The sequence below is a fragment of the Streptomyces sp. NPDC050315 genome, from assembly GCF_040655775.1.
Lineage (GTDB): Bacteria > Actinomycetota > Actinomycetes > Streptomycetales > Streptomycetaceae > Streptomyces.
The window spans coordinates 511079-567971 of the sequence record NZ_JBFAKN010000006.1; the positions used below are offsets into that span (position 1 = coordinate 511079).

At 71.3% G+C, this 56893-nt stretch carries 48 protein-coding genes (2 of these 48 cut by a window edge); 21 read left to right on the forward strand and 27 right to left on the reverse strand.

Annotated elements, in window-relative coordinates:
• Nucleotides 1–946, forward strand: partial view of an NAD(P)H-quinone oxidoreductase gene (locus AB0I82_RS24615; RefSeq protein ID WP_363259503.1) — the 3' portion only. The gene continues 35 nt to the left of window position 1, outside the view; 946 of the gene's 981 nt are visible here — the last part of the coding sequence; its start codon lies beyond the left edge, outside the window; it ends in the stop codon at nucleotides 944–946.
• Nucleotides 947–1014: 68 nt separating this feature from the next.
• Here the strand turns inward: AB0I82_RS24615 and AB0I82_RS24620 are convergent, their stop codons facing one another.
• On the reverse strand, nucleotides 1015–1875 hold the full coding sequence (locus AB0I82_RS24620; RefSeq protein ID WP_363259504.1) for a hypothetical protein: 861 nt from the start codon (nucleotides 1873–1875) through the stop codon (nucleotides 1015–1017).
• Between the two features lie 201 nt (nucleotides 1876–2076).
• Between AB0I82_RS24620 and AB0I82_RS24625 the strand changes: the two genes are divergently transcribed.
• Nucleotides 2077–2640: a bacterial proteasome activator family protein gene (locus tag AB0I82_RS24625; RefSeq protein ID WP_363259505.1), complete on the forward strand. Its 564-nt coding sequence runs from the start codon at nucleotides 2077–2079 to the stop codon at nucleotides 2638–2640.
• Between the two features lie 129 nt (nucleotides 2641–2769).
• Here the strand turns inward: AB0I82_RS24625 and AB0I82_RS24630 are convergent, their stop codons facing one another.
• On the reverse strand, nucleotides 2770–4413 hold the full coding sequence (locus tag AB0I82_RS24630; RefSeq protein ID WP_363259506.1) for a protein kinase: 1644 nt from the start codon (nucleotides 4411–4413) through the stop codon (nucleotides 2770–2772).
• A gap of 453 nt (nucleotides 4414–4866) precedes the next feature.
• On the opposite strand from AB0I82_RS24630, the gene AB0I82_RS24635 reads away from it, so the two are divergent.
• On the forward strand, nucleotides 4867–6417 hold the full coding sequence (locus AB0I82_RS24635; protein ID WP_363259507.1) for a protein kinase: 1551 nt from the start codon (nucleotides 4867–4869) through the stop codon (nucleotides 6415–6417).
• 63 nt (nucleotides 6418–6480) lie between these two features.
• Here AB0I82_RS24635 and AB0I82_RS24640 read toward each other — a convergent pair whose 3' ends face one another.
• From AB0I82_RS24640 to AB0I82_RS24650, 3 genes are all read right to left on the reverse strand, one after another.
• Nucleotides 6481–7506, reverse strand: a complete 1026-nt coding sequence (locus AB0I82_RS24640; RefSeq protein WP_363259508.1) for a phosphotransferase — start codon at nucleotides 7504–7506, stop codon at nucleotides 6481–6483.
• Between the two features lie 57 nt (nucleotides 7507–7563).
• Entirely contained in the window at nucleotides 7564–7977 is a 414-nt protein-coding gene (locus AB0I82_RS24645; RefSeq protein ID WP_363259509.1) for a pyridoxamine 5'-phosphate oxidase family protein, read from the reverse strand.
• Nucleotides 7978–8104: 127 nt separating this feature from the next.
• Nucleotides 8105–8764, reverse strand: coding sequence for a response regulator transcription factor (locus AB0I82_RS24650; RefSeq protein WP_363259510.1), 660 nt, complete (start codon nucleotides 8762–8764; stop codon nucleotides 8105–8107).
• A gap of 327 nt (nucleotides 8765–9091) precedes the next feature.
• On the opposite strand from AB0I82_RS24650, the gene pdhA reads away from it, so the two are divergent.
• The 4 genes from pdhA to AB0I82_RS24670 all read left to right on the forward strand — a co-directional run bounded on the left by pdhA (nucleotide 9092) and on the right by AB0I82_RS24670 (nucleotide 13236).
• Nucleotides 9092–10267: a pyruvate dehydrogenase (acetyl-transferring) E1 component subunit alpha gene (gene pdhA / locus AB0I82_RS24655; protein ID WP_363259511.1), complete on the forward strand. Its 1176-nt coding sequence runs from the start codon at nucleotides 9092–9094 to the stop codon at nucleotides 10265–10267.
• Nucleotide 10268: 1 nt separating this feature from the next.
• Nucleotides 10269–11252, forward strand: coding sequence for an alpha-ketoacid dehydrogenase subunit beta (locus AB0I82_RS24660; protein WP_363259512.1), 984 nt, complete (start codon nucleotides 10269–10271; stop codon nucleotides 11250–11252).
• A gap of 23 nt (nucleotides 11253–11275) precedes the next feature.
• On the forward strand, nucleotides 11276–12715 hold the full coding sequence (locus tag AB0I82_RS24665) for a dihydrolipoamide acetyltransferase family protein (RefSeq protein ID WP_363259513.1): 1440 nt from the start codon (nucleotides 11276–11278) through the stop codon (nucleotides 12713–12715).
• 80 nt (nucleotides 12716–12795) lie between these two features.
• On the forward strand, nucleotides 12796–13236 hold the full coding sequence (locus tag AB0I82_RS24670) for an NUDIX domain-containing protein (protein ID WP_363259514.1): 441 nt from the start codon (nucleotides 12796–12798) through the stop codon (nucleotides 13234–13236).
• Between the two features lie 4 nt (nucleotides 13237–13240).
• Here AB0I82_RS24670 and AB0I82_RS24675 read toward each other — a convergent pair whose 3' ends face one another.
• Nucleotides 13241–14017 carry a class I SAM-dependent methyltransferase gene (locus tag AB0I82_RS24675; RefSeq protein WP_363259515.1) on the reverse strand — a complete coding sequence of 259 codons (777 nt, stop codon included), beginning with the start codon at nucleotides 14015–14017 and terminating at the stop codon, nucleotides 13241–13243.
• A gap of 201 nt (nucleotides 14018–14218) precedes the next feature.
• Between AB0I82_RS24675 and AB0I82_RS24680 the strand changes: the two genes are divergently transcribed.
• Both AB0I82_RS24680 and AB0I82_RS24685 read left to right on the forward strand, forming a co-directional pair.
• Nucleotides 14219–14887, forward strand: coding sequence for a GntR family transcriptional regulator (locus tag AB0I82_RS24680; RefSeq protein WP_363259516.1), 669 nt, complete (start codon nucleotides 14219–14221; stop codon nucleotides 14885–14887).
• A complete protein-coding gene (locus tag AB0I82_RS24685) occupies nucleotides 14884–16197 on the forward strand; it encodes an MFS transporter (protein ID WP_363259517.1) in 1314 nt (437 codons plus the stop codon). The genes AB0I82_RS24680 and AB0I82_RS24685 overlap by 4 nt, the downstream gene beginning before the upstream one ends.
• Before the next feature lie 52 nt (nucleotides 16198–16249).
• On the opposite strand, the gene AB0I82_RS24690 is transcribed toward AB0I82_RS24685, so the two are convergent.
• Nucleotides 16250–17074 carry a maleylpyruvate isomerase family mycothiol-dependent enzyme gene (locus AB0I82_RS24690; protein ID WP_363259518.1) on the reverse strand — a complete coding sequence of 275 codons (825 nt, stop codon included), beginning with the start codon at nucleotides 17072–17074 and terminating at the stop codon, nucleotides 16250–16252.
• 144 nt (nucleotides 17075–17218) lie between these two features.
• Between AB0I82_RS24690 and AB0I82_RS24695 the strand changes: the two genes are divergently transcribed.
• Nucleotides 17219–18007: a carbon-nitrogen family hydrolase gene (locus AB0I82_RS24695; RefSeq protein WP_363259519.1), complete on the forward strand. Its 789-nt coding sequence runs from the start codon at nucleotides 17219–17221 to the stop codon at nucleotides 18005–18007.
• 60 nt (nucleotides 18008–18067) lie between these two features.
• Here AB0I82_RS24695 and AB0I82_RS24700 read toward each other — a convergent pair whose 3' ends face one another.
• Nucleotides 18068–18559, reverse strand: coding sequence for an LURP-one-related family protein (locus tag AB0I82_RS24700; protein WP_363259520.1), 492 nt, complete (start codon nucleotides 18557–18559; stop codon nucleotides 18068–18070).
• A gap of 65 nt (nucleotides 18560–18624) precedes the next feature.
• Between AB0I82_RS24700 and AB0I82_RS24705 the strand changes: the two genes are divergently transcribed.
• A complete protein-coding gene (locus tag AB0I82_RS24705) occupies nucleotides 18625–20436 on the forward strand; it encodes an NHL domain-containing thioredoxin family protein (protein ID WP_363259521.1) in 1812 nt (603 codons plus the stop codon).
• A gap of 22 nt (nucleotides 20437–20458) precedes the next feature.
• On the opposite strand, the gene AB0I82_RS24710 is transcribed toward AB0I82_RS24705, so the two are convergent.
• The 6 genes from AB0I82_RS24710 to AB0I82_RS24735 form a co-directional block, all read right to left on the reverse strand.
• Complete coding sequence (locus AB0I82_RS24710; RefSeq protein WP_363259522.1) at nucleotides 20459–21289, reverse strand: XRE family transcriptional regulator; 831 nt, start codon at nucleotides 21287–21289, stop codon at nucleotides 20459–20461.
• 100 nt (nucleotides 21290–21389) lie between these two features.
• On the reverse strand, nucleotides 21390–22334 hold the full coding sequence (locus tag AB0I82_RS24715) for a hypothetical protein (RefSeq protein ID WP_363259523.1): 945 nt from the start codon (nucleotides 22332–22334) through the stop codon (nucleotides 21390–21392).
• 332 nt (nucleotides 22335–22666) lie between these two features.
• The gene (locus AB0I82_RS24720; protein ID WP_030259226.1) at nucleotides 22667–22894 is read right to left on the reverse strand and encodes a DUF6458 family protein; all 228 of its coding nucleotides are present in this window, start codon (nucleotides 22892–22894) and stop codon (nucleotides 22667–22669) included.
• A gap of 103 nt (nucleotides 22895–22997) precedes the next feature.
• Nucleotides 22998–24917 carry a BTAD domain-containing putative transcriptional regulator gene (locus AB0I82_RS24725; RefSeq protein ID WP_363259524.1) on the reverse strand — a complete coding sequence of 640 codons (1920 nt, stop codon included), beginning with the start codon at nucleotides 24915–24917 and terminating at the stop codon, nucleotides 22998–23000.
• Between the two features lies 1 nt (nucleotide 24918).
• Complete coding sequence (locus AB0I82_RS24730) at nucleotides 24919–26211, reverse strand: M18 family aminopeptidase (RefSeq protein ID WP_363259525.1); 1293 nt, start codon at nucleotides 26209–26211, stop codon at nucleotides 24919–24921.
• Nucleotides 26212–26427: 216 nt separating this feature from the next.
• Nucleotides 26428–28254: an acyl-CoA dehydrogenase gene (locus tag AB0I82_RS24735; RefSeq protein ID WP_363259526.1), complete on the reverse strand. Its 1827-nt coding sequence runs from the start codon at nucleotides 28252–28254 to the stop codon at nucleotides 26428–26430.
• A 131-nt stretch (nucleotides 28255–28385) separates the two neighbouring features.
• Between AB0I82_RS24735 and AB0I82_RS24740 the strand changes: the two genes are divergently transcribed.
• The 3 genes from AB0I82_RS24740 to AB0I82_RS24750 all read left to right on the forward strand — a co-directional run bounded on the left by AB0I82_RS24740 (nucleotide 28386) and on the right by AB0I82_RS24750 (nucleotide 31264).
• Nucleotides 28386–28859: an SseB family protein gene (locus tag AB0I82_RS24740; protein ID WP_031050204.1), complete on the forward strand. Its 474-nt coding sequence runs from the start codon at nucleotides 28386–28388 to the stop codon at nucleotides 28857–28859.
• Between the two features lie 166 nt (nucleotides 28860–29025).
• On the forward strand, nucleotides 29026–29979 hold the full coding sequence (locus AB0I82_RS24745) for a pirin family protein (RefSeq protein WP_363259527.1): 954 nt from the start codon (nucleotides 29026–29028) through the stop codon (nucleotides 29977–29979).
• 145 nt (nucleotides 29980–30124) lie between these two features.
• Nucleotides 30125–31264 (forward strand): AI-2E family transporter, encoded by a 1140-nt coding sequence (locus AB0I82_RS24750; protein ID WP_363259528.1) that lies wholly within the window; start codon nucleotides 30125–30127, stop codon nucleotides 31262–31264.
• Here the strand turns inward: AB0I82_RS24750 and AB0I82_RS24755 are convergent.
• On the reverse strand, nucleotides 31171–33396 hold the full coding sequence (locus AB0I82_RS24755; protein WP_363259529.1) for a SpoIIE family protein phosphatase: 2226 nt from the start codon (nucleotides 33394–33396) through the stop codon (nucleotides 31171–31173). The genes AB0I82_RS24750 and AB0I82_RS24755 overlap by 94 nt on opposite strands.
• A 246-nt stretch (nucleotides 33397–33642) precedes the next feature.
• On the opposite strand from AB0I82_RS24755, the gene aspS reads away from it, so the two are divergent.
• The gene (gene aspS / locus AB0I82_RS24760) at nucleotides 33643–35406 is read left to right on the forward strand and encodes an aspartate--tRNA ligase (protein WP_363259530.1); all 1764 of its coding nucleotides are present in this window, start codon (nucleotides 33643–33645) and stop codon (nucleotides 35404–35406) included.
• 67 nt (nucleotides 35407–35473) lie between these two features.
• Here aspS and AB0I82_RS24765 read toward each other — a convergent pair whose 3' ends face one another.
• Complete coding sequence (locus AB0I82_RS24765; RefSeq protein WP_363259531.1) at nucleotides 35474–35737, reverse strand: hypothetical protein; 264 nt, start codon at nucleotides 35735–35737, stop codon at nucleotides 35474–35476.
• Between the two features lie 307 nt (nucleotides 35738–36044).
• Nucleotides 36045–37754: a methionine--tRNA ligase gene (gene metG, locus AB0I82_RS24770; RefSeq protein ID WP_363259532.1), complete on the reverse strand. Its 1710-nt coding sequence runs from the start codon at nucleotides 37752–37754 to the stop codon at nucleotides 36045–36047.
• 170 nt (nucleotides 37755–37924) lie between these two features.
• Between metG and AB0I82_RS24775 the strand changes: the two genes are divergently transcribed.
• Nucleotides 37925–38116 (forward strand): DUF397 domain-containing protein, encoded by a 192-nt coding sequence (locus tag AB0I82_RS24775; RefSeq protein WP_363259533.1) that lies wholly within the window; start codon nucleotides 37925–37927, stop codon nucleotides 38114–38116.
• A 70-nt stretch (nucleotides 38117–38186) separates the two neighbouring features.
• On the opposite strand, the gene AB0I82_RS24780 is transcribed toward AB0I82_RS24775, so the two are convergent.
• Nucleotides 38187–39884 carry a VWA domain-containing protein gene (locus AB0I82_RS24780; protein ID WP_363259534.1) on the reverse strand — a complete coding sequence of 566 codons (1698 nt, stop codon included), beginning with the start codon at nucleotides 39882–39884 and terminating at the stop codon, nucleotides 38187–38189.
• Nucleotides 39885–40165: 281 nt separating this feature from the next.
• Here AB0I82_RS24780 and AB0I82_RS24785 point away from each other — a divergent pair, with 281 nt between their 5' ends.
• Complete coding sequence (locus tag AB0I82_RS24785) at nucleotides 40166–42250, forward strand: PhoX family phosphatase (RefSeq protein ID WP_363259535.1); 2085 nt, start codon at nucleotides 40166–40168, stop codon at nucleotides 42248–42250.
• Between the two features lie 79 nt (nucleotides 42251–42329).
• Here AB0I82_RS24785 and ligD read toward each other — a convergent pair whose 3' ends face one another.
• Complete coding sequence (gene ligD / locus AB0I82_RS24790) at nucleotides 42330–43295, reverse strand: non-homologous end-joining DNA ligase (RefSeq protein ID WP_363259536.1); 966 nt, start codon at nucleotides 43293–43295, stop codon at nucleotides 42330–42332.
• 197 nt (nucleotides 43296–43492) lie between these two features.
• On the opposite strand from ligD, the gene AB0I82_RS24795 reads away from it, so the two are divergent.
• Nucleotides 43493–44434 (forward strand): NADP-dependent oxidoreductase, encoded by a 942-nt coding sequence (locus tag AB0I82_RS24795; RefSeq protein ID WP_363259537.1) that lies wholly within the window; start codon nucleotides 43493–43495, stop codon nucleotides 44432–44434.
• Here the strand turns inward: AB0I82_RS24795 and AB0I82_RS24800 are convergent.
• Together AB0I82_RS24800 and AB0I82_RS24805 are read right to left on the reverse strand one after the other, a co-directional pair.
• Entirely contained in the window at nucleotides 44421–45398 is a 978-nt protein-coding gene (locus AB0I82_RS24800) for a hypothetical protein (protein ID WP_363259538.1), read from the reverse strand. The genes AB0I82_RS24795 and AB0I82_RS24800 overlap by 14 nt on opposite strands.
• A gap of 156 nt (nucleotides 45399–45554) precedes the next feature.
• Nucleotides 45555–46580 carry a cation diffusion facilitator family transporter gene (locus tag AB0I82_RS24805; RefSeq protein WP_363259539.1) on the reverse strand — a complete coding sequence of 342 codons (1026 nt, stop codon included), beginning with the start codon at nucleotides 46578–46580 and terminating at the stop codon, nucleotides 45555–45557.
• A gap of 350 nt (nucleotides 46581–46930) precedes the next feature.
• Here AB0I82_RS24805 and AB0I82_RS24810 point away from each other — a divergent pair, with 350 nt between their 5' ends.
• Entirely contained in the window at nucleotides 46931–48073 is a 1143-nt protein-coding gene (locus AB0I82_RS24810) for a cytochrome P450 (protein ID WP_363259659.1), read from the forward strand.
• Nucleotides 48074–48150: 77 nt separating this feature from the next.
• Here the strand turns inward: AB0I82_RS24810 and AB0I82_RS24815 are convergent, their stop codons facing one another.
• The 5 genes from AB0I82_RS24815 to AB0I82_RS24835 are packed head-to-tail and all read right to left on the reverse strand — an operon-like array spanning nucleotide 48151 to nucleotide 52486.
• Nucleotides 48151–49371, reverse strand: a complete 1221-nt coding sequence (locus tag AB0I82_RS24815) for a cytochrome P450 (protein WP_363259660.1) — start codon at nucleotides 49369–49371, stop codon at nucleotides 48151–48153.
• A gap of 29 nt (nucleotides 49372–49400) precedes the next feature.
• Nucleotides 49401–50030 carry an ATP/GTP-binding protein gene (locus tag AB0I82_RS24820; RefSeq protein ID WP_363259540.1) on the reverse strand — a complete coding sequence of 210 codons (630 nt, stop codon included), beginning with the start codon at nucleotides 50028–50030 and terminating at the stop codon, nucleotides 49401–49403.
• Complete coding sequence (locus AB0I82_RS24825; protein ID WP_363259541.1) at nucleotides 50011–50364, reverse strand: DUF742 domain-containing protein; 354 nt, start codon at nucleotides 50362–50364, stop codon at nucleotides 50011–50013. The genes AB0I82_RS24820 and AB0I82_RS24825 overlap by 20 nt, the downstream gene beginning before the upstream one ends.
• On the reverse strand, nucleotides 50361–50789 hold the full coding sequence (locus AB0I82_RS24830) for a roadblock/LC7 domain-containing protein (protein WP_030260539.1): 429 nt from the start codon (nucleotides 50787–50789) through the stop codon (nucleotides 50361–50363). The genes AB0I82_RS24825 and AB0I82_RS24830 overlap by 4 nt, the downstream gene beginning before the upstream one ends.
• Nucleotides 50786–52486, reverse strand: a complete 1701-nt coding sequence (locus AB0I82_RS24835) for an ATP-binding protein (protein WP_363259542.1) — start codon at nucleotides 52484–52486, stop codon at nucleotides 50786–50788. The genes AB0I82_RS24830 and AB0I82_RS24835 overlap by 4 nt, the downstream gene beginning before the upstream one ends.
• Nucleotides 52487–52725: 239 nt before the next feature.
• Between AB0I82_RS24835 and AB0I82_RS24840 the strand changes: the two genes are divergently transcribed.
• The gene (locus AB0I82_RS24840; protein ID WP_363259543.1) at nucleotides 52726–53937 is read left to right on the forward strand and encodes a GTP-binding protein; all 1212 of its coding nucleotides are present in this window, start codon (nucleotides 52726–52728) and stop codon (nucleotides 53935–53937) included.
• Nucleotides 53938–54189: 252 nt separating this feature from the next.
• On the opposite strand, the gene AB0I82_RS24845 is transcribed toward AB0I82_RS24840, so the two are convergent.
• Complete coding sequence (locus tag AB0I82_RS24845) at nucleotides 54190–56643, reverse strand: phosphoketolase family protein (RefSeq protein WP_363259544.1); 2454 nt, start codon at nucleotides 56641–56643, stop codon at nucleotides 54190–54192.
• A 101-nt stretch (nucleotides 56644–56744) separates the two neighbouring features.
• On the opposite strand from AB0I82_RS24845, the gene AB0I82_RS24850 reads away from it, so the two are divergent.
• Nucleotides 56745–56893, forward strand: partial view of a hypothetical protein gene (locus AB0I82_RS24850; RefSeq protein WP_363259545.1) — the 5' portion only. The gene runs 376 nt beyond the window's last position; the window shows 149 of its 525 coding nt (coding positions 1–149); its start codon is at nucleotides 56745–56747; the stop codon falls past the right edge of the window.

The window sequence follows — 56893 nt, forward strand, 5'->3', positions numbered from 1 at the left end:
CGAGGCCCTGGTGTGGGCCGAGGTGCCCGCGCCGCAACTGTCCGAAGGCGAGGTGCTGGTGCGGGTCGCGGCCAGCGCCGCCAACCGCGCCGATGTGATGCAGCGCCAGGGCTTCTACGACCCGCCGCCCGGTGCCTCCCCCTATCCCGGCCTGGAGTGCGCGGGCACGATCACCGAGGTCGGCCCGGGCGTCAGCGGCTGGGCGGTCGGCGATGAGGTCTGCGCGCTGCTGGCGGGTGGCGGTTACGCCGAGCAGGTGGCCGTGCCGGCCGGTCAGCTGCTGCCGCTGCCGAAGGGCCTCGACGTCACGCAGGCCGCCGCGCTGCCCGAGGTGACCTGCACCGTCTGGTCGAACGTCTTCATGGTGGCGCACCTGCGGCCCGGCGAGACCCTGCTGATCCACGGCGGGTCCAGCGGCATCGGCACCATGGCGATCCAGCTGGCCAAGGCCGTCGGCGCGAAGGTGGCCGTGACCGCGGGCAGCGCCGAGAAGCTGGAGAGCTGCCGCGAACTGGGCGCCGACGTGCTCATCAACTACCGCGAGCAGGACTTCGTCGAGGAGATCCGCAAGGCCACCGACGGCCGGGGCGCGGACGTGATCCTCGACATCATCGGCGCGAAGTACCTGGACGCCAACGTCAAGGCGCTGGCCACCAACGGGCGGCTGGCGATCATCGGCCTGCAGGGCGGCCGGAAGGGCGAGCTGAATCTGGGTGCGCTGCTGGCCAAGCGGGGCGCGGTCACCGCGACGTCGCTGCGCGGCCGGCCGCTCGAGGAGAAGGCCGCGATCGTCGCCGCCGTACGGGAGCATGTCTGGCCGCTGGTCGAGAACGGCCAGGTGCGGCCGATCGTGGACCGCACGCTGCCGATGGCGGACGCCGCCGAGGCGCACCGCGTCCTGGAGGAGAGCAGCCACATCGGCAAGGTCGTCCTGACGGTCGACTGAGCCGAAAGCCGACAGCCGGGCCCCCCGCAAGGCCGTACGCCGGTCCCCGCAAGGCCGTACGCCGCCCCTCACCGCCTCCGCAGTCGCAGCCCGATGAACGCCAGCCCCAGCCCCGTGAGCGCCAGCCCGGCGCCGAAGGGGAGGACGCGGGCGACCCGGGCGGCGTGTTCGGTGGGGGCGTAGGGCGGCCGGACGGCGCCGGCGGTCTCGCGGCTCGTCGAGGAGGGCCCGGCGGCCGCCGGCTGGTGCGGCGGCCGCAGCGTCTGCCAGGCGTGTGTCCCCCGGCTGTGCGGCGAGAGGGGCGCGTACGGGCGGTCCGAGCCGGTGGCCGGCCGGTCGGTCGCGCCGGGGTCCTTCGGCGACGTACCGGCACTGCCGGAGGTACGGGAGGTGTGCGGCGCACTCGGTCCGCTCGTCCCGTCGTCGGTACGGGGCGGGATGCCGGCGCCGGTCCGGGACGGTGTCGCCGGCCGGCCGGCCGACGGCCTGCCGGAGCCCGTGCCCGAGCCGGCGGCCGAGTCGCTGGGGGTGGGCCGTCCGGGTGAGGCCGTGGCGGAGTCGCTCGGGCCGGCGGACGGGCTCGGTCCGGAGGCGGTCGAGGACGGCGCGGGGCTGTCGTCCGGTTCCGCCGGGGCCTCGGAGGTACCGGCGGACGCCGAGGTACGGGGATGCTGCGGGCGGTGGCCGGTGCCGCCGGTACCCGTCTGGTCCTCCAGGGACGGCTGCGGCCGGCCGGTCGCGCGCTCGGGGAGCCGGGCGTCGGCGGGCAGCCCGTCGGTGGACTGCGGCTGCGGTGGATCCGCCGCCCGGAGATGCCCCCGTACGGGCGGATGCGTGGTGGCGGCGGCCGCGGGTACGGCGGTGGTGGGGAGCAGCGTGGCGGTCGTCAGCAGGCCGGCGACGATGAGTGAGCGGAGTCCTGGAACCACGCCGTGTCCTCCCGTGCCGAGCCGTCGAGTGACGTAATCAGGGTCACATGAGCCCACAATCGCGGCATCTCGGAAAAGTCCCGTATGTACCGCTAAAAGCCATGAACTGTGGCGAAGTACTGTGACGGACGCATCGCGAGGGTGGATCACTAGTTCCTCGGGGCACAACTGTTCCTACTGCATGTACGAGAGAATGGCGGCATGGATATGCCGATGAACGAACGGTCGCAGGAGAGCCCGCACGTCCTGGTTGTCGGCCCGGACGGCATGGCTCTCGGCAGCGCAGGCTCCGGTGGTGGAGGCGGCGACGATGAGCCACGCGAGGTTCCGGTGACGGAGATGGTCGAACAGCCCGCGAAGGTCATGCGGATCGGCAGCATGATCAAGCAGCTGCTGGAAGAGGTGAAGGCCGCCCCGCTGGACGAGGCGAGCCGGGTCCGCCTGAAGGAGATCCACGCCGGCTCCGTCAAGGAGTTGGAGGACGGGCTGGCCCCCGAGCTGGTGGAGGAGCTGGAGCGGCTGTCCCTGCCGTTCACCGAGGACTCCGTGCCCACCGAAGCCGAACTGCGCATTGCGCAGGCGCAGTTGGTCGGCTGGCTGGAGGGCCTGTTCCACGGCATCCAGACCGCCCTGTTCGCCCAGCAGATGGCCGCGCGCGCCCAGTTGGAGCAGATGCGCCGCGCCCTCCCGCCCGGCGCGGCTCCGTCCGATGACGACGACGAACACCCCGGCCGCGGCGGCGCCCGCTCCGGCCCGTACCTCTGACGCCCGACGCCGCCGGACGGGACGCCGGACGGCGGACGGGACGCCGGAAACCTGCACCGAGGGGCCCTGCGCGCACATCGCGCGAAGGGCCCCTCGGTGCAGGTGTGTCCAGGTGTTGTCGGGGCCGCCTCAGCCCGACTTGCCCGTCGAGACGACCAGTTCGATCTCGTCGTCGCCCTTGGGGTCGTAGTTCTCGTTCTCGGCCGGGGTCTGGCGGATGACCGCGTTCTTGCCCCACATGGGTTCGCTGTTCTCGTAGGAGATGTCCCACTGCCAGCCGGCTTCGCGCATGCACGCCTTCACCGAGCGGAGGTTCTTGCTGTAGAAGTTCGGCATCATGACCTTCGACTTGTCGTCGAAGCTCTTGACGGCCTCCGTGCATTCCTTGGGGTCGATCGTCCGGTCCGTCTGCTCCGGCTGGACCTTGTCGTCGGCGTCCTCGGTGGCCGAGGCGGAGGGCTGCGCGGTGCCGTTGGCCTGCGGGCCCGGCTGCTCCGGGTCGCCGCCGCTGAGGGCGATGACCAGGACCACCGCGACGACGGCGATCAGCGCGACCACGGCGGAGCCGATGATCACCGGCTTGTTGCCCTTGTTGCCGGCGCGGCTCTGCATCGAGGCGGTGTACGGCGACGGCGTGGGCGGCGGGGTCCGCATGCCGCCGTTGTACGGACCGGGCGCCGGGGTCTGGTAACCGTGGCTGGGCGGCGGTGGGGTGGCCGTGCCGTAGCCGCTGTACTGGCCGTTGTTGACCGGCGGCGGCGTGTACGGGTTCTGCACGTTCGGCGCGCCCATGCCCAGGCTGCCGGTCGCCGACGGGAAGACCGCGGAGGCCACCGAAGCGCCGCTGCTGCGCGGGCCCTGGCCGCCGATGATCACCGGCGAGGAGCCGGACTGCCCGGACTGGGCGATGCGCAGGCACTCGTCCTGCATCGCCTCAGCGGTGGGGAAGCGTTCGTTGGGGTTCTTCTTCAGCGCGCGGGCCACCAGGGCGTCCACCGCCGGCGGCACCGAGCGGTTGATGCTGGAGGGCAGCGGCGGCTCCTCCTGTACGTGCGCGTACGCGATGGCCAGCGGCGAGTCCGCGTCGAAGGGCAGCTGCCCGGTCAGCAGCTCGAAGAGCATGATGCCGACGGAGTACAGGTCGGAACGGGCGTCGACGCTGCGGCCCAGCGCCTGCTCGGGGGAGAGGTACTGCGGGGTGCCGACGACCATGCCGGTCTGGGTCATGGAGGTGACGCCGGACTGCATGGCGCGCGCGATGCCGAAGTCCATGACCTTCACGACGCCGCGCTTGGTCACCATGACGTTGCCGGGCTTGATGTCCCGGTGGACCAGGCCCATCTCGTGGCTGGTCTCCAGGGCCGCCAGCACATCGGCGGTGATCTTCAGCGCCTTCTCGGTCGGCATGGCGCCGTACTGCGCGATATCGGCGTCCAGGGCATCGCGCAGCGGCTGCCCGGAGACGTACTCCATGACGATGTACGGCGTCGTGCCGCCGTCGAGCTCGTCCTCGCCGGAGTCGTACACCGAGACGATGTTGGTGTGCGAGAGCTTCGCGACGGCCTGTGCCTCGCGGCGGAAGCGCTCGCGGAACGCCTGCTCACGGCCGAGCTCGGTGTGCAGCGTCTTGATCGCGACCTCGCGGTCCAGCACGCTGTCGTACGCGAGATGGACGGCGGCCATGCCGCCGGTGCCGAGAAGATCGCGGAGCTGGTAGCGTCCCCGTCCCACCGAACGGCCCGCGCCGTGGGCCTGTACGCCGTCCTGGCTCATGTTTTCCGTTTCCCCCTCGGCGCACTGCCCGTTATCCCGTACGCGGCACTGTCCGGGCTGTTCTGTTGCTGGCCCTGCCCGGTATGCGACCGGTCGGCCAGGTTCTGGAATTCCGCAGCCAAGTGTGCCTCAGGGCGCAGGCCAGTCAAGCTGCGTGCCCGTTCCGTGACCAGATGGGCAGCATCCCTGCACCGCCGCGTCACCTGACGGGAGCCTGTCAGGACCGCCGCGGCGGGTTGTCGCGAGCGTGTCAGGAATCTGTCACGACTCTGTCAGCGGCTGCCGGGCAAAACGGTCACTCGTAGTGAACTTGCGACATGTGACCGGTGAACGGTTTGATGGCCGGTCCCCTTAGGAAACCGGTGCGCGCCGCGGAGCCTGTAGCGTGCTCTTGCGAAGACCGAGACGTAATACCGCGTTGTACTACGCGGATCGATTCGACGGCGAGGACCGATGGCACAGACGCAGAGCCCCCAGGGCCCGTCCGATCCTGAAGCCACCGGCTCCAATATCCCCGACGCACCGGAGATGTGGGGCAACGGTGGTCTGGTCGGTGACGGGCGCTACCGCCTGACGAGCCGTCTGGGCCGGGGCGGCATGGCGGAGGTGTTCGCCGCCGAGGACGTACGGCTGGGCCGTACGGTCGCGGTGAAGCTGCTGCGTTCCGACCTCGCCGAGGACCCGGTGTCCAAGGCCCGCTTCACCCGCGAGGCGCAGTCGGTCGCCGGGCTGAACCACCACGCCGTCGTCGCCGTCTACGACTCCGGCGAGGACGTGGTCGGCGGCAACACCATCCCGTACATCGTGATGGAGCTGGTCGAGGGTCACACCATCCGTGACCTGCTGCTCAACGCCGACGCGCCGCCGCCGGACCAGGCGCTGATCATCGTCTCCGGGGTGCTGGAGGCGCTGGCGTACAGCCACCAGCACGGCATCGTGCACCGCGACATCAAGCCCGCGAACGTGATCATCACGAACAGCGGCGCGGTCAAGGTCATGGACTTCGGCATCGCGCGTGCCCTGCACGGCGCGTCGAACACGATGACCCAGACCGGCATGGTCATGGGCACGCCGCAGTACCTCTCGCCCGAGCAGGCGCTCGGCAAGACCGTCGACACCCGCTCCGACCTGTACGCGACGGGCTGTCTGCTGTACGAACTGCTCGCGCTGCGCCCGCCGTTCGTCGGCGAGACCCCGCTGTCGGTGGTGTACCAGCACGTGCAGGACATGCCGGTGCCCCCGTCCGAGGTGCTGGAGGCGGTGCCGCCGGAGCTGGACGGGCTGGTCATGCGCTCGCTCGCGAAGGACCCGGACGACCGGTTCCAGAGCGCGGAGGAGATGCGCGGCCTGGTCCAGTACGCGCTGCAGATGCTGCACGAGCAGGGCGGCCACACCGGTACGTGGAGCACCGGGCCGGTCGCCGTGCCCGAGGGCGGCGGCTCGACGCCCGCGAGGGGCGTCGCGGCCACGACGGCGATGGCGCACCCGGGGCAGGGTTCGACGACCGCGCAGCCGATCCTGCCGACCGGGCGGGACGACGACGGCGGGTACGAGGGCGGTCCGCGCGGCTCCAAGGGCGGCAACGGCAAGATCTGGCTGATCGCGGCGCTCGCGCTGATCGCCATCGTGGCCGGCGTCGCCATCGCCCTGCAGAACACCGGTGGCGACGAGCAGCCGAAGAAGCCGAAGCCCACGCCGACGGCGACGAAGAGCAAGGACAAGGAGACCACCGAGCCGCCGACGGAGGAGCCGACGACGGAGGCGACGCTGCCCGCCGGGACGGGCGGCAACACCGGTGACTACACGCAGCAGCCGACGGAGACCGGGGAGCCGACGCCGACGGACACCCAGACGGCGACGGAAGAGCCGACCGGCGAGCCGACGGAGCCCACCGGGGAGCCGACCGGCGAGCCGACGGGGGCGACGACGGCGCCCACCGATGCGCCGACGGACGAGCAGTCCCCGATCATCCCGCCGGCGGACGGTGACAGCGGCGAGCAGTGAGCCGAGGGCCGCGCACGGCCACTGAGCGCCTGAGGGCCGTCAGGGACACCGTCCCGGCGGCCCTCAGCCCGTGAAGGCCCCGCGTACCGCCGCGTATTCGTCCGTCCACCACACCGCGAGCGCGGCCGAGGCGGGGAAGAGGCTGTCGGCGCGTCGGTCGCCCAGCCGGTACCGCCAGTCCAGCATCCAGAAGTCGTTCAGGCGTTCCCACCAGACGCGGTGCACGGCGGCCGCCAGCTCCTCCGGGCCGACGCCCGAGGCGCCCCGGTAGGCGCGCGCGTACGCCGCCACCTTCGCCAGGTCCAGGCTGCCGGACGGCCGTACGAAGAAGATTGCGGCGGCCCGTACGGCCTCCTCGGCGCGCGGCTTGACCGCCAGCCGGTCCCAGTCGACGATCGCGGCCGGCTCGGCGCCCCGGTAGAGCAGGTTCAGCGGGTGGAAGTCGCCGTGCACCCAGCCCGCCGGCGCCGCGCGGGGCGGCCGGTGGTGGGCGTGCGCGGCCAGCAGCGCGCGCCGCTCCAGGAGCCGGTGCTCGGCCAGCGCGTCGAAGCTGTCGTGCGGGCGGGCGTCCCGCGCCAGCGCCAGCAGCTCGTCGATGCCCACGAAGGTCGCGGCGGGGTCGGCGCTCTCCTGGCCGGGCTGCGGCGGCTCGTCGGGCATCACCTGGGCGAGGGACACGTGGACGCGGCCCAGCAGCGCGCCGAGGCGGTGGCACTGGGCGGGGGTGAGGGCCGCGCCGTCCAGGTGGCGGCCCTCGATCCAGGGGTGCAGCGCGTAGCAGCGGCCGTCGATGACGGCGACGGTGCGGCCGTCGGCGGCGCGTACGGGGGGCGCGACAGGGAGGCCCATGGCGCCCAGCAGGCGGGTGGCGCGGTGCTGCCGTACCAGGGCGCCGCGGTCGGCGTCGAGGTGGTGCTTGAGGAAGAAGCGGCCGCGCGTGGTGGTCAGCCGGTAGCCGTGGTTGAGCAGGCCCTCGGCGACCGGCTCGCACGTCAGCGGCTCCCCGGCGCCTTCGTAGCGGCGCAGCAGGGAGCCGAGGGTGTGTCCGTCGGGCGCCGTTGCCGTCCGGACCGCAGATGAGCGCAGCACCCGTCAGATGTTAGATCACCTGGCCCGGGCCACTCCGCCGCACGGGTCGGCTATCGGTCAGCCTGAATGGGCGTACCGGAACACCGGTACATCGGTCAGCGTGTGGACCTTGGCGAAGACCGGCTCGATGTGCAGGAACACCGGGTCGAAGGGCTCGCCGTCGGCCAGGGCCGGGGTGCGCCCGAAGGCGTCGTGGTCGGCCGGCTCCGGGTGGGCGACGCGGGCCGTGCCGGTGAACTGGACGGTCCAGGTCTCGGGCTCGCCGCCGGCGAGGTTGTCCGCCTGGTACGAGACCACGCTGCCGTCCATGGCGCGGTGGTAGCCGTAGCCACGGTGCAGGCGCAGCAGGAGCCGGCCCCCGGCAACGACGTGCCGGGCGATCGTGGTGAAGGGCAGCGCCCGCTGGCTGGCCGAGACCCGTCCGTAGGGCGTACGGCTGAGCAGTTCCAGTGCGCGGAATTCATCGGGCATGGGAACCAGCCTGCCCGGCGGCGCGGGCGCGGCTGTAGGGGCGGCAGCCCCTGGTTCACCGGGGACGTTGGTCCCAAAATTCGTTACGCCGCAGGTCAGGACCCTATTCAGGCCCCTATAAACGCGGTCAGCGGCCTTCCGCCTGCATTCTGGCGACGTATGCGGCGGCCTGGGAACGACGTTCCATGCCGAGTTTGGACAGCAGGCTGGAGACGTAATTCTTGATGGTTTTCTCGGCCAGATGCAGCCGGTCGCCGATGGCGCGGTTGGTCAGTCCCTCGCCGATCAGATCGAGGATGCGTCGTTCCTGTTCGGTGAGGTTCGCCAGCTTGTCGTCGCCTTTGGCGCCGCTGCCGTCGCGCAGCCGTTCCAGGACCCGCGCGGTGGCCACGGGGTCCAGCAGGGACTTGCCGGCCGCGACGTCCCGGACGGCCGAGAGCAGTTCGTTCCCGCGGATGGCCTTGAGTACGTAACCGGACGCACCGGCCATGATCGCGTCAAAAAGCGCCTCGTCATCGGCGAAAGACGTGAGCATCAGGCACTTGATGTCCTCGTTCTGCGAGCGGATCTCGCGGCAGACCTCGACGCCGCTGCCGTCCGGCAGCCGGACGTCGAGCACGGCCACGTCGGGGTGCGTCGCCGGGATCCTGACCAGGGCATCCGCGGCGGTACCGGCCTCGCCGACCACCTCGATGTCGCTCTCGACCGTCAGCATGTCGTGGACGCCGCGCCGCACGACCTCGTGGTCGTCGAGCAGGAATACCGTGATTTTTCCGTCTTCGCGCACGGTTTCAGTCTCACACACCGACCCTTCCCGTGCTCCGGCCCGCCGATATAACGTGCCGTTGTCCCGGCGGCCTGCAACGCTGTGACCAGGAGTTGTTCCCACCCTTCGCGATTTACTTGGAAATCCAAGCAAAATCGCAGGTCAGGGCCGTTTTCGCTTAGGCTCGGGAAATGGGTAACGTGCATGCGCAGGCCACGTCCGGGGCAGTTTTGTTCCACCCGGGCCTGACCGCGTTCGCACACACCCCGTGCGCCGTATCGGATACCGGGTGAGCCGCAATACGGCCACCGGCGGACCCCGGGGGCCGGACAGACGGAGGAGCAGCACGTGACCGTGGACAGCAGTGCCGCACGAAAAGCCACACGCGGAAGCGGCAAGCGCACGACCGCGAAGAAAGCCCCGGCCAAGCCGCGGGCGAAGGCTTCAGCGGAGCAGGACCCGGACCAGTTCGTCCAGCTGCTCACCCCGGAGGGGGAGCGGGTCGAGCACCCGGAGTACGCGATCGACCTGTCCGCCGACGAGCTGCGCGGCCTGTACCGCGACATGGTGCTCACGCGGAAGTTCGACGCCGAGGCGACCACCCTCCAGCGCCAGGGCGAGCTGGGCCTGTGGCCCTCGCTGCTGGGCCAGGAGGCCGCGCAGATCGGTTCCGGGCGCGCGCTGCGCGACGACGACTACGTCTTCCCCACCTACCGCGAGCACGGCGTCGCCTGGTGCCGCGGGGTGGACCCGACGAACCTGCTGGGCATGTTCCGCGGCGTGAACCACGGCGGCTGGGACCCCAACAGCAACAACTTCCACCTGTACACGATCGTGATCGGCTCGCAGACGCTGCACGCGACGGGCTACGCGATGGGCGTGCAGAAGGACGGCGCCGACTCCGCCGTCATCGCCTATTTCGGTGATGGTGCGTCCAGCCAGGGTGACGTCGCCGAGTCCTTCACCTTCGCCGCCGTCTACAACGCCCCCGTGGTGTTCTTCTGCCAGAACAACCAGTGGGCGATCTCCGAGCCGACCGAGAAGCAGACCCGGGTGCCGCTCTTCCAGCGCGCCCGCGGCTACGGCTTCCCCGGCGTACGGGTCGACGGCAACGACGTGCTCGCCGTCCTCGCCGTCACGAAGGCGGCCCTGGACCGTGCCCGCACCGGCCAGGGGCCGATGCTCGTCGAGGCGTACACCTACCGCATGGGTGCCCACACCACCTCCGACGACCCGACGCGCTACCGCGGCAACGACGAGCTGGTGGCCTGGGAGGCCAAGGACCCGATCCTGCGGCTGCGCCGGTACCTGGAGGCCGAGGGGATGGCCGACGAGGCGTTCTTCGCGTCCGTCGAGAAGGAGGACGAGGCGCTCGGCAAGCGGGTCCGTGACGCGGTCCGGACCATGCCTAACCCCGACGACATGGCGATGTTCGAGCACGTCTACGCCGACGGGCACGCGCTCGTCGACGAGGAGCGCGCCCAGTTCGCCGCGTACCAGGCCGCGTTCGCGGAGGAGAACTGACATGGCCGTCTTCGAGAAGATCACCATCGCCAAGGCGATCAACGAATCGCTGCGTACGGCCATGGAGGCCGACCCCAAGGTCCTCGTCATGGGCGAGGACGTGGGCAAGCTCGGCGGCGTCTTCCGCGTCACCGACGGCCTGCAGAAGGACTTCGGCGAGGGCCGGGTGATCGACACCCCGCTCGCCGAGTCCGGCATCGTCGGCACCGCGATCGGCATGGCCCTGCGCGGCTACCGCCCGGTCGTGGAGATCCAGTTCGACGGCTTCGTCTTCCCCGCGTACGACCAGATCGTCACCCAGCTCGCCAAGATGCACGCCCGCGCGCTCGGCAAGATCAAGCTGCCGGTCGTCATCCGCATCCCCTACGGCGGCGCGATCGGCGCGGTCGAGCATCACTCCGAGTCGCCCGAGGTGCTCTTCGCGCACGTCGCCGGCCTGAAGGTGATCACCCCGTCGAACTCCTCGGACGCCTACTGGATGCTCCAGCAGGCCATCGCCGGCGACGACCCGGTCATCTACTTCGAGCCCAAGCGCCGCTACCACGACAAGTCCGCGCTGGACACCGAGGCCATCCCGCATCCGCTGCACAAGGCCCGGGTCGCCCGCGAGGGCAGCGACCTGACGCTCGCCGCGTACGGCCCGATGGTCAAGGTCTGCCAGGACGTCGCCCAGGTCGCCGCCGAGGAGGGCAAGTCGGTCGAGGTCGTCGACCTGCGGTCCCTCTCCCCGATCGACTTCGACACGCTCCAGTCCTCGGTCGAGAAGACCCGCCGCCTGGTCGTCGTGCACGAGGCGCCGGTCTTCCTCGGCTCCGGCGCGGAGATCGCCGCGCGGATCACCGAGCGGTGCTTCTACCACCTGGAGGCACCCGTGCTGCGGGTGGGCGGTTACCACGCCCCCTACCCGCCGTCCCGGCTGGAGGACGAGTACCTTCCGAACCTGGACCGGGTGCTCGACGCGGTCGACCGGTCGCTGGCGTACTGAGGGGCTTGAGGAGAGTCGTGACCATGACTGCAACCGATCAGCGCTTCCGCGAGTTCAAGATGCCCGACGTGGGCGAGGGACTGACCGAGGCGGAGATCCTCAAGTGGTACGTCGCCGAGGGCGACACCGTCGCCGACGGCCAGGTCGTCTGTGAGGTCGAGACCGCCAAGGCGGCCGTCGAACTCCCCATCCCGTACGACGGGGTGGTGCACCAGCTGCGCTTCGGCGAGGGCACCACGGTCGACGTCGGCACGGTCATCATCACCGTGGACACCGACCCGGGCGCCGGTCCCGCCGAGGCCCCGGCCGCTCCGGAAGCCGCCGAGCCGGCGGCCGAGGGCAGCGGGGGCGGCGAGGAGGGCCGCAAGGCCGTACTCGTCGGCTACGGCGCCGCGCCGTCCTCGACGAAGCGGCGTGCGCGCAAGGCGCAGCCCGGCACAGCGAACGTTGTACAGGGGGCCGTCCAGGCGGAGTTGAACGGGTACGCGGCGCCTGAGCCGGCGCCGGTTTCACGTGAAACACCGGCAGCCGCGCCTGCCGCTCCGGCCAACGCCGAGCGTCCGCTGGCCAAGCCGCCGGTCCGCAAGCTCGCCAAGGACCTCGGCATCGACCTGGCCACGGTCGTGCCCAGCGGCCCCGACGGGATCATCACCCGCGAGGACGTGCACGCGGCGGCCGCGCCCGCACCCGCGGCGGCACCGGAGTACGACGTGGAGCCGGCCCCGCACGAGCCCGCGCCGGCCCCCGAGGCCGTCGCCGCCGCACGGGAGACCCGTATCCCGGTCAAGGGCGTGCGCAAGGCCACCGCCCAGGCGATGGTGAACTCCGCGTTCACCGCGCCGCACGTCACGGAGTTCATCACCGTCGACGTGACCCGCACGATGCGGCTCGTACAGGAGCTGAAGCAGGACCCCGACATGGCGGGCGTCCGCGTCAACCCGCTCCTCCTCGTCGCCAAGGCGTTCCTGGTCGCCATCAAGCGCCACCCGGAGATCAACGCCTCCTGGGACGAGGAGAACCAGGAGATCGTCCGCAAGGACTATGTGAACCTGGGCATCGCGGCGGCGACCCCCCGGGGCCTGATCGTCCCCAACATCAAGGACGCCGGCGCCCAGACCCTGCCCCAGCTCGCCGCCTCCCTCGGCGAACTGGTCGCCACGGCCCGCGAGGGCAAGACCTCCCCGGCGGACATGGCGGGCGGCACGGTCACCATCACCAACGTCGGCGTCTTCGGCGTCGACACCGGTACACCCATCCTGAACCCCGGTGAGTCCGCGATCCTCGCCTTCGGCGCGGTCAAGGAGCAGCCCTGGGTCCACAAGGGCAAGGTCAAGCCGCGCCAGGTGACGACCCTGGCACTCTCCTTCGACCACCGTCTGGTCGACGGCGAGCTGGGCTCCAAGGTTCTCGCGGACACCGCCGCGATCCTGGAGCGCCCGAAGCGCCTGATCACCTGGTCGTAATGCGCGGTTGAGCGGCCCGGCAGGGCGGCGCGGCGAAAAGGAATTAGTGTCGCCGCGCCGCCCTGCTTACCGTCACCGTCATGACCGACGCACAGATCACTGCTGACACCGCCGCCCCGGACGCGCTCCCGCCCCTGCGGTCCGTCGCCTGGCTGCACATCAGGGACGGCCGCCTGCTGAGCGTCCGCACCCGCGGCAACGACACGTTCTACCTGCCCGGCGGCAAGTACGAGCCCGGTGAGACGGCCGCGGAGGCGCTCTCCCGCGAGCTGGCCGAGGAGATCGGCGTACAGGTCCCGGCGGGCGAGCTGACCGAGGCGTTCACCGTCCACGACGTGGCGCACGGCCGCGCCGGCCGGCGCCTGCACATGACCTGCTTCACGGGCGGCCCGGCCACCGTCGACCCGGTCCCGGCCCGGGAGATCGCCGAGGTCGCCTGGCACAACGCCGAGGACTTCGCCGTCTGCGCGCCTGCTTTCCGCCAGGTCGTCGCCCGGCTCACGGAGGCGGGCCGCCTCTAAGGCGTCAGCCTGCGGTGACGCGGAGCTTGGACTGGCCGTGCCCGCGCGACTCCCAGTCGTCCATGAAGTGGGCCTGCAGTCCGTGCCGCGCGGCCAGGTCGACGAGGGTCTCGGTCCGGTAGTAGAAGTCCTCGCGCAGTACCTGGTGCTCGGCGCCGGTGGTCCGGTCGAAGGTGAAGTCGAAGAAGCCGCCCGGGGCCAGCACCCGCCCCACATGGGCCAGGCATTCGTCGATGATCTCCAGCGGCGAGTGCGAGAAGACGCTGTGCGCGTGCACGACGTCGAAGTGGGCGTCGGGCAGGAAGTCCAGCGTGAGGTTCTTCGTGAGGGTCAGGTACGGGAGTCTGTCCTGGAGCCCCCGGTCGGCCAGCGTCTGCTTCGCGGCGATCAGGATGTCGGGCGAGATGTCGATGCCGTAGTAGTGGCCCGGTTCGAGGTACTCGATGAAGCGCCACCCGGCGCGCAGGTTGCCGCAGCCGATGTCGAGCATCCGGGACTCCCGGGTGAGGCCGTGCTCCCGCAGGTAGTCGAATTGCATCCGGCCGAGCGCGAGCCAGCGGTCGTGCGTCTGGCTGCCGACCGCCGCCTCGGGGTTGCGCCGGGTGTCGGACGCCATGACCGCGCGGTAGTAGCTCACATGGTCGGGGTGGTGGAGGGCCAGCCAGCGGTCCCTGGCGGCCCGCCGGACGTACGGCGGTATGCGTCCGGGGTGGCCGAGGGCGTAGCGGATCTTGTGGGCGAGTGCCGTCCGGTCGACGGCGAGGTTCTTCTTGACGGACATGCGGACGCACCCCATCTCGATCACTGGGCGTCACGGGAAGGACACAACCGCGTGGCGCACTGCTCATGGAGCGTAGGCAGGGTGCGGATAGATGGCGTAGGCAGTCTCCTCGCCCGGGCCTCGGACCTCGGGCGTTGCGCCTCGGGTCCGGATGATGGACGGCATCTGCAGACGCATACCTGTTGTATCTATCATGTGCGCATGCCATCAGCCTCAGCCTCTCCCGCCCCCGTGAAGCAGCCGCCGGCTGCCGAGCGGGTGTACGCGCACATCAAGCAGGCCGTCCTCGAACGCCGCTACGAGGGCGGCATGCTGCTCACCGAAGGCGAGCTCGCCGAGGCCGTGGGTGTGTCGCGGACGCCCGTACGCGAGGCGCTGCTGCGGCTGGAGGTCGAGGGGCTGATCAAGCTCTATCCGAAGAAGGGCGCGCTGGTCCTGCCGGTCTCCGCGCAGGAGATCGCGGACGTCGTGGAGACCCGGCTGCTGGTCGAGGAGCACGCGGCGCGCAAGGCCGTGCCCGCGCCGGCCGCGCTGATCGAGGAGCTGGAGTCGCTGCTGGCGACCATGCGCGAGCAGGTCGCCGCCGGTGACCTGGCCGCCGTCTCGGTCACCGACCGCTGCTTCCACGCCGCCATCGTGCGCAGTGCGGGCAATCAGATCCTGGTCCGGCTCTACGAGCAGCTGCGCGACCGCCAGCTGCGGATGGGCATCGCGGTGATGCACGCGCACCCGGACCGGATCGCGAAGAACATCGCCGAGCACGCCGAGATCCTCGAAGCGCTGCGGGCCGGCGACCCGGAGGCGGCCACCGCCGCCGTGCACCGGCACGTCAGCTGGGTGCGGAACCTCGCCCAGGGGGACGTGCGATGAGTACCGCACGGAGCGCCCCGATGACGCTGCCCGGTGATCCGCCCGGCGGCCGGCGGGCCATGTGGGTCTGGGGCATCGGCGTCGCCGTCTACTTCGTCGCGATCATCTACCGCACCAGCCTCGGCGTCGCGGGACTGGACGCGGCCGAGCGGTTCCACATCAACGCCTCGGCGCTGTCGACCTTCTCCATCCTGCAGTTGCTGGTCTACGCGGGCATGCAGATACCGGTCGGCCTGATGGTCGACAAGATGGGCCCGAAGAAGGTCCTGATCCTCGGCGCGACGCTCTACACCGTCGGCCAGCTCGGCTTCGCGCTGTCCGGCTCGTACGTCATGGCGTTGATCTCCCGCGCGCTGCTGGGCTGCGGCGACGCGATGGCGTTCATCAGCGTGCTGCGGCTGGGCACGCGCTGGTTCCCGGCCCGGCGCGGCCCGATGATCGCGCAGATCGCCGCCCTCATCGGCATGTCCGGCAACCTCGTCTCCACCCTCGTCCTCGCGCGGCTGCTGGACACCCTCGGCTGGACCCCGACCTTCGCCGGCAGCGCCGTCTGCGGCATCGCGGTGATCGCTCTCGTACTGCTCTTCCTCAAGGACCACCCCGAGGGCTTCGAGCCGGCACCCGCGGGCCCGCCGTCGGCCGGCGGCGGCTACGTACGGCAGCAGATATCCCAGTGCTGGCGCGAGCCGGGCACCCGGCTGGGCATGTGGGTGCACTTCACCACGCAGTTCCCGGCGATGTTCTTCCTGCTGCTGTGGGGGATGCCGTTCCTCGTCGAGGCGCAGGGGCTGACCGAGACCGCGGCCGGCGGACTGCTCACGCTCATCGTGGTCTCGAACATGGCCTCCGGGCTGGTCTACGGGCAGGTCATCGCCCGCCACCACGCGGCCCGGATGCCGCTGGCGCTCGGTACCGTCGGCGCCACGGCGACGCTGTGGGCCGCCATGCTCTGCTGGCCGGGGCACGCGCCGATGGCGCTGCTGGTCCTCACCTGCGTCGTGCTCGGCGCGTGCGGTCCGGCCTCGATGATCGGTTTCGACTTCGCCCGCCCGGCCAACCCGCCGGAGCGGCAGGGCACCGCCTCCGGCATCGTCAACATGGGCGGCTTCACCGCCTCGATGACGACCCTGCTGGCGGTCGGCGTGCTGCTGGACGCCACCGGCGACAACTACCGCATCGCCTTCGCGACGGTCTTCGTCCTGGAGGCGATCGGCGTCAGCCAGATCCTGCGGCTGCGCAAGCGGGCGGCGCGCCGGGAGCGCGAGCGGACGGTGGCGAGCCGGGTGGAGGCGGTGCACGTACCGGTGTGACCGCCCCGTGCCGGGCGTGCGTCGGTGTGTCTTCCGGGCGCGCGCCCCGCGCCTACGGCGTCACCGCGAAGTGCTCCAGCACGGCCCCGGCCAGCTCCTGATCGCCCTCGACCTTGACCCGGTCGGCGACGGCCGCAGGGCGCACCCGGCCGCAGGCCAGCCGGACGTAGGTCTCCCAGTCCGTCGAGAGCGTGACGTCCGGGCCCAGCGAGACGCTGCCGTCGACCGTCCCGCGGCCCTGCGCGTCGACCCGTACGGTCCGCATGAACTCCACCGGCCCGGTCACATCGATCACCACGGCGGAGCCGGCCGGCGCGCCCGCGTCCTCGGCCACGACCTTGGCCAGCGCCGGGATCAGGAAGTCGCGGGTGAGATGGGCGCCGGGGGAGTCGAGATTGCCGGGCTCGCCGAGCGCGCGGCGGATGTCCTGCTCGTGCACCCAGGTGTCGAATGCCCGCACCTTCAGCGCGTGTTCGAGCGTCTGCTCCTTGCCCTGCGGGCCGCGGACCGTCGCGTCCGGCTCCCGCGTCTCGTTGCGCAGCTGCCGGGCGCGGCGGATGACGGTGTACTCCAGCTCCGCCGTCATCTCCGGACCCGTGTGATGCCGGCGGACGTCGACCTGCATTTCCATGTACCGCGCGAACTCGCTGCGTACGTGGTAGAGATCGCGCGGCAGCGAGTGGATGGGGCGGGGATCGCCCAGCGCCTCGCAGTCCAGGCCGATGAGGTGGGACACGATGTCCCGCACCGACCAGCCGGGGCATTCCGTGGCGCGATTCCACTCCCCTTCCACGAGCGGCGTCACCAGCTCGGATATTGCTTCGATGGAGTGCGTCCAGGCGTCGATGGAGGGCTGAAGGACTGGGTGGACGGTCACGGGACCCCTCGGACGGTTTGTACGCGGGCTGCTGTCTGTGCAGTTAAGTTACGCTGCGCACGGGCACCCCGGCAGTGCTTTCGGGTGACCATCGTAGGCATTTTTTGACGACGGACCGGGCTCGGAAGACCAGGCGGTGGTACTGTGCGCGCTTCATTGCTCCAAGTCGGTGTGGACCAGCAGGAACCGGTCAATTCCCGCCGGGAGCGGGTGGCTTCACTCGTGCGCTCCCAGGCGGACGCGGATCTCGTCGTGCTCCCCGAGCTGTGGCCGGTGGGCGCCTTCGCCTTCGACGCCTTCGAGGAGGTCGCGGAGGCGCTGGACGGTCCGACCCACCAGCTCATGTCGGCGGCGGCGCGGGACGCGGGCGTCTGGCTGCACGCCGGGTCGGTCATCGAGCGCGGCGCGGACGGCGTCCTCTACAACACCTCGCTGGTCTACTCCCCCGACGGCGAGCGCGCCGCGCACTACCGCAAGATCCACCGCTTCGGCTTCGACAAGGGCGAGGCGACGCTGCTGGGCGCCGGCACCGAGCCGGTGACGGTCGCCCTGCCGGACACCACGCTCGGCCTGGCCACCTGCTACGACCTGCGCTTCCCCGAGCTGTTCCGACAGCTGGTGGACGCCGGCGCGCAGACCCTCGTCGTACCGGCCGGCTGGCCCGCGCGGCGCCGCGCGCACTGGTCGCTGCTGGCCCGCGCCCGGGCGGTGGAGAACCAGACGTACGTACTCGCCTGCGGCACGGGCGGCATGCACGCCGGCGTGGAGCAGGCCGGGCACAGCGTGATCGTCGACCCGTGGGGCGAGGTGCTCGCCGAGGCCGGCCCCGATGAGGAGATCATCAGCGCCGAGCTGGACCCGGAGCTGGTCGGCAAGGTCCGGCACTCCTTCCCCGTACTGCGCGACCGCGTACTGGGGCTGCCGACGCCGTGACCCGCGGGCCGTGCGCGGGGGCTCTCAGCCCTCGCGCTGCGGCGGTGAGGCCCAGGCCGGTCAGCCCTCGCGCTCCCGCTCCGCCAGCCGGATCACGCACACCGCGATCGCGATGATCAGTGCGGCGTCGGCGTCCTCCCGCACCACGTTGACCGCGTAGGTGTCCCGCACGGTCAGCCAGCGCCGGGAGATCTCCGCCAGCAGCTCGCCGTCGTACTCGACCGCGAACTCCCGGTCCAGGATCTTGCCGCTGACGTCCAGCTCCGTGCCGTCCACCAGCTCCACGCGGTAGTGGTTGCGCAGCAGCGACAGCCGCTTCCGCCGGATGGTGGCGATGACCTGGTCGTCCCGCTCGATCGTCATCGTGTCGCGCAGGCTCAGCACCTTTTTGCGCAGCGTGATCAGCACCCGGCCCGCGCGGTCCTTGATCTCGAAGGTCTCCCGCATCCGGAGCGCCTTGCCGTCGACGAGGTAGACGCTGCGGCCCGTCTCGTCCTCGATCCAGTAGTCCTCGCCGATCCCGAAGATCCGGTCGCGTACCAGGTATCTCATGTCCTGAGGACTTCCCGCGGGCCCCGCCGGAATGCGCGACCGGGTGGGTGGCGTTGAATGTCCACATGGCTTCACGTGCGCGCGTCCGGGCCCCCGAGCTGATCGGCAAGGGCGGCTGGCTCAACACCGGCAACAAGGATCTGACCCTCTCCGACCTGCGGGGACGCATTGTCGTCCTGGACTTCTGGACGTTCTGCTGTGTGAACTGCCTGCACGTCCTGGACGAGCTGCGGGAGCTGGAGGAGCGGCACCGCGACACCGTCGTCATCGTCGGCGTGCACTCCCCGAAGTTCGTGCACGAGGCGGAGCACCAGGCCGTCGTCGACGCGGTCGAGCGGTACGAGGTCGAGCACCCCGTCCTGGACGATCCCGAGCTCGCCACCTGGAAGCAGTACGCCGTCCGCGCCTGGCCGACGCTGGTCGTCATCGACCCCGAGGGTTACGTCGTCGCCCAGCACGCCGGTGAGGGCCACGCCCACGCCATCGAGAAGCTGGTCGAGGAGCTGGAGGCGGAGCACGAGGCGAAGGGGACGCTGCGGCGCGGCGACGGCCCGTACGTACCGCCCGAGCCGGTCGCCACCGACCTCCGCTTCCCCGGCAAGGCACTTCAGCTGCCCGGGGGCTCCTTCCTGGTCTCGGACACCACCCGGCACCAGCTGGTGGAGCTGGACGGGGACGGCGAGAGCGTGCTGCGGCGGATCGGCACCGGCGAGCGCGGCCTGGCGGACGGTACGGCCGAGCGGGCCGCCTTCAGCGAGCCGCAGGGCCTCGCGCTGCTGCCGGACGGCAAGGTGATCGTCGCCGACACGGTCAACCACGCGCTGCGCACGTTCGACCCGGCCACCGGCGAGGTCGCGACCGTCGCCGGTACCGGCAAGCAGTGGTGGCAGGGCTCGCCCACCGAGGGTCCGGCGCGCGAGGTGGACCTCTCCTCGCCGTGGGACGTGGCGTACTTCGACGGCCGGGTGTGGATCGCCATGGCCGGCGTGCACCAGCTGTGGACGTACGACCCGGAGGCCGGGACCGTGCGGGCCGCGGCGGGCACCACCAACGAGGGTCTGGTGGACGGGCCGGCCGCCGAGGCGTGGTTCGCGCAGCCGTCGGGCCTGGCCGCCACCGAGGACCGGCTGTGGATCGCCGACTCCGAGACCAGCGCGGTCCGCTGGATCGACCGCGAGGGCGTGGTGCACACGGCCGTGGGCACCGGCCTCTTCGACTTCGGCCACCGCGACGGCGCCGCCGACCAGGCGCTGCTCCAGCACCCGCTGGGCGTCACCGCACTGCCGGACGGCTCGGTCGCGGTCTCCGACACCTACAACCACGCGCTGCGCCGCTTCGACCCGGCGACCGGCGAGGTGACCACGCTCGCCACCGACCTGCGGGAGCCGTCGGACGCGGTGCTCGTCGGCGACGACATCGTCGTCGTGGAGTCGGCCCGGCACCGGCTGACCCGGCTGCGGCTGCCCGAGGAGGCGGTACGGGTGGAGTCGGTCGCGCACCGCACCCAGCGCGCCGCCACCGAGGTGGCCCCCGGCCGGCTCCGGCTGGACGTGGTCTTCCAGGCACCGGCCGGGCAGAAGCTGGACACCCGCTACGGCCCGTCCACCCGGCTGCTGGTCAGCTCGACCCCGCCGGAGCTGCTGGCGGCGGGCGACGGCGCCGATACGGATCTCAGCCGCGACCTGGTCCTGGCCGACGGGGTCACCGAGGGCGTGCTGCACGTCTCGGCGATGGCCGCGTCCTGTGACGACGACCCGGACATCGAGTATCCGGCCTGCCATGTGCACCAGCAGGACTGGGGCGTGCCGGTCACGGTCACCGCGGACGGGACCGCCCGGCTGGGGCTGGTCCTCGCGGGCCTGGACAGCGAGGCGTAGGCCGGGGACGGACGGACCCCGGTCACTCGCAGCTGTCGAGCGTCGAGTACTGGAGCTGGCCGGGGTCGATCCGGATGCCGGGCATCCACAGCTTCTTGCCGTCCTGCCGGACCTGGAACCAGATGCTGCTGTGGCCGCCTACCTCATCGGTGACGGTGACGCCGTTGGCGACCCGGCACTCGGCGGTCAACCGGTCGCCGTGCCAGACGCGACCGCCGATGTTGGACGGCCGGTAGGCGAGGTACGGGTCCATGGCCAGTCCCATGGAGCACTCGCGCGTGTGCTTGGGCCGGCACTTCTTGTCGACGTTATGGACGGTGATGCGCTCGGTGCCCTTCGCGGCCGGTGTTTCACGTGAAACACCGCTGCCCGAGGGCCCGTTGTCGTCGATCAGGCTCCATGTGACGACGGCTGCCACAGCGAGGACCGCGGCCGTGGTGGCGCCCACCAGGATCGGCTTCAGTCGGCGCGCGGGCTTCGGCGGCCGCTCCGGCGCGCTCCCGGAAGCCTCGGCCGCGCCGTCCGGGGTGGCCAACGCGCCTGCCGTCGCTGCCTCGTTGGCGCGGTGCAGCAGCCGTACCAGCTCCGGAAGCCGGTCCTCTCCGGTGAAGGAGAGCTTGCACCACTGCACCAACAGCCGTTCGTCGGGCAGGCTCTGGCCCCGCAGGTAGCGGGACAGGGACGATCTGCTGGCCGGGAGCCTGCCTTCCAGCTCCTTCAGGCTCAGGCCCAGCTCGCCATGCATGTGCCGCAGCCCGGACACGAAGTCGCGTACCGGTCCGGCGAGTTGATCGGGAAGGGGCGCGAGCGGCTTGCGGCGGGGACTGGTGGCACGGTTCGGTTTCCCTTGCACGCACGGCATTCCAGCACAGCCGCAGCACGCACCGCGAGAGGCACTTCCGCTCCCCTGTGGCGGAAGTGCCTCTCGTTACACGATCCGGAAACCGCCCGGATCAGTCCGTGAACTTCACGGGGCGGTAGGGCTTGAACTCGCCGCCGTTGAGTCCGTAGGTGAGGGACCGGTGGTCGGTGCCGTGGCCGCCGCGCTGCTCGTACGCGGTGTAGGAGGTGTGCGCGGGGTTGTCCCACTTCTCGAACATCACGACGTGCCGGGTGTTGTTGTCACCGGCCGCGTCGATGAGCAGGTCACCGGGCTTCAGGTCGTTGACGGCGATCGGCCGGGTGATCTTCGAGCTGGTGAGCCCCACGGTGTTCGTACCGGGGGCGCCCAGGTTCAGCGCCATGGAGACGTAGCCGGAGCAGTCCTGGCGGTAGCCGTCCTTCCAGTTCTTCGCCTGGCTGTAGGGCACCTGCGCACCGTTGTTGGCGGTCAGCCAGGTGGCCGCGCGCTGCAGCGCCTCGCCGCGGGTGCCGCCGGGCGCCGGGGCCGGCGGCGGGCCGCCCTGCACGGGCACGCCGGGCAGCGAGTCCTGCGGGATGTCGACCGCGACGACGCTGAGGAAGCCGGTCACCGGGCCGGTGAGGTGCGCCATGTAGGTCGAGCAGGAGCTGCCTTCGCAGACCTTCTTGCCCGTGTTGACCTGGTAGTCGACGGTGATCTTGTCCTGGCCCGCCGCGTCCTTGTTGATCATTCCGACGGAGGGCGAGTTCGTGTCCGGCGTGGCGTGCACGACCCAGCGCGTCCCCCAGGTCGGGAAGGTGCTGCCGGCCGCGGTCTTCTTGATGGTGGCGGCCGTCCCGCCCTGCGTCTTCAGGTCGGCCTTGGTGTCCCGCGTCTTGACGGTGGTCTGCGCGGCGGCCTTGGTACCGGTGTCCGCCTTGGCGTCACCGCCCGAGCAGGCCGTGATGCCGGAGATGCCGATGCCCGCCGCGGCGATCGTGGGAAGGACGCGGCGCAGCGCGGTCGTGCGGAATGCCGTGTACGTGGTCGGTGCCATGGTGAATTCCCCTCGTTTGTGAGGCTCCTGAACGCCGCGCTGTGCGGTGCGGCGCCCTGTCGGCCTCGGCGACGGGAACCATCATTGGGCGGGAATCAGGGGGAATCCGGGACTGCCGTGTCCCATGGGACATCCCATCCGCCGGGATGTCCCGCTCACGCCGCTGACCTGCTGGGACGTGGCGTGGGACGGTGAGTGCGCGGGACGACGCGCGCGGGGCGGCGGGACATGGCGGGACGTGCGCGCACGCCAAAGGGGCGCCCGCGCGACGTTGCGCGGGCGCCCCTTTGGCAAGTCCGTATGTGAGTTGTGGTCACCTGGCCGCGGTCAGGTCACTCGTAGCCGTGCCGGTGGGTCTCCTCGATCACGGGCGCTGCGGGCGGCGGTGGCTGCATGCGCCGCCGCTTGAAGATGCTGACGTAAGCGGCGATACCGATGATGCCGACCGCCATCAGGATCAGTCCCACGAGATCGAGGTTGACCCCGGCCATCTGCCAGTCCACCGCGAAGGTCAGGATGCCTCCGGCGGCGAGCAGACCGATGCACCAGCCGATGCCCATGATGTGCGCCTCCTCTGGATCGGCGGTTCCGGGCGGGTCCCGTGCCGAGTACCCGGCCGCGGGGCCATCAATCAGCGGTCCGTCAATCCAGAAGCGCCGTACCTCAGTTGTGCGGTTCCGTCTCCTCCGACTCTCCCGTCCCGTCCCGGGCGAAGAGCTGGGTCAGCGTGCTGATCGTGTAGACGTCCGTGGCCTTCTCGTCGACCAGATGCATCTCGGCCAGCCGGGCCAGCCCGTCCTGCGTGTGCTCCAGGTCCGAGCCGGCCAGCGCGGCCGCCGCCGAGGCGTTCAGCTGCCCGTCCGTACTGGTCGCCAGCGCGCTCAGCAGCCGCGCGTCGTCCGCCGAGAGCCGGGCCACGGACATCCGCAGCGCCGAGGCGATCCCGGTGTCCTCCGCGGAGAGCAGCGACAGCCGGCGCCGCTCGTCGCGCAGCGCGGCCGCGAGCCGGGTCAGCCGCCAGCGCGGCCGGGCGGTCAGCTGGGCGACCGCGGCACGCAGCGCCAGCGGCAGCCCGTCGCACAGTTCGACCAGCTCGCGGGCGGCCTCCGGGTCCTCGTCCACCCGCTCGGCGCCGAGCATCGCGCCCAGCAGCGCCACGCCCTCCGGCACGCCGAACACCTGCAGTCCCACCGGCCGGGCGCAGTCGGTGGCCACCAGGCCGTCCAGCCTGCTCCGGCTGGTGACGAGGGTGGCGCAGCCGGGGCCGCCGGGCAGCAGCGGCCGCACCTGCGCCGAGCTGCGGGCGTTGTCCAGTACGACCAGCAGCCGGCGGTCCGCGACCAGCGAGCGGAACAGCGCGGAGGCGGCCGTCGGGGAGGACGGCACGGCGTGCTCCGGCGTGCCCAGCGCGGTGAGGAAGAAGCGCAGTACGGCGGCCGGTTCGGCCGCGTCGCCCTCGCCGAAGCCGCGCAGGTCGGCGAAGAGCTGCCCGTCGGGGAAGTCGGCGGCGTGCTGGTGTGCCCACTGCACGGCACACGCGGTCTTGCCGACCCCGGCAGGGCCGGTCACGACCGCCAGTGGGCTGTCGCTCTCCGGACCGAAGTCGCCGGTCAGCGCCGCGGTGAGCCGGTCCAGCGCCGCTTCCCGGCCGAGGAAGCGGGCGGGTGGCCGGGGCAGCAGCCGGGGCGATGCCGGGCCCGTACCCGCGCCACCGTCCGTACCGACGCCGCTCGGCTCGGTTTCACGTGAAACCGCCGCGGGAGGCTGTTCGGTACCGCTGTCCGGAGCACTCGGCCCGTCCGCCGTACGGGCTGCCGGTACCGTCCCGGTGCCCGGCGCCGCCTCTTCCGCCCGCAGGATCTCCTCGTACGCCCCTCGCAGCCGCGCGCCCGGATCGACGCCCAGCTCCTCGTTCAGCAGCCGCCGGGTGCGGTGGTACCAGTCCAGCGCGTCCGACTGGCGGCCCGTCCGGAACAGCGCCCGCATCAGGGCGGCGATCAGCCCCTCCCGCAGTGGGTGCTGCACTGCGGCGGTGTAGAGCACGGACGCGGCCTGCTCGTGCTCGCCCAGCGCGCTGTGCGCACGGGCCAGCGCCTCCACCGCCGTCAGCCGCCGCTCGTCCAGCGCGTGCGTGGCGGCGGCGAACGGCGGGCTGGTGACCGTGCCGGTCAGCGCGGGGCCGCGCCACAGCCCGAGCGCCTCCCGCAGCAGCGGCACGGCGTCGGCCGGGGCCGCCTCGGGCCGGGCCAGCGAGACCAGTTCACCGAAGCGGTGCGCGTCGATCAACTCCTCGGGGAGCCGCAGCAGATACGCCGAGCCGTGCGTGGCCAGCTCCACGCCGTACGCCTCGGCGCCGGCCGCCGCGAGCGTGGCGCGCAGCCGCGACACATGTCCCTGCACGACCGTGCGGGCGTGCTCGGGCGGCTCGTCCTCCCACAGGGAGTCGATCAACTGCTCCAGCGGGACGGTGGTGTTGGGCCGCAGGAGCAGCAGCGCGAGCACGCTGCGCCGCTTGGCGGGTCCGAGCGCGAGTTCGCCCGCGGCGGTGGTGACGCTGACCGGACCCAGCAGGGAGAACTCCAACTCAGCCCTCCAGGAAGGCTGTCAGGGCCGCGGCCAGCAGATGCGGGTCCTCGGCGCCGCACAGCTCGCGCGCCGAGTGCATCGAGAGGATCGCGACACCGATGTCGACGGTGGTGATGCCGTGCCGTGCTGCGGTGATCGGGCCGATCGTCGTGCCGCACGGCATGGAGTTGTTCGAGACGAAGTTCTGCCACGGCACGCCGGCCCGCTCGCAGGCGTCGGCGAAGACCGCGCGGCCGCCGCCGTCGGTGGCGTACCGCTGGTTGACGTTGACCTTCAGGATCGGGCCGCCGTTGGGCAGCGGGTGGTGGCCCGGCTCGTGCCGCTCGGTGTAGTTCGGGTGGACGGCGTGGCCGGTGTCGGAGGACAGGCAGACCGTACCGGCGAAGGCGCGCGCCCGGTCCTCGTAACTGCCGCCGCGCGCGAAGACCGAACGCTCCAGCACGGTGCCGAGCAGCGGGCCGTCGGCGCCGGTGTCGGACTGGCTGCCGTTCTCCTCGTGGTCGAAGGCGGCCAGCACCGGGATGCAGGACAGGCCGTCCTGCGCGGACGCGGCGGCAAGCGCGGCCGTACCGGCGTGCACGGAGAGGAGGTTGTCCATCCGCGGCCCGGCGACCAGCTCCTGGTCCCGGCCCAGGTAGGCGGGCGGCTCGACGCTGTGCACCATCAGGTCCCAGCCGCGCACCTCGCCGGCGGAGAGCCCCGCCTCCTCCTCGACGAAGGAGATCAGGCCGCCCTCCTGGACCTCGCCCAGGCCCCAGATCGGCGTCATGTGCCGCTGCTTGTCGAGCTTGAGGCCGTCGGCGTTGACCGACCGGTCCAGGTGCACGGCCAGCTGCGGTACGCGCAGCAGCGGCCGGTCGACGTTGACCAGCCGGTGGCTGCCGTCCCGCAGCGTCACCCGCCCCGACAGGCCCAGGTCCCGGTCGAGCCAGGTGTTGAGCAGCGTGCCGCCGTAGATCTCGACCGCGATCTGCCGCCAGCCGCGCGCCCCCGTGTCCGGGATCGGCTTCACGCGGAGGTTCGGCGAGTCGGTGTGCGCCCCGACGATGCGGAACGGCGTCGCGGGGGTCGCGCCCTCGGGGACGTACCAGGCGATGAGGGCGCCGCCGCGGAGCACGTACTTGCCGCCCGCCTCACCGTCCCAGGAGTCGGTCTCGACGACCTGCCGGAAGCCGGCCTTCTCCAGTCGGGCCGCCGCGTTCGCCACCGCGTGGTACGGCGACGGGCTCGCGGCGAGGAAGGACATCAGGTCGTCGGTGTGGCCGCGGTCGAAGCGGACAGATGTGCTCATGGATTCAGCATAAGGAGGCGTTGCACCGGGTGGGTGGTGCGCCGTACGGATGAGTGGAATCCGGCGTCGGCGTGGCCGACGTGACGCCTGTGTTCCAAGGTGTTCAAGAAGCTGGCTAGGAACGGTCGATGGCCACGGTCGGGAACCGCCGATGGCCCCGCCCGGACGGACCGGACGGGGCCATGAACGGCAGGCGAGGAAAGCCTCAGCGGCGGATCAGAACGCCGCCTCGTCCAGCTCCATCAGCGACTGGTCGACGGACTCGGCGAGCCCGCGCTGCACGGAGACGCCCGGCAGGACGTTGTGCGCGAAGAACTTCGCCGCCGCGATCTTGCCCTGGTAGAACGCCTGGTCCTTGCTGGAGGCGGTCGCCAGCTTCTCCTGGGCCACCGCGGCGCCCTTGAGCAGCAGGTAACCGATGACGACGTCACCGGAGGCCATCAGCAGCCGCGTGGTGTTCAGCCCCACCTTGTAGATGGACTTGACGTCCTTCTCCGTGGCGGCGAGGTCGGTCAGCATCGCGCCGACGATCGCCTCCAGGTCACCGGCCGCCTTGGCCAGCTCGCCGCGTGCGCCCTCCAGCTCCTCGCCGCCGACCGCCTCGGCCAGGAACTTCTTGATGGTCTCCGAGAGCTGGGTCAGCGCCGCGCCCTGGTTGCGGACGATCTTCCGGAAGAAGAAGTCCTGGCCCTGGATGGCGGTGGTGCCCTCGTAGAGCGTGTCGATCTTGGAGTCCCGGATGTACTGCTCGATCGGGTACTCCTGCAGGTAGCCGGAGCCGCCGAAGGTCTGCAGCGACTGGGCCAGCTGCTCGTAGGACTTCTCCGAGCCGTAGCCCTTCACGATCGGCAGCAGCAGGTCGTTCAGCGCGTGCTCGGCCGACGCGTCCTCGCCCGCGGCCTCCTTGACCAGGATCTCGTCCTGGACGGTGGCCGTGTAGAGCACGAGGGAGCGCATGCCCTCCGCGTACGCCTTCTGCGTCATCAGCGAGCGGCGCACGTCGGGGTGGTGGGTGATGGTGACGCGCGGCGCGGTCTTGTCGGTGAAGGCCGCCAGGTCCGGGCCCTGCACGCGCTCCTTGGCGTACTCCAGCGCGTTCAGGTAGCCGGTCGACAGGGTCGCGATGGCCTTCGTGCCGACCATCATCCGGGCGAACTCGATGATGCGGAACATCTGGCGGATGCCGTCGTGCTTCTCGCCGATGAGCCAGCCCTTGGCGGGGTGCTTGTCGCCGAAGGTCATCTCGCAGGTGTTGGACGCCTTGAGGCCCATCTTGTGCTCGACGTTGGTCGCGTAAACGCCGTTACGGGCGCCCAGCTCACCGGTCTCGAAGTCGAACTCGTACTTCGGCACGAGGAAGAGCGACAGGCCCTTGGTGCCCGGACCGTGGCCCTCGGGGCGCGCCAGCACGTAGTGGAGGATGTTCTCCGCCATGTCGTGCTCACCGGAGGTGATGAAGCGCTTCACGCCCTCGATGTGCCAGGAGCCGTCCTCCTGCTTGACCGCCTTGGTACGGCCGGCGCCGACATCCGAACCCGCGTCGGGCTCGGTCAGCACCATCGTGGAGCCCCAGCCCTTCTCGGTGGCGACCTTGGCGATGTGCTTCTGCTGCTCGGTGCCCTCCTCGAAGAGCACGCCGGCGAAGGCCGGGCCGGAGGCGTACATCCACACGGCCGGGTTCGAGCCCAGGATGGACTCGGCGAAGGCCCACAGCAGGGAGCGCGGCGTGGTCGTGCCGCCGATCTCCTCCGGGACGCCCAGCCGCCACCACTCGGCGTCCATGTACGCCTGGTAGCTCTTCTTGAAGGTCTCCGGGACCGGCGCCGTGTTGGTCTCGGGGTCGAAGACCGGCGGGTTCCGGTCGGCGTCCTCGAACGACGCGGCCAGCTCGTTCTCGGCCAGCCGGGCGATCTCGGACAGCACGCTCTTGGCGGTGTCGACGTCCATCTCGGCGAACGGTCCGGTGCCGTACACACTGTCGCGGCCGAGCACCTCGAAGAGGTTGAACTCGATGTCCCGGAGATTCGACTTGTAGTGCCCCATGGCGACGGCTCCGTAATCCTTCGTGAGGAGGTCCTCAAACGCATACCAGGTAGTAGCTTCGATGATGCTACCCGTCGGTAATAAGAAGCAACCCCTAACGGCCCATCTGTGACTCAGTACGCTTTGCAGCTATGTACGGCTACGACCAGAACGTGGGCGCGGGTCAGCAGGGTTACGGCGCTGCGCCGCCTCCGCCGCAGCAGGCTCCTGGCGGTTACGGCGGGCAGCCGCTGTATCCGGAGCCGTCCCCGCCCTCCCTTGCCGACGCGGTGCGCGCCTTCACCACGGGTTCGATGTCGGCCGAGGACTTCCAGGGGATCTTCTCGACCTCCAAGGTGTACTGCCCGCGGGGCGACAACCCGGGGTTCCTGGCGCTGCACAACACCCAGCAGCCGGTGATCCCGATGTTCACCTCGCTCAAGGAGCTGCGCGCCTACGCCGGCAAGGAGTCCAAGTACTTCGTGATCACCGGCGCCGAGGTCCTCGACCTGCTGCCGACGGGGTACGGCTTCGTGCTCGACATGGAGGGCGAGCACCGCATGGTGTTCGACGCCAAGGCGGTGGAGCAGATGGTCGACTTCGCGATGCGGCGGATGTACGGCTGACGACGACGTCCAGTACTTGATCCGGTGGGCTGGTCGCGGGATACGCGACCGGCCCACCGGTTTGTTGCCCCCTCTGACCTGCGGGAACAGGCCCGGGAATGGAGTGCGCCTTGCAGGTTGTTCAGGCTTCAACTAAATTGAAAGCCGAACGACCGAGGAGGCCGTCATGCCCGCAGTGACCGTTGAGAACCCGCTGACCCTGCCGCGCGTCGCGGCGCCAGCCGAGGGACGGCAGCGCCCCGCACTCGCCGTATCGACCGCGCCCAGCGGTTTCGAGGGCGAGGGCTTCCCCGTCCGCCGTGCCTTCGCCGGCATCGACTACAAGCACCTCGACCCGTTCATCATGATGGACCAGATGGGCGAGGTGGAGTACGCGCCGGGCGAGCCCAAGGGCACGCCCTGGCACCCGCACCGCGGCTTCGAGACGGTCACGTACCTGATCGACGGCACGTTCGTGCACCAGGACTCGCACGGTGGCGGCGGCACGATCAACGACGGCGACACCCAGTGGATGACGGCCGGCAGCGGCCTGCTGCACATCGAGGCGCCGCCGGAGTCCCTCGTCATGTCCGGCGGTCTCTTCCACGGCCTGCAGCTGTGGGTGAACCTGCCGAAGCGGGACAAGATGATGGCTCCCCGCTACCAGGACATCGGTGGCGGCCAGGTCAAGCTGCTGACCTCGTCCGACGGCGGTGCGCTGCTGCGGCTGATCGCGGGCGACATCGACGGCCACGAGGGCCCCGGCATCACGCACACGCCGATCACGATGATGCACGTCTCGCTCAACCCGGGCGCCGAGCTGACGCTGCCCTGGCGCGCCGACTTCAACGCGCTGGCGTACGGGCTGGCCGGGCGCGGCACGGCGGGCCCCGAGGGCCGTCCGTTCCGTATGGGCCAGACGGTCGTCTTCGGCGCCGGTGACTCGCTCACCATCAAGGCGGACGCGACCCAGGAGTCCCGCAGCCCGAACTTCGAGGTCGTACTGCTCGGCGGGCAGCCGATCCGCGAGCCGATGATGCACTACGGCCCGTTCGTGATGAACACGCACGCCGAGCTTGCCCAGGCCTTCGAGGACTTCCAGGCGGGGCGCCTCGGCACGATTCCGGCTGCCGCCGGTTGATCCGACACAAGCCGCGCCCGTCGTTTCACGTGAAACGACGGGCGCGCCCTGTATCCGGCCACCGGCCCGCCTGTCGAGTGCCGGTCGTGGCCGGCTGGGCGCGCAGTTCCCCGCGCCCCTGGCGGGCGCGTGGTGGACTGGGCGGGTGCAGAAGCGGACTAAGACGGATGAACGGGAAGCTCTGCTTCCCCTCGGTGCTCGCCGGGCGGCGGCCTGGTGTGGACTCCTGCTGCTGGTCGCGGCCGTGGTCGCGGTCGCTGTATGGCTGACCGTGCACCTCAAGGCGGCCGTGACGCCCGTGCTGCTGGCCTTGCTCGGCAGTGCGCTGCTCGGGCCGGTGTATCGGCGGCTGGTCGCGATGAAGGTCAATCGGTCGCTGGCGTCGGGGCTGACCTGTGCCGTGCTGCTGGTGGTCGTCGGCGGAGCCGGGTACATCGTGGTGTCGGCGCTGATCGACACCGGCGATCAGATCGTGTCGTCGGTTCAGCGGGCGACCCGGGAGCTCACCAAGCACCTCGGTGCTTCCGGCGCCTCGTTGGGTGACCTGACGGCGAACGCCAAGCAGCTGGCGGAGAAGTTCGGCGGCCGGGCCGCGACCGGACTGCTCTCCGGGCTCACCCTGGTCGGTCAGACGGTGGCCGCCGCCGTGCTGGCGCTGCTGCTGACGTTCTTCTTCCTGCGGGACGCGGACAAGGCGGTGGGCGTCCTGCGCTCCTGGGCGCCGGGCGACTCCGGGCCGCAGCTGGAGCGGATGGCGCGGCGCGGCTTCGAGGCCGTGGAGGGCTTCATGCGCGGGACGACGGTCATCGCGCTGATCGACGCCATCTGCATCACGGTGGGGCTGCTGATCCTGGGGGTGCCGGGCGCGGTCGGGCTGGGCGCGCTGGTCTTCGTCGGCGCGTACATCCCGTACCTCGGCGCGTTCATCTCCGGTGCGGTCGCGGTACTGGTCGCGCTGGCCGACCGCGGGTTCGTGATCGCGCTGTGGGCGCTGGGCGTCGTACTGGCCGTGCAGGTGCTCGAAGGGCACGTCCTGCAGCCGATGATCCAGAGCCGTACCGTCCATATGCACCCGGCCGTGGTGCTGCTCGCGATCACCGCGGGCGCGAGCGTGGCGGGCATCCTCGGGATGCTGCTGGCCGTGCCGCTGACGGCGGCGGCGACCGGAATCCTGTCGGAGCTGCACCAGCGCTACGCGGCCGGTTCGGAGAGCGAGGAACCGGGCAGCGAAGGGCCGCCGTCCGGCGGTTCCTCCAGGGACACGTCCGGCGGCGCCCCGGCCTGAGCCGCGTCCGGTGCGGCGGCGGTCTGCCCCTGCGCGTCCTCGTACAGCTCGAACCAGATCGACTTGCCGTCCCCGCGCGGATTCACGCCCCACGCGTCGGCCAGCAGCTCCATCAGGACCAGGCCGCGGCCGGAGGAGGCCAGCTCGCCGGGGCGGCGGCGGTGCGGCAGCTCGTCGCTGCTGTCGGCGACGTCCACCCGGACGCGCCGGGAGCCCTTCACCCCGGAGATCTCGGCGATCAGCAGGGCGTCACCGTCGGTGTGCAACAGGACGTTGGTGACCATCTCCGAGACCATCAGCGCTGCCGAGTCGATCTGGTCCTCGTCGGCCCAGTCGTGCAGCACGTCGCGGATCTGGCCGCGGGCCTCGGAAATCCGCTCCGGTTCGGCCTGCGCGATGGTCAGGACCGTGCGGCGCACGGGCGCGCGCGGCTCCAGCCCGCCGGTGCCGATGGCACAGCTGCCGCCCTCGCGGCACAGCAGCAGCATCGCGATGTCGTCCTCGCGTCGATCGGCCAGCCGCCCGGTGGTGTGGTGCGAGGACGGCCCGTGCACGGCCTGTACCAGCGCGTCGGCGAGCTTTTCGAGGCTGTCGCCGGTCTCCGGCTCCTCGTGGTTCTCGATGATGTCCCGCAGCCGCGCCCAGCCGCTCTCCAGGTCGTGCCCACCGGTCTCGATGAGCCCGTCCGTGCAGACGAGCATCGTCTCGCCGGGCTCCAGGACCAGCCGGGTGGTGGGGTAGTCGGTGTCCGCGTGGATGCCCAGCGGCAGCCCGCCCGCGGTCGGCCGCACCAGCATCGTGCCGTCGGTCATCCGGATGGCGGGGTCGGGGTGGCCGGCCCGGGCGATGTCCAGCAGTCCCGTGGCCGGGTCGACCTCGATGTACAGGCAGGTCGCGAAGCGCGGGTCCAGCCCGTCGGCCTCGGTGTCGTTCAGACCGGCGAGGAAACGGGAGGCGCGGGAGAGCACGGCGTCGGGGTGGTGGCCCTCCGAGGCGTACGCACGGAGCGCGATCCGCAGCTGGCCCATCAGCCCGGCGGCCCGCACGTCATGACCCTGTACATCCCCGATGACCAGGGCGATCCGGCCGGAGGGCAGCGTGATCATGTCGTACCAGTCGCCGCCGACCTCCAGGCCGCCGCCAGTGGGGACGTACCGCGCGGCCACCGCCATGCCGGGGATGTCCGGCTGCACCGTCGGCATCATGCTGCGCTGCAGGCCGACCGTCAGCTCCAGCTGCGACTCCTGGTCACCGGCCCGGTGCAGCGCCTGGGCGAGCATCCGGGCGACGGTGGTGAGCACCGAGCGCTCGTCGGGCGTGAAGGCGACGCGGTGGCCGAAGGCGGCCATCCAGGCGCCGACCGTCCTACCGGCGCTGATCAGCGGCAGGAAGGCCCAGGACTGGCGCTCGAAGTGCGCGGCCATCGGCCAGGTCGCGGGGAACCGGCGGCGGTACTCCTCCGGAGTGGGGAGGTAAATGGCGCGCCCGGTCCGTATCACCTCGGCGGCCGGATAGTCGGTGTTCAGGGACATGTCGACGAACGGCTGCTCGTCTCCGGGGCGCTGTCCGTGGTGCCCGATGACCGATATGTGGTCGCCCCTGATGCCGAAGACGGCCAGCCCGTCGGGCATGAATCCGGGCATGGAGAGGCCGGCCGCCACTCGCAGTACCTCGGCGGTGGAGCGGGCCTCGGCCAGCGCACGGCCCGCGTCCAGCAGGAACGCCTCGCGGGAGCGGCGCCAGTCGCCGGTGACGGGGGTGCGCGCCGCGGACGTGCCCGGCTGTGGCTCGGGGACCTCCTGGAGGGTGCCGAGCAGCTCGTAGCTGTTGTCGAGAGGGGTGACGCGGGCCCGGCAGCGGACGACGCGCAGCACCTTGCCGTCGGTGTCCATGACCCGGAGTCTGCCCTCGGCGAGGGTGCCCTCGGTCAGCGCGAGGTGCACGACGCCGTTGATCTCGGCGAAGTCGACGGCGTGGAAACGGGAGCGGATGAAGGCCTCGCTGAAGTCGGCCGGCTCCTCGGGCAGCCCGAGCAGCCTGGCCGCCTCGGCGTCCAGCCTCACCTTGCCCACTGCGTGGTCCCAGTGCCACAGGCCGGTGCCGATGGCCGCCAGGACGTCCTTGGTGCGCATTGCATCACTTTAGGTGGGTTTCACGGAGGCTCACCAGTGCGAAGGACGTGACCCTGGTCCCATGGTGTTCCGCCGCGGAGCTCACGGGGGGCTTGACGTGGATATGGCGACCCGGAGCGGCGGGGCGGAGCGGTAACCTGGAGCGGTTATGCCAATCCTGGGGTGATCATCGGGTGCCGACCGGGAGCCGACCCCGGCCTCCCTCCCCCGTTGCCCCACCTCGACTCGCGACGACTTGGATGAGCGATGCATCGGTACCGGTCCCATAACTGCGGCGAGCTCCGGGCCGCGGACGTCGACACGGACGTCCGCCTCAGCGGCTGGCTGCACAATCGACGTGACCTGGGCGGCATCCTCTTCATCGATCTGCGCGACCACCACGGCATCACGCAGCTCGTCGCCCGCCCCGGCACCCCCGCCAACGAGGCGCTCGGCTCCCTGACCAAGGAGTCCGTCGTCCGCATCGACGGCAAGGTCAGCGCCCGCGGCGCGGACAACATCAACCCCGACCTGCCGACCGGTGAGGTCGAGATCGAGGTCTCCGCGGTCGAGGTGCTCGGCGCCGCCGAGCAGATCCCCTTCACGATCAACGCCGAGGACGGGGTGAACGAGGAGAAGCGCCTGGAGTACCGCTTCCTCGACCTCCGCCGCGAGCGCATGCACCGCAACATCATGCTGCGCACGGCCGTCATTTCCGCCATCCGCCAGAAGATGGTGACGCTCGGCTTCAACGAGATGGCGACCCCGATCCTCTCCGCGACCTCCCCCGAGGGCGCGCGCGACTTCCTGGTCCCCTCCCGTCTGCACGCCGGCAAGTTCTACGCGCTGCCGCAGGCTCCGCAGCAGTTCAAGCAGCTGCTGATGATCGCGGGCTTCGACCGGTACTTCCAGATCGCGCCGTGCTTCCGCGACGAGGACGCCCGCGCGGACCGCTCGCCCGGCGAGTTCTACCAGCTCGACATCGAGATGAGCTTCGTCGAGCAGGAGGACGTCTTCCAGCCCGTCGAGAAGCTGATGACCGAGCTCTTCACCGAGTTCGGCGGCGGCCGCGAGGTCACCTCGCCGTTCCCGCGCATCCCGTTCCGCGAGTCGATGCTCAAGTACGGCAACGACAAGCCGGACCTGCGCGCCAAGCTGGAGCTGGTCGATGTCTCGGACATCTTCGCGGGCAGCGGCTTCAAGGCGTTCGCCGGCAAGCACGTCCGTGCGCTGGCCGTGCCGGACACCGCCGACCAGCCGCGCAAGTTCTTCGACCAGCTCGGTGAGTACGCCGTCGAGCAGGGCGCGAAGGGCCTGGCCTGGGTCCGCGTCGGCGAGGAGAACGCGCTGACCGGCCCGATCGCCAAGTTCCTCACCGAGGACGACGTGAAGGCCCTGGTCGAGAAGCTGGACCTGAAGCCCGGCCACGCCGTCTTCTTCGGCGCGGGCGAGTTCGACGAGGTCTCCAAGATCATGGGCGCCGTCCGCGTCGAGGCCGCCAAGCGCGCGGGCCACTTCGAAGAGGGCGTCTTCCGCTTCTGCTGGATCGTCGACTTCCCGATGTTCGAGAAGGACGAGGAGACCGGCAAGATCGAGTTCTCCCACAACCCCTTCTCGATGCCCCAGGGCGGCCTCGAAGCGCTCGAGACCAAGGACCCGCTGGACATCCTGGCCTGGCAGTACGACATCGTCTGCAACGGCGTCGAGCTGTCCTCCGGCGCGATCCGTAACCACGAACCCGAGGTCATGTACAAGGCCTTCTCGATCGCCGGTTACGACAAGGACACCGTCGAGGCCGAGTTCGGCGGCATGCTCCGCGCGTTCAAGTTCGGCGCCCCGCCGCACGGCGGCATCGCCCCCGGCGTCGACCGCATCGTGATGCTCCTCGCCGACGAGCCGAACATCCGCGAGACCATCGCCTTCCCGCTCAACGGCAACGCGCAGGACCTCCTGATGGGCGCCCCCAGCGAGGTCGAGGAGTCCCGCCTGAAGGAGCTCCACCTCTCGATCCGCAAGCCGCAGATCAAGTAAGCAGCACGCACGCCGAGGGGCCCGGAACCGCAGCGCGGTACCGGGCCCCTCGCGTTGTGCCGGGGCGCTATTCGGTCAGCTGGGCGGACTGCTGTACGGCCGTTACGGAGTGGACCGTGTGGATGCAGCGGGTGGCGGTCAGGGGCGGCTCGGGGGCGTCGGGCTGCGGGCGGGGCCGGGTCCAGGGGAGCATGGCGGCGATTGCTTCCAGGACCTGACTCATGCCGGTCAGTACGTGGGGCAGGTCCTCGGCGCGCGCCTTGCGGACCACCAGCCGTACGACGTAGGCGGCGAGGGAGGCGAGGATCATGAGGGCGACGATGCCGGTCACGGCCATCCCTACCGGTACCGATGTCAGAGCTGTCTGAGCGGACAAGTCCTGCCTCCCATGCATAAAAGGCCCCCTGATCGGATCAGGGGGCCTTGGACCAACGAGCGGTGGCAAACAAAAAAGCCCCCGGCCTCGGGAGAGGCAGAGAGCTTTTCGATCGTGGGACGCATGGTGTTATTGCTGTCGCATGCGATCCCGGTTGCCCTTGATTCTAGCAGGCCATGTCAAGCCCCGGGGCTTCAATCGCCGGGAAACGAGAGGCAGTTGGGGTGGCGGGCCCGGTGGTGGGCCGGGCCCGCGGGCGAGGTTACTCCTCGCCGCCGAAGCGCTCCTTGTACGCCGCCAGGTCGTCTTCGGTGATCTTGGCGAAGAGGACCGGGGGGACCGTGAAGGACGTACCGGCCGGGACCGAGGCGAGCGCCTTGGCCTCGTCCGCGGTGACCCACAGGGCCGTGTCGTCGGCCAGCGCGAACGCGCCGCGCATGGCCTTGGCCGAGGTCGGGATGAAGGGCTCGGAGATCACCGAGTACAGGTGGATGAGGTTCATCGCCGTACGGAGGGTGAGCGCGGCCGCGTCCTGGTCGGTCTTGATCTCCAGCCAGGGGGCCTTCTCCTCCAGGTAGGAGTTGCCCGTGCTCCACAGGGCGCGCAGCGAAGCGGCGGCCTTGCGGAACTGGAGGGCCTCCATGTGGCCCTCGTACTCGGCCAGGAGCCGCGCGATGTCCTCGCCGAGCTTCGCCTCCGCCTCGCCGGCCTCGGCACCCGCCGGGACCTCGTCACCGAAGCGCTTCCGGGAGAACGACAGCACGCGGTTGACGAAGTTGCCGAGCGTGTCGGCCAGGTCCTTGTTGACCGAGGAGGAGAACAGCTCCCAGGTGAAGGAGGTGTCGTCGGACTCCGGCGCGTTCGCGATGAGGAAGTAGCGCCAGTAGTCGGCGGGCAGCAGCTCCAGCGCCGCGTCGGTGAAGATGCCGCGCCGCTGGGAGGTGGAGAACTTGCCGCCGTAGTAGTTCAGCCAGTTGAACGCCTTGAGGAAGTCGACCTTCTTCCACGGCTCGCGGGTGCCCAGCTGGGTCGCCGGGAACATCACGGAGTGGAAGGGGACGTTGTCCTTGGCCATGAACTCCGTGTACCGGACGTCCTCGGCCTCGTACCACCACGACTTCCAGTCGCGGTTCTCCGGGTCGACGTCCGCCCACTCCTTCGTCGAGCCGATGTACTCGATCGGGGCGTCGAACCAGACGTAGAAGACCTTGCCCTCGGCGGCGAGGTCCGGCCAGACGTCGGCCGGCACCGGCACGCCCCAGTCCAGGTCGCGGGTGATCGCGCGGTCGTGCAGCCCCTCGGTCAGCCACTTGCGGGCGATGGAGGAGGCCAGCGTCGGCCACTCCTCACCGGTCTCGTCGATGAACTTCTCGACCTCGCCCTGCAGCTTGGACTGGAGCAGGAAGAGGTGCTTGGTCTCCCGCACCTCCAGGTCGCTGCTGCCGCTGATCGCCGAGCGGGCGTCGATCAGGTCGGTCGGGTCCAGCACGCGGGTGCAGTTCTCGCACTGGTCGCCGCGGGCCTTGTCGTAACCGCAGTGCGGGCACGTGCCGACGATGTACCGGTCGGGGAGGAAGCGCCCGTCGGCGTTCGAGTAGACCTGGCGGATCGCCCGCTCCTCGATGAAGCCGTTCTCGTGCAGCTTGCGCGCGAAGTGCTGGGTCAGCTCGACGTTCTCCGGCGAGGAGCTGCGGCCGAAGTGGTCGAAGGCGAGGCCGAAGCCGTCGTAGATCGCCTTCTGCGCGTCGTGCTGCTCGGCGCAGAACGCGTCGACCGACTGGCCGGCGTCCTTCGCGGCCAGCTCGGCGGGGGTGCCGTGCTCGTCGGTCGCGCAGATGTACAGCACGTCGTGCCCGCGCTGGCGCAGATACCTCGCGTACACATCGGCCGGGAGCATGGACCCCACCATGTTGCCCAGGTGCTTGATCCCGTTGATGTACGGAAGGGCGCTGGTGATGAGGTGTCGAGCCATTGCCGGCTGCTCCCAAGTCGCTACGGTGAGTGATTTTTTGCACTACGGAACGCCAATATCGTACTCGCCCGGACGGGGGCGACCGCCCGTCCTTTTCCCTTGGCTCACGGAGTGAGACCAGCGGTACCGGGGAAAAAATCCGCTGTGCTTCGAGGGGTGGGAGTGGGGCCGTGAGTGAGCAGCTGACGTGGTTATCGTCGAGTTACAGCGATGCCGGCAATGCCGCGTGCGTCGAAGTCGCCGCTTCCGTCGGAACGGTCTACGTCCGGGACTCGAAGAGCGTGGACAGACCGGACAGACCGCCGATCGCCTTCTCCACCGGTGCGTGGCGGCTCTTCCTCGCGTACACAACGGCGGACTGATCGCGGACCGGCAGCCGAACGGCCCGGCACCCCTGGGCGGGGGACCGGGCCGTTCGGATCGGGCGTCGGCTCAGGCGTCCTTCAGTACGCCCGCGGCGCGGGCCTCCGTGAGCCACTCCGGGAATTCGATCATCAGCTGCGCGTAGAGGTCGGCGTCGGCCAGGGCGCGCGGCTCGCGGCCGGCGTGGAAGAAGCCGGCGTTGTCGACCTTGCGCTTCTCCGGGACCGAGAGGTCGTCCAGCTTGCGCAGGAAGTCGAAGCCCTTGGCCTCGGGGTCGCCGAAGCCCACGAACTGCCAGAAGATCGGCAGCCCGGCCGCCTCGCACAGCGCCTTCTCGGCGGCGGGCTTGGAGGTGGGGGCGCCGTCGGTCTGGAAGATCACGAAGGCGGGCGCGGTCGTCTTCGACTTCTTGTAGTGGTCGACGACGGCCTTGATCGCCCAGTGGTAGTTCGTGCGGCCCATGTGGCCCAGGCCCGCGTGCAGCTCCTCGATCTTCCCCTCGTACGAGGCGAGGTCGAGGTCCGCGGTTCCGTCCACGTCCGTGGAGAAGAAGACGACGGGGACGGTGCCGTCGTCGTCCAGGTTCGCGGAGAGGCCGAGGGCCTGCTCGGCGAGGTGCTGGACGGTGCCGTCCTTGTAGTAGTTGCGCATCGAGCCGGAGCGGTCGAGCACGAGGTAGACGGCGGCGCGCTGCGTGGTCAGGCCCTGCTTCTCCAGCGCCGTACCGGCGTCCTTGTACAGGCTGACCAGCCCGGGCGCGACCTCCTCGACCTTGGTGAGGGAGAGGGCGGGACGGGCTGCGGCGTCGGCGGCTGCGGGGGTGTCCGCGGCCGCGGGGGTGTCGGCCTTCGCGGGGGCGGGCGCGGCTGCGGGCGCGGGGGCCGGTTCGGCGGGGGCCTGGGCCGGGGCCTCGGCGGGGGATTCGGTGCGGGCGGCGGGGATGGTGGCCGCGGGGGTGGGCTCGGGCTCGGTGGCGAGCTCGGGCTCGGGCTCCGGCTTCGGCTCGGGCTGAGGCTCGGCCTTCGGCTCGTCGGCAGGGGTCTCGACCGGCGCCTGCTCGGCGTCGGCGGTCAGGTGCTCGGGCTGGGCCTCGGCCTTCGGCTCGTCGGCCTTGGGCTCGTCGACCTGCGGGGCTTCCGCCTTCGGCTCCTCGGCCGGGGTCTCGCCCTTGGTCTCCTCGGCGTCGGCGGCCACCGGCTCGGGCTCTGCCTCGACCTCGGTCTCGGCGGCCACCGGCTCGGCGACCTCGGCCGCTGCCTTGATCTCGGGCTCGGGCTGGGCCTCTGCGGTCTCGGGCTCGGCCTGAGCCGCGACCTCGTCGCTCTTCGCGTCCTTCGACTCCTCGGCCTCGACCTCGGTCGTGGCCTCAGCGGCCGCCGCTTCCGCAGCCCGCTCCTCCGGAGCCGCCGGCTTCGGGGCCGACGCGCGGTCGAATGCCTCTCTCACCAGGTCCGAGACGTCGGAGTCGGCAGAGGAGGCCGGGGCGGAGGCGGCCGAGGCCGCGAGTACCGCGGCACCCGCGGCGGGGGCGGTCTCCGCGTACGCCGGCTCCGGACGGGCCGGTGCCTGCTCCGTACGGGCCGCCGGGACCTCCGTCTCCGCGGCCGGCGCGGCCTCCGTCACCGCGTCGGCCGAGGGGGCCGACTCCTCACGGGCCTCCGGGATGGCCGCCGCGTCGGTGGCCTCCGTCGCCGCGACGGTATCCGGTTCCTTACTGGCCGCCTTGGAGCGACCGAAAGCGTTGCGCAGCAGACTCCGAATGCCCATCGGCGTACCTCTCGTGCGTGTGGTGACGTGCGTATGTGCTGGGTGCGGCGAATGTCCGTTTGAGCGAGGCGCGTGCTGACCAGGACGGACACCAAAGGGTAGCGGCCTGCCCCTATCGCATCGTGGGACCCCGCGCGTCGTGCGCCGGTACGAGCCGAAGCCACCCGTATTCACCGTCGGTTCATCTTTTTGTCGCCGCGTGTCGGGCCTGTCCCCATACCGTCACGGCTGATCACCCGACGCACCGTCACCACTCGTCGCCCCCTACTCGAAGGAACACCGTGCGCAAGCTGCTGCCGCTGATCGGCTCTCACCCGGGTGGCCGTTCGGCCATGACCTGCCGTTACCGCTGCGGTGACGCCTGCTTCCACGAGACCCCCAACACCAGCGACAACGCGTACGTCGGCGACGTGATCGCGGGTGCGCTCTCCCGCCGGAACGTCCTGCGCGCCAGCGCCGTCGTCACGGCCGCCGCGGCCACCGGCGCCGCGCTGACCGGGCCGGCCGCCCCGCAGGCCGCCGCGGCCGGGGCCGGCACCGCGTCCAGTACGGCGGCCACCGCCACCCGGCGCGCCCGCCCCGCCCGCGGCCTGCGCTTCCCCGCTGTCGCGCCCAACACCGCCGACGCCGTGACCGTCCCCGCGGGCCATGAGCACAACATCGTCATCCGCTGGGGCGACCCGGTGCTGCGCGGCGCCCCGGCGTTCGACGCCGACCGGCAGTCCGCGAAGGCGCAGGCCGGCCAGTTCGGTTACAACTGCGACTACATGGCGGTGCTGGACCTCCCGGGCGAGCGGGACCGGCAGCTCTTCGTGATCAATCACGAGTACACCGACGAGGCCCTGATGTTCGCCGGGTACGACGCGGAGAACCCGACCCGCGAGCAGGCGGAGATCGGGCTGCAGGCGCACGGCCTGACGGTGCTCGTCGCGCAGGAGGAGCGGCGCAGCGGCCGGCTCACCGCGGTGCCCCGCCACCACCTCAACCGCCGGATCACCGGCACCACGCCGTTCGAGGTGACCGGCCCGGCGGCCGGCAGCGACCTGCTGAAGACCTCCGCCGACCCCGAGGGCACCCGCATCCTCGGCACGCTCAACAACTGCGGCGGCGGCATCACCCCGTGGGGCACCGTGCTGTCCGGCGAGGAGAACTTCAACCAGTACTTCGCCCACGGCGACCAGGCCGACGACCCGGCGACCGCGGCGCGGCTGAAGCGGTACGGCTTCAAGGGCGGCGCCAGCGAGCGCAAGTGGGAGCGGTTCGACCGGCGCTTCGACGTGGCGAAGGAGCCGAACGAGACCAACCGCTTCGGCTGGGTCGTGGAGATCGACCCGTTCGACCCGGACTCCACCCCGCGCAAGCTCACCGCGCTCGGCCGCTTCAAGCACGAGGCCGCCGAGCCGCGGCTGACCCCCGACGGCCGGCCCGTGCTCTACATGGGTGACGACGAGAAGTTCGACTACTTCTACAAGTTCGTCTCCGCCAAGCGGATGAAGCGCGGCACGAGCGCCGCCGCGCGCGAGCACAACCGCACGCTGCTGGACGAGGGCACGCTGTACGTCGCGAAGTTCACCGGCGACAGCCCGGCCGGCCAGATCGACGGCTCCGGCAAGCTGCCGGAGGACGGCGAGTTCGACGGCCACGGCGAGTGGATCCCGCTGGCGACCGGCACCACCTCGCACGTGCCCGGCATGACGGCGGAAGAGGTGTACGTCTTCACGCGGATGGCCGCCGACAAGGTGGGTGCCACGAAGATGGACCGCCCCGAGGACGTCGAGCCCAGCCCTCGCACCGGCAAGGTCTACGTCGCGCTGACCAACAACAGCGACCGGGGCAAGGACGGCAAGGCGCCCGCCGACGAGGCCAACCCGCGCAACGGGAACAAGCACGGCCAGATACTGGAGCTGACCGAGCACCGCGGCGACCCGGCGGCCGGACGTTTCACGTGGAACCTCTTCCTCGTCTGCGGCGACCCGGAGGACCCGTCGACGTACTTCGGCGGCTTCCCCAAGGACCAGGTCAGCCCGATCTCCTGCCCGGACAACATCACCTTCGATGTGCACGGCAACCTGTGGATCTCCACCGACGGCAACGCCCTGGGCAGCCATGACGGCCTCTTCGGCGTGGCCACCACCGGCCCCCGGCGCGGTCAGGTACGGCAGTTCCTCACCGTGCCGACCGGCGCCGAGACCTGCGGGCCGATCGTGCAGGAGCGGCGGGTGCTGGTCGCGGTGCAGCACCCGGGCGAGGTGGACGGCGCGAGCGTGGAGAAGCCGGCTTCGCACTGGCCGGACGGACCGGGCGCGCTGGTCCGCCCGTCCGTGGTCAGCGTGTGGCGCACGGACGGCGACGACATCGGCGTGTGAGCCGTCCGAACTGCCGGTACGGAGCGGACCGCCTGCCGTGGGGGGACAGGCGGCCCGCTCCGTCCGCGTAGGCGGTGTCTCATTCGGAAGGCAGCCGCTTCGCCGCCGCACTTACCGACCGGCCGCGCCAGCCGTCCCCGGACCACGGGTCGGCCGCCGCCAGCCGCTCGGGCGCGGTACGCAGCGTCCAGCGCTGGGCATGCAGCTCCGGGTCGTCCAGCTCCTCGCGGGTGATCGGCATGGCCACCGGCGCGCCCGGCTTGGCACGGACGCTGTAGGGCGCGACCGCGGTCTGCGCGTAGGCGTTGCGCTGCACGTCGAGGTAGATGCGGCCGCGGCCGCCCTTCGTGGGGCGGTCGGCCTTGCGCTGCTCGGTGGTGAGCCGGTCGGGGTGGCGGTCGGCGAGCAGTTCGGCGGCGCGGTGCGCGAAGTCCCGTACCGCGTCGTAGTCCGACTTGGCGTCCAGCGGCGCGATGACGTGCAGGCCGCGCGAGCCGGTGGTCATCAGCCGGGCCGGCAGTCGGAGTTCGTCCCACAGTGCGCAGACCCGCCCCGCCGCCCAGCGCACGTCCTCGAAGTCCGCGCCCTCCGACGGGTCCAGGTCGACGATCAGGAGGTCGGGGTCGTTGGGGGTGTCCTCCCGGGACAGCCAGCGGTGCTGGGTGAGCGAGGCCTGCCCGGCGAGATACACGAGCGTGCCGGCGTCGTCGCAGACGACGTGCGTGACCTTGCCGCCGGCCTTCTCCTGGACGGAGGTGCGCACCCAGTCGGGGAAGTAGTCCGGCGCGTTCTTCTGCATCAGCGGGCGGCCGCCGATGCCGTCCGGGTGGCGCTCCATCATCAGCGGGCGGCCGCGCAGATGCGGCAGCGCGCGCGGGGCGACGGCCCCGTAGTGCTCGGCGACCTCCAGCTTCGTGATGCCGTCGTCGGGGAACAGCACCTTGTCCGGACGGCTGATCGCGACGGTGCGCCGGCCCGCCCGTACGGTCTCCTCGTCCTTCGCGCGCCCGCCGTGGGGGCGCCCGTCCTTCTTGTCGCCCTTCATGAGGGGGAGGGGTAACCGCACCGGCCGGGCGCCAAACCCCTTGCCGCCGCGCCGGGGACGGCCCCGGGGACGGCCGTACGAGTTGCTTCCGGGGCACGGCCCTTTCGCCTGCCGCGCCGGGCGGCACCGGCGTGCTTACGATCCCCGGCAGGGGCCGGACAGGGGCCGGGGTACGGAGAGGTGGAAGGAACGCCACGATGAGAGCCGTAGCAGTCAGTGCCTTCGGGGCCGAGCCCGAGCTGATGGACCTGCCGCAGCCCGAGCCCGGACCGGGTGAGGTGCTGGTCGCGATGGCGGTGGCCGGGCTGAACCCGACCGACTGGAAGATCGCCGACGGCATGCTGAAGGACGCCGTGCCGCACTCCTTCCCACTGGTCCTGGGGGCCGACGGGGCGGGCGAAGTGGTCGCGGTCGGCCCCGACGTGCGCCGCTGCACGGTCGGCGACCAGGTCTTCGGGCAGTTCCAACTGGTCGGCCGAGGCGGCGGTTCGTACGCGGACTACGCCATCGCGGCCGAGGACGCGGTCGCCCCCGCGCCGCGCAACGTCACGTACGCGACCTCGGCGGCGGTGCCGACGGCCGGCACGGCCGCGTACAACCTCGTCGAGGAGACCCGGGTCGCGGAGGGCAAGCGGGTGCTGGTCGTGGGCGCGACCGGCGGCGTCGGCACGTTCGTCACGCAGCTCGCGGCGCAGCGCGGCGCCGAGGTGATCGCCACGGCCCGGGCGGGCAGCGCGGAGCTGATGGGGCAGTTCGGTGCGGCGGCCACGGTGGATCACACCGAGGGGCCGGTGGCCCAGCAGGTGCTGGCGGCCCACCCGGACGGCGTGGACATCCTGATCGACCTGGTCAGCGGGGAGGCGGCGTTCGCGGACATGACGCAGGTCGTACGGGACGGGGGCACGGTCGTGTCCACCGTCGGCGCGGCCGACACGGACATGCTCATCGAGCACAACCTGCGCGGCTTCAACTTCGTCAACCGCCCCTCGCCGCAGCTGCTGTCCATCCTCGCCGACCAGCTCGACGCGGGCCGGCTCACCGTCCTGATCACCAGCGAGGTGCAGCTGGAGGACGCCCCGGCGGCCCTCGCCCGCAGCCGCACGGGCCGGGCACAGGGCAAGACCGTCATCGGCCTCTGACGGCTCGGCGGGCCCGCACGCGCCTCGCCAGTACTCCCGACAGGACGGTGGCGCACCCTGCGATGAGCCCCGTGGCGAGCAGCGCACCGCCGCCGAACCGGGCGCTCGCGGTGAGCGTGTCGTACACCGCCGAGCCCGCCGCATCGGACACCGCCGGTGGCAGCGCGTCCAGGGCGTACCCGCGGGCGGCGGCGAACGCGGCGAGCAGGAGCGCGCCGCCCGCCGCACAACCCAGGCCGGTACCGATCAGTGCCCGGCGGCGACGCGGTGCCAGCAGGAGTCCGGCCACCAGGCTCAGCACCGCCGCGACGGGCAGCACCCGCCCGAGCGTCCGCACCGCCTCGTACGTGCCGCGGGCCTCGGCGACCTCGTCGGACCGCAGCAGTACGAGCGTGGTGCCGGAGACATGGACCCGCTGGATCAGGCGGGCACCGGCCGGCACGGTGTGGACGAGGCGGGCCCGGGCCCGGTCGACGACGGGTTGCAGGTCGAGCACCACGGACCGGCCGCCGGGTGCGGAGAGCGCGGCGACGAGGGAGGCATGGGTGGTGCCGTTGACGCGGCTCCATAGGGCGGGGAAGGAACGCGAGGTGACCACACCGCGGATCTGGGTGGCCACGAACTCCCTTATGCCGCGGGTGAATCGCTCGCGCACCGCGGGCCGTTCGGCCGGCGGCACGGCGTCCACCAGCGTCGACAGGTCCACCCGGCGCATCACGCCGTCGGTGATCGCGGTGACCATGTTCCGCTGAACGGCCGGGTCGCGGGAGAGCGGCGCGGTGGTGGCAGTCCAGCGGGCGGTGTCGGTCAGTTCGGCGCGCGCCCAGCCTGTGGCGATGCCCGGCGGGGCCAGGAGACAGCCGAGGACCAGCAGCACGGTGGCCAGGGCGGCACGCGGCCGGTGACGGGTCGGCGTCGTGCGTGCGGGCGGAGCGCCGGTGCGGGCCGGTGCGCTCGCTGCCATGTCTCCTCCGTTTCACGTGAAACCGGACGTCCCGGGTAACCCGACACAGTCACCTCATCACAAGCACGGAAAAGTCCGCCGCCGCGCCACCCGCCGACGCGCCGTTTCGGACGCCGTTCAGACGCGCCGTTTCGGACGGCAGCTCAGGACGGCCGTTCAGTGGTCGTGCGGCCCCTGCCGGTGCACCGGCCCATGCGTGTCCGCGCAGTGGGCGCCGGAGAACTGGTCCGCGGCATTGGGATCCTCGCGATCCCCGATGCGCAGCAGCTCCCCGCCGCCGTCCTGTTCGCCCAGGTGGTCGACCTGGAGTGTGGCGTGCGTGATGCCGTACTCCGCGGCGAGCAGCTCCTGCAGCGTCCGGCGGACCTTGTGGCAGTCGCCGCCCGGCGCCACCAGGACGTGTGCGGAGAGCGCGGGGTCGCCGGAGGTGATCTCCCAGACGTGCAGGTCGTGCACCTCCACCACCTGGTCGGCGGCGACCAGCCGGTCGCCCAGCGCGTCCGGGTCGACCCCGGCGGGTGCGGCCTCCATGAAGATCCGGCCCGAGTCGCGGACCAGGCCGATACCGGCCTTGAGCATCAGCGCGACCACGAGCAGCGACGCGATGGCGTCCGCCCGGGCGAAGCCGGTGGTCAGTACGACCGCACCGGCCACCGCGGTGGCGATGAAGCCGAAGAGGTCGGTGAGCAGGTGCTGGTAGGCGCCCTCGACATTCAGGCTGGAGCGGTTGGCCTTGGAGATGAACCAGGTCGCGACGAGGTTGACCGCGACGCCGGCGAGCGCGGTGACGAGGACCAGGCCGCCGGTGACCTCGGGCGGTTCGACGAGCCGGTGGATCGCCTCGTACGCCAGCCAGACCGACAGCACCAGCAGCGTGACGCCGTTGGCCTGCGCGGAGAGGATCTCGGCGCGCTTGAGGCCGTACGTGTAGCCGCCGCGCGCCGGGCGGGCCGCCAGCCGCATGGCGATCAGCGCGAGCACGATCGAGGCGGCGTCGGTGAGCATGTGCGCGGCGTCGGAGATCAGTGCCAGGGACCGGGCGATGAAGCCGATCACGACCTCGATGGCCATGAACGCGGTGATCAGGATCAGCGCTGCCCGCAGCCAGCGGCGGTCCGCGTCCGCCGACACGGCGTGCGAATGGCCCGAATGATCGCCGTGCGTGTGGGCGTGCCCCGTCATGGCCCACTCCCTCCTGGGTCGGGCGGCAATGCCTGCCGCAAATGCGCTCGAACGAAGGAAACCGCACTTCGGCAAAAGATCCAAAGGCTGCATCGGTACCCGTTGTCATTCCCCGAGGCGCCGGGCATCGCCGCAGGTCAGAGCGGTGTGTTCGAACGGAGTCCGGAGGCGGTCTTGAAAGGGCGCCGGGCAGGAACGATCTTGGTGGGGACCGCAGGACCCCACCCACACACTCCCAGGGAGCGTTCTTGGCCGCGAACCGAGAAGCGCCGAACCGAGCAGCGAACCGAGCAGCGCCGGACATACTGTCGCCGGAGTTCGCGGCGGATCCGTACGCCGCGTACCGCGTCATGCGCGACGACTTCCCGCTGCTCCACCACGAGCCCACCCAGAGCTACATCGTCTCCCGCTACGAGGACGTCGAACGGGCCTTCAAGGACCCGGCGTTCACCACCGAGAACTACGACTGGCAGCTGGAGCCGGTGCACGGCCGGACCATCCTGCAGATGAGCGGCCGCGAGCACTCCGTTCGCCGGGCGCTGGTCGCGCCCGCCTTCCGCGGCGCCCCTCTCCAGGAGACCTTCCAGCCGGTCATCGAGCGCAACGCGCGCGAGCTGATCGACGGCTTCCGCGACGCGGGCCGGGCCGACCTCGTCGCACAGTTCGCGACCCGCTTCCCGGTCAATGTCATCGTCGACATGCTCGGCCTGGACCGCGCCGACCACGACCGCTTCCACCGCTGGTACACCGCGATCATCGGCTTCCTCGGCAATCTGAGCCAGGACCCGGAGGTCGCGGCGGCGGGGCTGCGCACTCAGGAGGAGTTCGCCGCGTATCTGCTCCCGATCATCCGGGAGCGCCGCGAGAACCTCGGCGACGACCTGCTCTCCACCCTCTGCGCCGCCGAGATCGACGGCACGCGGATGAGTGACGAGGACATCAAGGCGTTCTGCAGCCTGCTGCTGACCGCGGGCGGCGAGACCACCGACAAGGCGATCTCCAGCATCGTCCACAACCTGCTGCGCCACCCCGAGCAGCTGGCCGCCGTGCGGGAGGACCGCTCCCTGATCGAGCGGGCCTTCGCGGAGACGCTGCGGTTCACTCCCCCGGTGCACATGATCATGCGGCAGCCCGCGGAGGACGTCGTGATCGGCGGCGGCAAGGTGCCCGCAGGGGCCACCGTGACCTGCCTGATCGGCGCGGCGGGCCGGGACGAGCGGCGGTACGCGGACCCGGACACCTTCAACATCTTCCGCGACGACCTCAAGGCGACGACGGCCTTCTCCGCCGCCGCCGACCACCTGGCCTTCGCGCTCGGCCGGCACTTCTGCGTCGGCGCGCTGCTGGCGAAGGCCGAGGTGGAGGCCGGCGTCGGGCAGCTGCTGGACGCCCTGCCGGACATGGCGCTCGAGGACGGCTTCACCCCGCGCGAGCAGGGCGTCTTCACCCGCGGCCTGGACGCGCTGCCGGTGACGTTCACACCGGTGGGCTGAACCGGAAGTACGAGGGGCCGTACCGCCCTTCGTAGCTCGGCGGGGGTTTCACGTGAAACCCCCGCCGGGAACGCCCCTCAGGCAGGCCCCGGCGTGTACGTCGGTGTGAACGTCACCGGCAGCCCCGTCAGCCCCCGCATCCACAGCGACGGATGCCAGACCAGCTCCTTGTCGGGCACCGCGAGCACCACGTCGGGCAGCCGGTCCAGCAGGACCTCCACCGCAGCTCGCGCGATCACCTCCGCCAGCTGCGGCGCCGGGTACGGGCAGGAGTGCTCGCCGTGGCTGAACGCCATGTGCGCCTGGTTGCCGTCGGCGTGCGACGCGGTGAAGTCCGGCCGCACCAGCGGGTCGTTGTTGGCCGCGGCGAGCCCCAGTACGAGCAGGTCACCGGCCTTGATGCGGTGGCCGCCGAGCTGGGTGTCGCGGGCCGCCCAGCGCCCGATGAAGTTCTGCGTGGGGGTGTCCTCCCACAGCACCTCGTTCAGCGCCTGGCCCACGCTGCGCCGCCCGCCGGTCAGGCTGACCGCGAACCGGTCGTCGGTCAGCATCAGCCGCAGCGTGTTGCCGATCCAGTTGGCGGTCGGCTGCTGTGCCGCGGCCATCACCACCAGCAGGTCGATGACCACCTCCTCGTCGGTCAGCCCCGCCGGGTGGGCCAGCAGCCGTGAGGGGACGTCGGGGCCCGGGCGCCCGCGCTTCACGCGGGCCAGCCGCGCCATCCTGGCCGCGACCCGCTGGTGCGCGTCGATCGCGCCGTCGCCCACGTCCAGCGACTCGGCGATGTCCCGTACCAGGTCCGGCACTTCGCTCGTCGGCGCGCCGTACAGCTCGGCGACGACCAGCAGCGGCAGCCGCAGCGCGTACTCGGCCATCAGGTCCGCATCGCCGCGTCCGGCGAAGGCGTCGACCAGCCCGTCCGCGATCCGCTCGCAGATCTGCCGCAGCTCGAACTGGTCGATGGCCAGCAGCGCGTCGCTGATCGCCCCGGCCCGTCGCTGGTGCTCGGGCCCCTCGGCGAACATCACCGAAGGCTGGTACCCGACGAACGGCAGCAGCGGCCAGTCGTCCGGCACCTGGTCCCAGGCGTGCCAGCGGCGCGAGTCGCGGGCGAACAGCTCGGGGTCGGAGGTGACCTGGTGCAGCTCCCGGTAGCCGATCACGAACCAGGCCGGGAAGCCGCCGTCCAGCAGGATCGGTACGACCGCGCCGTGCCGGCTGCGCATCTCCCGGTACAGCCGGGCCGGATCGCCGCTCAGCCCCTCGCCGTACAGCGGTACGGCGCCCCCGGCGGCCATCGGGCAGCCCGAGCTCTGCCTGTTGTCGGTCACTGCGTGGCCTCCTCCGCGGCGAGTGCGTACAGATGGCGTACGAGAGTCATCAGCACCTGCTTGCTGGAGTCACGCTCGCGCGCATCGCAGGAGACCAGCGGCACGTGGGGGGAGAGGTCCAGCGCGTCCCGGATCTGCTCCAGGGTGTGCGGCTCGCCGCCGAAGTCGTTGTGGGCGACGATGAACGGCATCCCATGGGCTTCGAGACGGTCGATCGCGTACCAGGAGTCGTCCAGCCGACGGGTGTCCACCAGCACCACGGCGCCCAGCGTGCCCGCGAAGAGCCGGTCCCACAGGAACCAGAAGCGCTCCTGGCCGGGGGCGCCGAAGAGGTACAGGACGTTGCGGTCGTTGATGGTGATGCGGCCGAAGTCGAAGGCGACGGTGGTCGTCGACTTGGCCTCGACGCCGGCCGGGTCGTCCACGCCGACGCCCGCCTGCGTCATCGTCTCCTCGGTGTTGAGGGGGCGGATCTCGCTGACCGAGCGGACCATGGTGGTCTTGCCGACGCCGAAGCCGCCGACGATCACGATCTTCAGGCCGTTGTCGGCGGACTGGTGCAGCGGAGCCCGTACGTCCTCCTCCAAGGCGGCGCCGGCCGCGCCGTCAGAGACGTTGGAGTGCATCGAGCACCTCCTTCAGCAGGTCGGGTTCGGGCAGCTCGGCCCGGGCGGCCGTGCGCGGGTGGCGGGCGGTGATCCGGCCCGTGTCGAGCAGGTCGGTCAGCAGGATCCGTACGACGCTGACCGGCAGCCGCAGCTCCGCCGACAGCTCCACGACCGCCGTCGGGCGCCGGGCCAGCTCCAGGATGCGGACGTGCTCGGACTGCATCCCGGGCGCCGGCTCGCACTCGGCCACGATCAGCGTGACCAGGTCGAAGCGGCTTCCGGCGGCCCGGCTGCGGCCGCCGGTGACGGTGTAGAGGCGGTCCGGATCGTCGTCCGGGCCGAGCGGGCTCACGCCGGCCGGCCCGGCAGGCCGGCGCCGCCGTCCTCGCGGGGCGCGGCACTGAGGTACTCGCCGATCTGCTCGACCAGTTCGTTCATGTTGAAGCCGATCAGGCCGACGTCGGCGTCCTCGACGGCGACCACGGCCAGATGGGCGCCGTGCCCGGCCTCGACGATGAAGAGGATGCCGCCGTGGAACTCGGTCATCGCCTGCCGCACTCCGCCGCTGCCGTCACCGAACTCCACGGAAGCGCCGTGCGACAGCGACTGGATGCCGGAGGCGATCGCGGCCAGCTGGTCGGCCTGGTCGACGCTCAGGTCCCGGGAGTGGCAGAGCTTGAGGCCGTCGCGGGACAGCACCAGCGCGTGCCGGGCGCCCGGCGTCTTCTGCAGGAGGTTCTCCAGCAGCCAGTCCAGGCGGTTGTCGGTGGTGTTCATCGGGGATCGTCCTTCGGGGCATTTTCGGGGGCGGTGGGCCGGGCGGGCGGGGCCTCGCCCCGCACGGCCCGGCGGAAGGAACGCAGCCGCGCGGCGGACTCCTCGTGGGAGCGGCCGCGGCTGCGTCCGGTGGCCTGCGGGGCCTGCGGGATGGGCGCGCCGGCCAGGGTCTGGCCGCGGCGCCGCTTGGGCAGTCCGCTCGGTCCGTACTCCGTCGCGGGCGCCGGACCGGCGTCGCGCGGTGCGGGCACGCCGGCCGCGCCCCGGTCCTGGGGCACGCTCCGGCCGTGCGGGTCGTCCGGGCCCCGCGACGCGCCCCCGTCGCGCGCGGCACCCGTGTCCCGGTCGGGGACGGTGGGGTGATGGTCGGTGGTCTCGCGCACGTCCGCGGTGGTCTCCCGCGCGGGCCGCACGTCGGTCTCCCGAGCGGGCCGCACGTCGGCTTCGCGTCCGCCGCGTTCGCGCACTCCGGCTTCGCGTCCGCCGAGTTCCCGTACGCCGGCTTCCCGCGTGCCACGGTCGCGTACGTCCCGTTCGTGTACCTCGCGCGCCTGCGCGTCATGCGCGGCGCGCAGCCCCGCCACGGGCATCTCGGGCTCGGCCGGACGGCCGGCCGACTTGGGCGGCGCCTGGGTGACCAGCTGCTGCGGGATCAGCACGACCACGCTCGTACCGCCGCGGGCCGACGGCCGGAACGAGACGGTCAGGCCGTGCTTGCCGGCCAGGCAGCCGACGACGGCGAGGCCGAGGCGGGTGCCGGACAGCGACATGAGGTCCAGCGTCTTGGCGGACACCGCCGCCTCGGCGCTGCGCAGCGCCGTTTCGGTCATGACCAGGCCGCTGTCCTCGACGCTGACCACGATGCCGGCCTGGGCCTCCTCGACGTACACGTGCACCGGCGAGGTGGGTGGCGAGAAGGAGGTGGCGTTGTCCATGATCTCGGCGAGCGCGTGCATGACACCCTCGGCCGCGTGCCCGGCCACCGCAGAGGTACTGCTGCTGTGCAGCCGCACCCGGCGGTAAGCGCTGATCCGGCCCATCGCGCCGCGCAGGATGCTCTCCATGGCGATCGGCTTGTTCCAGCGGCGGCCGGAGCGGGCGCCGGTCAGTACGGCGATGCTGTCCGCCAGCCGGCCCGCCTGCGCGGTGGTGTGGTCCAGCTTCAGCAGGTCGCCGAGGACTTCCTCGCCGTGCCGGTGCTCCATGTCGCGCAGGTCGGCGAGCATGCTGGTGGCCAGCGCCTGGACGCGGCCCGCCGCGCTGGCGCAGGCGGACATCGCCGCGGCACGCATCCGCTCGCCGCGGCCGACCTCGGTGGCCAGCGTCTCCACGATCCGGCGGTGCGCCTCGTCGGCGGGCATCAGGGTGTGGCCGAGCGCGGTGTCCACGGAGGCGCCGTCGCGCAGCCGGGCCACGACCGCGGGCAGCGTCTCGTCCGCGAGCCGGTCGGCGGCGGCCGTCAGCTCCGCGATCCGGGCGCGGTGCCGGGCGCTGGTGCGCACCGCGTACACCGTGACCGCCAGCAGGACGCTCAGTACCACCGCCACCGTGCCGCAGCCCCACGCCAGCTCGGTGCGCAGCGTGTCCGGGCCCGCGAGTACCGCCCACAGGACGGCGCCGCCGGTCACGACGAGGGCGGCGAGCAACGCGTACAGCGCCGCCACAAGGGGCGGACGGGCGGGTGTCTGAGCTGTCATCAAACGGGTCCTCGGGCGGTCGCGGCATCGCAAACGGGCCCTGCGGGCGCAGGATAAGCGAAGATCGGAAGAACCCTATCCGCTTACTACCGGCAAGCAACTTCCGCGTCATATCAATCTTTTGACGTCCCGTCCGTACCGGAATTCCCGATGCGTCACCAGGTGTGCCGCGCCCCGTCGGCGTGCGTGGCGCTCTGGACCCTTGTTGAACATGATTATCATCTGCTACTGTCTCCGGCATGAACCACACGCCGCCCGACGGCCGGCTGCCGGTCACCGTGCTCTCCGGTTTCCTCGGCGCCGGCAAGACCACGCTCCTCAACCACGTGCTCGGCAACCGCGAGGGCCTGCGCGTCGCGGTCATCGTCAACGACATGAGCGAGATCAACATCGACGCCTCCCTGGTACGGGACGGCGCCGCGCTCTCCCGTACCGAGGAGCGCCTGGTCGAGATGACCAACGGGTGCATCTGCTGCACGCTCCGCGACGACCTGCTCGAAGAGGTCGAACGGCTCGCCCGGGCCGGCCGCTTCGACTACCTGCTCATCGAGTCCAGCGGCATCTCCGAGCCGATGCCGGTCGCCGCGACCTTCGCCTTCGCCCGGGACGACGGCGCCTCGCTCACGGACATCGCCCGCCTGGACACCATGGTCACTGTCGTGGACGCGGTGAACTTCGACGACGAACTGGGCCGCGGCGACGACCTCGTGGAGCGCGGTCTGGCACCGGTGGAGGACGACGAGCGGACCGTCAGCGATCTCCTCGTCGACCAGGTCGAGTTCGCGGATGTGATCCTGCTGAACAAGACCGACCTGGTCTCGGAGAAGGAGGCGGAGCGGCTGACGGCCGCGCTGCGCCGGCTCAACCCGGCAGCGCGCGTGCTGCGGACCGTACGCGGTGTGATCCCGACCGCCGAGATCCTCGGCACCGGCCTGTTCGACCTGGCCAAGGCCGAGCAGGCGCCGGGCTGGGTGGCCGAGCTGAACGGCGATCATGTCCCGGAGACCGAGGAGTACGGCATCTCCTCCGTGGTCCTGCGTGACCCGCGCCCCTTCCACCCCGGTCGCCTCTGGGACCTGATCACCGGGCCGCTGGACGCCGGTACGTACGGCACGGTCCTGCGCTCCAAGGGCTTCTTCACACTGGCGACCCGTCCCGACGTCACCGGGCTCTGGTCCCAGGCAGGCGCGGTGGCCCGCTTCGAGCCCTCGGGCGTACACGACCACGAACACGACCACGACCACGACCACTCCGTGGCAGAGCACCCCGAGGACCGGCCCGCCGTCCAGGGCCAGGAGCTGGTCTTCATCGGCACCGGCCTACGGGCCGACGCGCTGCGCGAGGCGCTCGCCGACGCCCTGCTCACGGCCGGCGAACTGGCCGACGGACCCACGGCCTGGGCGGCGTACGACGACCCGTTCCCGGCCTGGGACCTGGTACCGGCCCCCTGAACCCGGGGATGTCCGGCGGGCCTGGCAGCCCTCGTCGGGCATCTCCGTAAACCGGACGGCGGCGGGCGCCGGAGGACTGCGGTCCGGCGCCCGCCCCGTCCGTCCCCGGCCGGCGCCTGTCCCGCCGGCCACGCGTCCGGCACCCGCCAGCCGGTCACGCGTCCGACACCGGCACCTTCTCCACGAAGCTGCCGGTGTTGGCGCGTACCCCCACGGCTGCGGGCTGTTGGCGCGTACCGGCGAAGACGCGACCTAGTACGGCCACCGCCAGTCCGCCACCTCCGGCATGTCCGTGCCCCGCTCGCGGATGTACGCGTGATGCCTGGTGCGGGCGTCCTGCATCTGCTGGCGTAGCGCCGTGGCCTTCACGGCGAGGCCCGGTACTCGGTCGATGACGTCCATGACCAGGCGGTAGCGGTCCAGGTCGTTCATGACCACCATGTCGAAGGGGGTGGTCGTGGTGCCGTGTTCCTTGTAGCCGCGTACGTGCAGGTTGGCGTGGCCGGTGCGGCGGTAGGCGAGGCGGTGGATCAGCCAGGGGTAGCCGTGGTAGGCGAAGATCACCGGGCGGTCGGTGGTGAACAGCGCGTCGTACTCGGCGTCCTTCATGCCGTGCGGATGGTCCTCGCTGGGCAACAGGCGGGCGATGTCCACGACGTTGACCACCCGTACGGCGAGGTCGGGGAGGTGCTCGCGGAGCAGCGCGGCAGCGGCCAGTACCTCCTGGGTCGGTACGTCGCCCGCGCACGCCAGCACCACGTCCGGTGCCGCGCCGCCGCGCTCGGTGCCCGCCCAGTCCCATACGCCCGCGCCCCGCGCGCAGTGCGCGATCGCCTGGTCCATGTCCAGCCAGTCGAAGGTGGGCTGCTTGCCCGCCACGATGACGTTGACGTAGTCCCGGCTGCGCAGGGCGTGATCGGCGACGGAGAGCAGGGTGTTGGTGTCCGGCGGGAGGTAAACCCGTACGGCCGGCGGGTACTTGTTGAGTACGTGATCCACGAATCCCGGGTCCTGGTGCGAGAAGCCGTTGTGGTCCTGGCGCCAGACGTGCGAGCTCAGCAGGTAGTTGAGCGAGGGGATCGGGTGGCGCCAGGTCAGGTCGCCGGTGACCTTCAGCCACTTGATGTGCTGGTTGACCATCGAGTCGACGATGTGCACGAAGGCTTCGTAGCAGGAGAAGAGGCCGTGCCGGCCGGTGAGGAGGTAGCCCTCCAGCCAGCCCTGGCAGGTGTGTTCGGAGAGGATCTCCAGGACGCGGCCGTGCCGGTCCAGATCCTCGTCGGTGTCCAGGAGCTTGTCCTGCCAGGTCTTGCCGGACGCCTCGTACACCGCCTGCAGCCGGTTCGACGCGGTCTCGTCCGGGCCCACCAGGCGGAAGTTGCGGCTCTCGGCGGTGTCGGCCATGACCCGTTCCAGCAGCTGCCCGAGCACCTTGGTCGGCTCGCGGAGCTCGGTACCGGGGTGCTTCACCGGTACGGCGTACTCGCTCAGCGGCGGCATCGGGAGCGAGCGGGTCAGCCGGCCGCCGTTGGCGTGCGGGTTGGCGCCGAGCCGGCGCGCTCCCTCAGGTACCCAGCGCAGTACGTCCGGGCGCGGCGCGCCCCGCTCGTCGAACAGCTCCTCCGGGCGGTAGGAACGCAGCCAGCGCTCCAGTTCCCGCAGGTGATCGGGGTTCTCGCGGGTGGCGGCGAGCGGGACCTGATGGGCGCGCCAGGTGCCCTCGACGGGCTTGCCGTCGACCTTGCGCGGGCCGGTCCAGCCCTTGGGCGTACGGAGCACGATCATGGGCCAGGGCTGCCGCGCGGGTGGGGCGGTGGCCGAGCCGTCCCGGGCGGCGCGCTGGAGGGCGCCGATACGGTCCAGCGCCCGGTCCATGGCGGCGGCCAGCTCGCGGTGCACGGTGTCCGGGTCGTCGCCCGTGACGTACAGCGGGTCGTGCCCGTAGCCGCGCAGCAGGTCGTCCAGCTCCTCTTCCGGCAGCCGGGCGAGCACCGTCGGGTTCGCGATCTTGTACCCGTTCAGGTGCAGGATCGGCAGTACGGCGCCGTCGTGCACCGGGTCCAGGAACTTGTTCGAGTGCCAGGAGGTGGCCAGCGGCCCGGTCTCCGCTTCGCCGTCGCCGACGACGCACGCCACCAGGAGGTCCGGGTTGTCGAAGGCGGCCCCGTACGCGTGCGAGAGCGAGTACCCCAGTTCGCCGCCCTCGTGGATCGACCCGGGCGTCTCCGGCGCGACATGGCTCGGCACCCCGCCGGGGAACGAGAACTGCTTGAACAGCCGGGCCATCCCGGCCTCGTCCTGCCCGACATCCGGGTAGATCTCCGAGTAGCTGCCCTCCAGCCAGGACCCGGCGACCACCGCGGGCCCGCCGTGCCCGGGTCCCCAGATGCACATCGCGTCCAGGTCCCGCTCGACGATCACCCGGTTGAGGTGCGTGTAGACGAGATTCAGGCCGGGCGAGGTGCCCCAGTGGCCGAGCAGCCGCGGCTTGATGTGCTCCGGTACCAGCGGCTCGCTCAGCAGCGGGTTGCTCAGCAGGTAGATCTGGCCCGCGGCGAGGTAGTTCGCGGCCCGCCAGTGGGCGTCGAGCGTCCGTACGTCGTCGTCGGACAGGGCGGTAGCGGATTGTGCGTTCGAGCTGGAAGGCGCCGTGCGCGTCCGCTCGCCGCTCTCCGTCGCCGTCCCGGTCCCCGGTGCATCCCGCATGAATCAACCCTTCTCCGGCTTTCCCGTCGAACCGACCCTTCCCATGCTGGGATCCGGGGCGTCACCCGGCAACGCAGGATCGGGCCGGGTACGCGGTACCCGTGACCTGGAGAGGAATGCGTACGGACGCGGACCTGCTCCCGTACCGTGCAGACAGAGAAGGGCGCGCGAAGATCCGCGCGCAGCCGCTGCACGCAGATGGGGGACGGCCGATGGATCCGGAGATCGCGGCACTGGCGGGCACCGCCGG

Bases quoted from the DNA above. Each gene is read 5' to 3' on its own strand.
- AB0I82_RS24815 (WP_363259660.1), bottom strand. From the start codon at position 49,371: ATGGCCGCCGGGGGCGCCGTACCGCTGTACGGCGAGGGGCTGAGCGGC.
- ligD (WP_363259536.1), bottom strand. From the start codon at position 43,295: ATGAAGGGCGACAAGAAGGACGGGCGCCCCCACGGCGGGCGCGCGAAG.
- AB0I82_RS24730 (WP_363259525.1), bottom strand. From the start codon at position 26,211: ATGAGCACATCTGTCCGCTTCGACCGCGGCCACACCGACGACCTGATG.
- AB0I82_RS24675 (WP_363259515.1), bottom strand. From the start codon at position 14,017: ATGTCCGTCAAGAAGAACCTCGCCGTCGACCGGACGGCACTCGCCCAC.
- AB0I82_RS24735 (WP_363259526.1), bottom strand. From the start codon at position 28,254: ATGGGGCACTACAAGTCGAATCTCCGGGACATCGAGTTCAACCTCTTC.
- metG (WP_363259532.1), bottom strand. From the start codon at position 37,754: ATGGCTCGACACCTCATCACCAGCGCCCTTCCGTACATCAACGGGATC.
- AB0I82_RS24820 (WP_363259540.1), bottom strand. From the start codon at position 50,030: ATGCACTCCAACGTCTCTGACGGCGCGGCCGGCGCCGCCTTGGAGGAG.
- AB0I82_RS24680 (WP_363259516.1), top strand. From the start codon at position 14,219: ATGCCATCAGCCTCAGCCTCTCCCGCCCCCGTGAAGCAGCCGCCGGCT.
- AB0I82_RS24845 (WP_363259544.1), bottom strand. From the start codon at position 56,643: ATGCGGGATGCACCGGGGACCGGGACGGCGACGGAGAGCGGCGAGCGG.
- AB0I82_RS24830 (WP_030260539.1), bottom strand. From the start codon at position 50,789: ATGAACACCACCGACAACCGCCTGGACTGGCTGCTGGAGAACCTCCTG.
- AB0I82_RS24780 (WP_363259534.1), bottom strand. From the start codon at position 39,884: ATGGGCATTCGGAGTCTGCTGCGCAACGCTTTCGGTCGCTCCAAGGCG.
- AB0I82_RS24630 (WP_363259506.1), bottom strand. From the start codon at position 4,413: ATGAGCCAGGACGGCGTACAGGCCCACGGCGCGGGCCGTTCGGTGGGA.
- AB0I82_RS24795 (WP_363259537.1), top strand. From the start codon at position 43,493: ATGAGAGCCGTAGCAGTCAGTGCCTTCGGGGCCGAGCCCGAGCTGATG.
- AB0I82_RS24625 (WP_363259505.1), top strand. From the start codon at position 2,077: ATGGATATGCCGATGAACGAACGGTCGCAGGAGAGCCCGCACGTCCTG.
- AB0I82_RS24635 (WP_363259507.1), top strand. From the start codon at position 4,867: ATGGCACAGACGCAGAGCCCCCAGGGCCCGTCCGATCCTGAAGCCACC.
- AB0I82_RS24685 (WP_363259517.1), top strand. From the start codon at position 14,884: ATGAGTACCGCACGGAGCGCCCCGATGACGCTGCCCGGTGATCCGCCC.
- AB0I82_RS24665 (WP_363259513.1), top strand. From the start codon at position 11,276: ATGACTGCAACCGATCAGCGCTTCCGCGAGTTCAAGATGCCCGACGTG.
- AB0I82_RS24705 (WP_363259521.1), top strand. From the start codon at position 18,625: ATGGCTTCACGTGCGCGCGTCCGGGCCCCCGAGCTGATCGGCAAGGGC.
- AB0I82_RS24805 (WP_363259539.1), bottom strand. From the start codon at position 46,580: ATGACGGGGCACGCCCACACGCACGGCGATCATTCGGGCCATTCGCAC.
- AB0I82_RS24670 (WP_363259514.1), top strand. From the start codon at position 12,796: ATGACCGACGCACAGATCACTGCTGACACCGCCGCCCCGGACGCGCTC.
- AB0I82_RS24745 (WP_363259527.1), top strand. From the start codon at position 29,026: ATGCCCGCAGTGACCGTTGAGAACCCGCTGACCCTGCCGCGCGTCGCG.
- AB0I82_RS24810 (WP_363259659.1), top strand. From the start codon at position 46,931: ATGCGCGACGACTTCCCGCTGCTCCACCACGAGCCCACCCAGAGCTAC.
- AB0I82_RS24740 (WP_031050204.1), top strand. From the start codon at position 28,386: ATGTACGGCTACGACCAGAACGTGGGCGCGGGTCAGCAGGGTTACGGC.
- AB0I82_RS24645 (WP_363259509.1), bottom strand. From the start codon at position 7,977: ATGCCCGATGAATTCCGCGCACTGGAACTGCTCAGCCGTACGCCCTAC.
- AB0I82_RS24715 (WP_363259523.1), bottom strand. From the start codon at position 22,334: ATGGCACCGACCACGTACACGGCATTCCGCACGACCGCGCTGCGCCGC.
- AB0I82_RS24755 (WP_363259529.1), bottom strand. From the start codon at position 33,396: ATGCGCACCAAGGACGTCCTGGCGGCCATCGGCACCGGCCTGTGGCAC.
- AB0I82_RS24700 (WP_363259520.1), bottom strand. From the start codon at position 18,559: ATGAGATACCTGGTACGCGACCGGATCTTCGGGATCGGCGAGGACTAC.
- AB0I82_RS24800 (WP_363259538.1), bottom strand. From the start codon at position 45,398: ATGGCAGCGAGCGCACCGGCCCGCACCGGCGCTCCGCCCGCACGCACG.
- AB0I82_RS24835 (WP_363259542.1), bottom strand. From the start codon at position 52,486: ATGACAGCTCAGACACCCGCCCGTCCGCCCCTTGTGGCGGCGCTGTAC.
- AB0I82_RS24720 (WP_030259226.1), bottom strand. From the start codon at position 22,894: ATGGGCATCGGCTGGTGCATCGGTCTGCTCGCCGCCGGAGGCATCCTG.
- AB0I82_RS24660 (WP_363259512.1), top strand. From the start codon at position 10,269: ATGGCCGTCTTCGAGAAGATCACCATCGCCAAGGCGATCAACGAATCG.
- aspS (WP_363259530.1), top strand. From the start codon at position 33,643: ATGCATCGGTACCGGTCCCATAACTGCGGCGAGCTCCGGGCCGCGGAC.
- AB0I82_RS24840 (WP_363259543.1), top strand. From the start codon at position 52,726: ATGAACCACACGCCGCCCGACGGCCGGCTGCCGGTCACCGTGCTCTCC.